This is a genomic window from Streptomyces sp. LS-MS-L19 (assembly GCF_058382285.1).
The window spans coordinates 6,023,238-6,079,611 of record NZ_JBYCLL010000001.1; the positions used below are offsets into that span (position 1 = coordinate 6,023,238).

The following is a 56,374-nucleotide window of genomic DNA, read 5'->3' on the forward strand; positions in this document are numbered from 1 at the left end:
GCAGCAGGACTGGCAGCAGCACTACCCGCCGTACACCGAGCAGCAGCAGAACTACGACGAGCAGCAGTTCCACGGGCAGCAGCAGGCGTACGGCCAGCAGCAGACCTACGGCGCCCCGCAGGCCTACGGCCATCAGCAGCCGCACGTCCCGCAGCAGCCGACCGCGGCGGAGCAGCAGTACTACGCACGGCCCTACACCGGCGGCTCCGACGCCGAGTACTACGTGCCGCAGTACACCGTCGTCGAACCCGAGCCGGAACCCGAGCCCGAGTACGTGCTGCCCGAGGTCCCGGTCTCGGCCTGGTCGGTCGACAACAGCCGCTCGGCGTGGATCAGCCGCGGCGTGCTGATCCTGATCCTGCTGGTGCAGGCCGGACTGTCCTTCCGGCTCGACGGCAGCGCCTTCCCGCAGGAGGCGAAGTTCCTGCTGTCCGACGGCGAGCTGTCGGGCCTGGTCTCCCAGCTCGGCCTCGCCGGGGCGCGGGCGCTGAGCCTGGCCTGGGCGCTCGGGGCCACGGCACTGCTGTTCGGCGCCACCCGGCTGCTGTTCAACTCACGGGCCGGTCTCGCGGCCGCCGCCATGTACTCCGTGCTGGAGTCGACGGCCTTCACCGGCCGCTACGCCTCCCTGCACTCCCTGTCGCTGTTCCTGCTGGCCGCCACGCTGTGGCTGCTGGCCCGGACCCGTCAGTCCAGCCCAGCGGCCGTGCTGGTGGCGGCGCCCTTCGCGGCGCTCGCCCCGTTCGCGGCCTATTCGGCGGCCCTGTACCTGCCGACGCTGACCGTGCTCGCCGTGCTGACCGCCTACCGCTTCCGGGGCGCGGGCGCCTTCGTGCGCGGCGCGCTGTTCGCGGTGGCCACCGGCGCCCTGTGCTTCGTGGGCGTCCAGGTGGCGGGCTCGCCGAGCGGTTGGAACGTTCAAGGCACCGACAGCGCCCTCCACCTGCTCGAGGAGAGCGCCCAGTGGGGCGGGGTCGTCCTGCTCGTCGCGGTGATCGGTGCCATCGGGTTCGTCCGACGGGCCCGGATGGGGGAGATGCCGTGGGCCGAGGGCTCCGCCCCGGGTGCGGTCCGGCGCTCCCTGCTCGGCCTGACGATGTGCGCCACCGCCCTGCTCGCCCCCCTCTACCAGGCCTGGCTCGGCAACGGCAGCTCGCTGTACGTCCACGTCGGCTTCGGCCTGCTCTTCGCGGTGCCGATGGCCGGACTCGGCGTCTCGCGCATGATGGGCGCCCACTTCCGGTACCCGCAGATCGGCATCATGATCTACGTCGCCGCGCTGGTCATCGGGATGGCACAGACCCGTGAGCTGTACCGGCCGCCGGACTCGGCCGCCATGATCGGCGCCCTGCGCGAGGTCGTGGACGCCAAGGGCTCGTACCTGACGGACGACCCGGAGATCTCCGCCTACTACCTGCGGGCACACACCGAGCCCGGCCAGTGGCACCAGGCCGAACGCGGCGCGGCCCTGGCGACCGAGGTGAAGAAGGGCTCCTACGACGTGATCGCGCTGCGGTCCTCCTCCGTTCCCGAGGCGCTGCGCGGCAACGCGGACTACCGGCTGCTGGCCGTGCTGCGGCCTTCCGACAAGGACGGCGGACAGCAGCCGTACCGGATCTGGGTGAAGCGATGACGGCGTACACACCACCGCTCGACGAGACGGCCGCCCAGGAACCCGAAGCCACGTCCACCGAGAGCGGCGGGTCCGCCGACGCGGCCGGCCGGGGCTCGGCCTGGCTCGCCTTCGTGCTGCCCGCCCTGGTCGCCGCCGCCTGTGTGCTCCCGGGACTCGGCGGGCGCCAGCTGTGGCGCGACGAGCACGCCACCTGGTGGGCGTCCACGATCTCGTGGCACGACCTCGGGCGGCTGATCGGCAGCATCGACGTCGTCATCGCGCCCTTCTACGCGGTGATGCACCTGTGGATCGACGTCGCCGGCGACTCGGCGGCGATGCTGCGGCTGCCGGAGGCGCTCGCCATGGCGGTCTCGGCCGGTCTGGTCGGGCTCCTGGGGCGCCGGATGTTCGCGGTGCGCACCGGTGTGCTGGCCGGACTGCTGTTCGCGGTCGTGCCGATGATCACCCGGTACGGACAGGAGGCCCGGCCGTACGCCTTCGCGACGATGTTCGCGCTGCTGGCCACCCTGTGGCTGATCCGGGCGCTGGACAAGCCGAGTCTGCGCAACTGGACGCTGTACGGACTCGCCGTCGCCGCCACCGGGTTCAGCCACCTGGTGGCCATGGCGGTGCTCGCCGGACACGTGTGGCTCGTCTTCCTGGCCAAGAAGCAGGGCGACCGCATCGCTCACTGGGCCTTCGCGGGCGCGGCCATGCTGGGCCTGTCCATCACCTTCCCGATGGTGGCGCAGGGCACCGGGCAGAGCGGGCAGATCGCCTGGAACGTCACCACGACCAAGGACCTGACCCAGTTCCCCGACACCCTCTTCGGGTCGTGGATCACCGGCGGAGCGATCATGGCCGTCGGCGTGGTCGGCCTGCTGGTGGCCGGACGGTACTCGGTGCTGCTCGCCGCCTGGGCCGTGCTGCCGCCGGTGCTCACCTTCGTGACCGCCAACCAGCTGCACCTCTTCCTGCCCCGGTACCTGCTGTTCACCATCCCGGCCTGGACGCTCCTGGTGGCCGCCGCGCTCACCCGGCTCGTCGGCAGGCTCGAACCCGGGGCGCGCCGGGGGACCGGCCTCCAGGTGCTGAGCGGGCTGCTGGTCGCGGCCGTGGCGGCCGGGTACGCCTTCGTGGCGTGGCCGGCGATCGGCGACGCCAAGAAGGACCTGCCGATGGAACCGGACTTCCGGGGCGCGGCGAACGTCATCGCGGCGGGCGAGAAGTCCGGCGACGGGATGATCTTCAACGGCGGCATGTCGGAGCGCCGGGCCATCGCGTACGAACTGCGGGACCGCAAGGCCCCCAAGGACGTGCTCATGGAGTACACCCCGCAGCAGAACGGGTCCTACGGCGCCACCGAGTGCCGCAAGCCGGCCAGTTGCCTCAAGGGCACCGACCGGCTGTGGCTGGTCTCCACCGTCGCCGACGGGCGGCCGCCGCTGACCGGCATGAACGAGAAGACCGCGGCGGCGATCGAGAAGTCCTTCAAGGCCGGACGCACGGTGAAGCTGAACCACGTCGTGGTCCAGGTTCTCGAGCGCAAGTAGCGGCCGACACGGAGTTGTGAAGGAGGCCGCTGGATGCGGCTCACAGTCATCGGCACCGGCTATCTCGGTGCCACCCACGCCGCCTGCATGGCGGAGCTCGGACACGAGGTGCTCGGGGTCGACGTGGACCCCGACAAGGTCGCCGCGCTGCAGGCGGGCCGGGTGCCCTTCCACGAGCCCGGGCTGCCCGAGCTGATCGCGAAGCACACGGCGAGCGGACGACTCGCGTTCACGACCGACTACGCGCAGGCCGGGGCCTTCGGCGACGTGCACTTCGTGTGTGTCGGAACCCCGCAGCGCCAGGGTTCGGAAGGCGCCGACCTGACCTACGTCGACGCGGCGTTCACGGCGATCGCCGAGCACGCGCGCGAGGGCTCGCTGCTGGTCGGCAAGTCGACCGTGCCCGTGGGGACGGCCGAGCGGCTGGCCGGCCTCCTCGAGGGCGTCGAGGTCGCCTGGAACCCGGAGTTCCTGCGCGAGGGCTTCGCCGTCGAGGACACCCTGCGCCCGGACCGGCTGGTGTTCGGCGTCCGCTCCGCGCGGGCGGAAGCGGTCCTGCGCTCGGTGTACGCACCGGTCCTCGACGCCGGCACCCCCGTCGTCGTCGCCGACCACCCCACCGCCGAGCTCGTCAAGACGGCCGCCAACGCGTTCCTCGCCACCAAGATCTCCTTCATCAACGCGATGGCCGAGATCTGCGAGGCCGCGGGCGGCGATGTCGGTGTCCTCGCCGAGGCCATCGGGTACGACGACCGGATCGGCCGGAAGTTCCTGCGCGCAGGGGTCGGCTTCGGCGGGGGCTGCCTGCCCAAGGACATCCGCGCCTTCGCGCACCGGGCCGACGAGCTCGGGGTCTCGCTGGCGTTCCTGCGCGAGGTCGACGCGATCAACATGCGGCGCCGCGACAAGGTTGTCGACCTGGCGCGGGAGCTGTGCGGCGGATCGGTGCTGGGGGCCCGCGTCGCCGTACTCGGAGCGGCCTTCAAGCCCGACTCCGACGACATCCGTGACTCACCGGCGCTCAACGTGGCCGCCCGGCTGCGCCTGGACGGCGCCGACGTCACGGTCTTCGACCCCGAGGCGCTGGACAACGCCCGCAAGGCGTTCCCGCTCCTCGGCTACGCGATGTCGGCACAGGAGGCGCTCAGGGGAGCCGACCTCGTGCTGCATCTGACCGAGTGGCCGCAGTTCCGGGAGATCGACCCGGAGCGAGCCGCTCAGCTGGTGAACCGGCCGTGGATCGTGGACGGCAGGGGGGTACTCGACGCGGACCGCTGGACCGCGGCGGGCTGGCACTTCCGGGCGCTGGGCAGACCGGCGCCCGTCGGGGAGGGAATCCCTTCGGGGCTCTCAGGGGAGGGAAAGAAATGACGTACGACCTGGGGGGTGCCCGCGTCACCGTGGTCATGCCCACCTACAACGAGGCGGCGAACCTGCCTCGGATCGCCGAGCTGGTCCTCGGGCTGCCCGTCGACGGGCTGCACCTGAAGATCGTCGACGACTCCAGCCCGGACGGCACCGGGCGGATCGCCGAGGAACTCGCCGAGAAGTACAACTGGGACGGGCGGCGCCGGATGAGCGTGCTGCACCGGACCGAGAAGGACGGGCTCGGGCGCGCCTACGTCGCCGGCATGAGCGCCGCGCTGGACGAGGGCGCCGAGTACGTGGTCCAGATGGACGCCGACGGCAGCCACCCCGTGGAAGCGGTCCCACGCATGCTCGGGACGGCCATCGCGTCCGGCGTGGGCCTGGTCGTCGGCAGCCGGTACGTGGAGGGCGGGTCGCTGGACGAGGAGTGGGGCAAGCACCGCGTGCTGCTCTCGCGCTTCGCCAACCGCTACGCCCGGACCGTGCTCGGCACCAAGATCCGGGACATCACCGCCGGCTTCAACCTGTGGTCGGCGGCCACCCTGCGCGACATCGACCTGGCGACCCTCGACAGCGCCGGGTACAGCTTCCAGGTCGAGCTGAAGTTCAAGGCCGTCCGGGCCGGGCACAGCGCCGTGGAGATCCCGATCCGCTTCGAGGAGCGCACCGAGGGTGTGTCCAAGATGAGCCTCGCGACGCAGATCGAGTCGGCGATCGTGCCGGTACGCCTCCGACTGCGCAACCGACGGGGCTGAGCGCCACGGTGAGCAGCGGACGGCATGCGCTTCCCTCCCGGTTCGGGAAGCTGTACCGCGAGATCGCGAAGTTCGGCATGGTGGGGGCCTCGGGCTTCGTCGTCAACCTCGCGGTCTTCAACCTCGTCAGGACCGTCACCGAGTGGCAGACGGTCCGGGCGAGCGTGCTGGCGACGGTCGTGGCGATCCTGAGCAACTACCTCGGCCTGCGGTACTTCGCGTACCGCAACCGGGACCAGGAGGACCGCAACAGCCGCCGGAAGGAGCTGACCCTCTTCCTCGTCTTCAGCGCGATCGGCCTGGTCATCGAGAACTCGGTGCTCTACGCGACGACCTACGGGCTCGGCTGGGACAGCACGCTGGCCACCAACGTCAGCAAGTTCCTCGGCATCGGCATCGCGACGCTCTTCCGGTTCTGGTCCTACCGCACCTGGGTCTTCAAGGCGTCCGGGAGCCGGCGGCCGGCCGAGGGGCCGGGGGATCCCGGCCAGTCGCGGGATCCCGTCGTGCCGTACCCCGAGCCCGCCCTGAGCGGCTCCTGGGAGCACACCTGAGCCGACCGGGCCGGAAGGGCCCGGCGCGCTCGTGCGCGCCGGGTCACTCGCCCGCCGCGGTGGAGGCCTGGGCCTCGCCCCGTCGGTGGATCTGGCGGAAGGTGAACTCGGCCAGGTTGTCGCCGATGCTGAAGACCGCGGTGTCCTTCTCCGTGACGTTCTTCCCGCCGGCGAAGCCGGAGATCGTGAAGTAGGCGTAGCGGCCGTAGGAGTTCGAGGTCGTGCGGCAGATCGCTGAGTTGCAGAAGGCCTTGACCGCGCCGCCGGGCAGCGACTTGACGATGTCCTTCTTGGTGTTGACCTGGCTCTTCGCCTTCTGCGCCGCGGCCTCGGTGTCGAACACGGCCACCCCGACCGTCACCGAGACGCCGTCCTTGGTGTAGCTGACGCGCATGAACTGGGTGCAGCCGTTGGCCTTGAGGATCTTGCCGAGGCTCGTCTGGACGGCGTCGGCGGCGGCGCAGTTCTTCGTGTCGGACGTCTCGCCCTTCTTGTACACGGTCGAGCCCATGGTCAGCTGGGTCCCCGGGAAGAGGAGCTTCGCGCTGAGCGGGGCCGTGTCCTTGGCCCTGCTGGCGATGAACTCCTTCGGGTCCAGCGGCGGCGGGGCGCTGGTCGGCGCGAACGACGGCACGGTCCCGGTGGCGCTCGGGATGTCGGCGGTCGCCGGCAGGGACGAGGTCGGCTTGTTCGCCTGGTCGTCGCCGTTCGCCGATACGACGGCCATCGCGACGGCGGTGCCTATCCCGACCGTGGCGAGCGCGCCGCCCACGATGAAGAAGAGCCGGCGTCGTCTGTTACGGGTCTCGGAGGCCTCGGCGAGCGCGGCCCAGTCCGGAGTCTGCTCGCCCCCGCCGCTGCTCCACGGCTGCTGCGACTGCGGTTTCCAGGGATCCCACTGGGACGGGGGTCCCCCCTGCTGCCCAAAGCTCATGGGGCGCATCTTAGACGGGGGACGGGTGGTGCTGTCGGGCCTGTGGACAGCGGCCCGGGGGACCTTTCCGGCACCGGTGCACAACTCGGCCGAGAAGGAGTCGACGGCGGCCGAGAAGCTGTCGCCGGGGCCTCGTTTTGACCCGTCCGTGGGACCCCGGGTATTCTGCCTCTTCGTTGTGTATTGGCTCGCTCGTTCTCGTGCGAGGGGCCTCTACCTAGGTTCCCTGGAGCAGTTACCAGTGGGCGGCATACGGGCAGTGGCCCGGCATATTTGTCGTCCCCAGCTGCACGATCGCTTCAGTGATGCCATGTGTCAGCACCCATCCACTGAAGAAGAAGGCTGCGAAGTGCGTACGTACAGCCCCAAGCCCGGCGATGTGACTCGCCAGTGGCACGTCATTGACGCTCAGGACGTCGTCCTGGGCCGTCTCGCCACCACTGCCGCCTCCCTGCTGCGCGGCAAGCACAAGCCGATCTACGCCCCTCACGTCGACACCGGTGACTTCGTCATCATCATCAACGCCGACAAGGTGCACCTCTCCGGCAACAAGCGGACCCAGAAGATGGCGTACCGCCACTCCGGCTACCCGGGTGGTCTGCGCTCGGTCCGCTACGACGAGCTCCTCGACAAGAACCCCGAGAAGGCCATCGAGAAGGCCATCAAGGGCATGCTCCCCAAGAACACGCTGGGCCGTCAGATGCTCTCGAAGCTGAAGGTCTACAAGGGTGACCAGCACCCGCACGGCGCGCAGCAGCCGCAGCCGTTCGAGATCACCCAGGTCGCGCAGTAAGTCCGGCCACCCCCTAAGACTGAAGAGAATCTGAGGAGAATCGTGGCCGAGACCACCGTCGAGACGCCCGTCGAGGGCGAAGAGATCGTCGACATCGACAGCTACACCACCGAGTCCGAGGTCCCCGTCGAGGGCGAGTACACCTCGGAGTCGCTCGCGTCCCGCTTCGGCGACCCGCAGCCGGCCGCCGGCCTGGGCCGTCGCAAGAACGCGATCGCCCGCGTCCGGATCGTCCCGGGCACCGGCAAGTGGAAGATCAACGGTCGCACCCTTGAGGACTACTTCCCCAACAAGGTGCACCAGCAGGAAGTCAACGAGCCCTTCAAGGTGCTCGAGCTCGAGGGCCGCTACGACGTCATCGCCCGCATCGCGGGTGGCGGTGTCTCCGGTCAGGCCGGTGCCCTGCGCCTCGGCGTGGCCCGCGCGCTGAACGAGGCCGACGTGGACAACAACCGCGGCGCCCTCAAGAAGGCCGGCTTCCTCCGCCGCGACGACCGTGCGGTCGAGCGCAAGAAGGCCGGTCTCAAGAAGGCCCGCAAGGCCCCGCAGTACAGCAAGCGTTAAGCTTCGCTGCCTGTCTGCTCGTACCGGCTCGTCCGCGAGCCAGCAGTACGTCCGTTCGCCCCGGCGGCACGCCACAGTGCCGCCGGGGCGTTCGTTTATCACAGTCTTGGGCGTATAACGGCACAAGGCGCTCAAAGGCTCATGTGATCGGATGATCTCCGTAACTGACGCTTCCCCAGGAGGACAAGTGGGACGACTCTTCGGCACGGACGGCGTGCGCGGTGTCGCCAACGCGGATCTGACGGCCGAGATGGCGCTCGGTCTGTCGGTCGCGGCGGCGCACGTGCTGGCCGAGGCGGGCACGTTCGAGGGCCACCGGCCTACGGCGGTCGTCGGACGGGACCCCCGCGCGTCCGGGGAGTTCCTGGAGGCCGCCGTGGTCGCGGGTCTCGCGAGCGCGGGGGTGGACGTGCTGAAGGTCGGCGTGCTGCCGACGCCCGCGGTCGCCTACCTCACCGGCGTCCTCGGCGCCGACCTCGGCGTCATGCTCTCCGCGAGCCACAACGCCATGCCCGACAACGGCGTCAAGTTCCTCGCGCGCGGCGGGCACAAGCTCGACGACGAGCTGGAGGACCGGATCGAGGCGGTCTACGACGCGCACCGGCACGGTGAGCCGTGGGAGCGCCCGACCGGCGCCGGTGTCGGCCGGGTGCGGTCCTACGGCGAGGGGTTCGACCAGTACGTGGCGCACCTCATCGCCGTACTCCCGAACCGGCTGGACGGTCTGAAGATCGTCCTCGACGAGGCGCACGGCGCCGCCGCCCGGGTGTCGCCGGAGGCGTTCTCGCGGGCCGGGGCCGAAGTGATCACGATCGGGGCGTCGCCGGACGGCCTCAACATCAACGACGGCTGCGGGTCCACGCACCTCGATCTGCTGAAGGCCGCGGTCGTCGAGCACGGGGCGGCGCTCGGTATCGCGCACGACGGGGACGCGGACCGGTGCCTGGCCGTCGACCACACCGGTGAGGAGGTCGACGGCGACCAGATCATGGCCGTGCTCGCGCTCGCCATGAAGGAGCGGGGCGCGCTGCGGGCCGACACCGTGGTGGCGACCGTCATGTCCAACCTCGGGTTCAAGCTGGCGCTGGAGCGGGAGGGGCTGCGGCTCGTCCAGACCGCGGTGGGGGACCGGTACGTCCTCGAGGAGATGAAGGAGCACGGGTACGCCCTCGGGGGCGAGCAGTCCGGGCACGTGATCATCCTGGACCACGCCACGACCGGGGACGGCACGCTGACCGGGCTGATGCTGGCGGCCCGGGTCGCGGAGAGCGGGCGGTCGCTGAAGGAACTGGCCTCTGTCATGGAGCGGTTGCCGCAGGTCCTGATCAACGTGCCTGATGTGGACCGGACCCGGGTGTCGACGTCTGCGGAACTGGCTTCCGCGGTGGCGGAGGCGGAGCGGGAACTCGGTGAGACGGGGCGGGTGTTGTTGCGGCCGTCCGGGACCGAGCCGTTGGTGCGGGTGATGGTCGAGGCCGCGGACATTGATCAGGCCCGGTCGGTGGCGGGGCGGTTGGCCGATGCGGTGAAGTCGGCGCTCGGCTGATTTCCGGGTTCGGGGCGGGGGTTCTGTCTCTTGCGGGCTGCGGCGCCATCGTGGCTGGTCGCGCAGTTCCCCGCGCCCCTTCAGGAGCGCTTTCGCCAGGCCCACTTCTGGAGCAGCAGGGTCACCGTGCCCGCCAGGACGATGCCCAGGAGGTTCAGCAGGAGCTGTTCCGTCGAGCCCCAGGTCTGCTCGGTGTCGCCGTAGCTGAGGGCCACCGCCGCGTTGGCGGCCGCCGGGACCGTGGTGACCGAGATGGCCACGCCCACCAGGGCACCGGACTTCGCCGAGGTCAGGGAGAGGGTGCCGGCGGCGCCCGCGAGGACGGCGACGATGAAGGAGAAGGCGTCCGGGGCGTAGACGAAGCCGGTCTGCGGGCGGTCGCCCTCCAGCTTCTGCTCGCTGAACAGATTCAGCGCGTCCATGAAGAGACTGAAGCCCACCGTCACCGCCATCGCCACGGCGAAGCCGGCCAGGAGGGCGATCAGGGAGCGCAGGGCCAGGCGGGGGGCGCGCTGCACGATCGAGGTGGAGATGCCGGCGAGCGGACCGAACTCCGGGCCCACCGCCATGGCGCCCACGATGAGGACCGCGTTGTCGAGCACGACACCGCAGGCCGCGATCATCGTGGCCAGCGTGATGAAGGCCAGGTAGGTGGCGGAGAGCGTCGACTCCTCGTGCGTGGCGTCGGTCAGGTGCTCCCACAGGACCGCGTCCGCGCCTTCGCCGGGTGCCTCCGCCTCGGCCTTGTCGGCGCGTTTCGACAGGGACAGGTCGATGTTCTCGACCGCGATGGAGCCGTTGGTGTCGAGGCCCAACTCCTGAAGATCGGTGAGGAGTTCGTCACCGGCCTCGCGGGCCACGTCGCACATCACGACGTCACCTTCGGGGTTGCGGGCGGCACCCCGCAGCACGACGAGATGGGTGGTGCCGACCGTCCCCTCGATCAGACGGACCACGTCGTCGGTCTGGTGGGCCGGCGTGATCAGGCGCAGATGCAGCATGACGCCTATTTAACAGGCGCGCTTTTCTAGAGCTTGCGGAGGCTGAGCCTGCGCACCTTGTGGTCCTGGCCCTTGCGGATGACGAGGGTGGCCCGGCCGCGGGTGGGGGCGATGTTCTCGACCAGGTTGGGCTTGTTGATGGTGCGCCAGAGGGTGCGGGCGTAGTCGACGGCCTCCTCCTCCGACACCTGCGTGTACTTCCTGAAGTACGACTCGGGGTTCTGGAAGGCGGTCTGCCGGAGCTTCCTGAACCTGCTGAGGTACCAGCGCTCGATGTCCTCGGCGCTCGCGTCGACGTACACGCTGAAGTCGAAGTAGTCGGCGAGACCGACGCGGGTGCGGCCGTCCGTGCCGGGGAGGGCGGGCTGGAGGACGTTCAGGCCCTCGACGATCAGGATGTCGGGGCGGCGGACCGTGAGCTTCTCGCCGGGGACGATGTCGTAGATCAGGTGGGAGTAGACCGGGGCCGAGACCTCGTCCTTGCCGGCCTTGATGTCGGCGACGAAACGGGTCAGCGCCCGGCGGTCGTACGACTCGGGAAATCCCTTGCGCGACATGAGCCCGCGGGCCTCCAGCTCGCGGGTGGGGAGCAGGAAGCCGTCGGTGGTGACCAGCTCCACGCGCGGGTGCTCGGGCCAGCGGGAGAGCAGGGCCTGGAGGAGGCGGGCGACGGTGGACTTGCCGACGGCGACCGACCCGGCGACCCCTATGACGAACGGGGTGCCGGACTGGGAGCCCTGTTCGCCGAGGAAGGTGTTCAGCGCCCCTCTCAGCCCGTCCGTGGCGCCGACGTAGAGGTTCAGCAGCCGGGACAGCGGGAGGTAGATGTCCCGCACCTCGTCCAGGTCGATGACGTCACCGAGACCGCGCAGCTTCTCGACCTCTTCGGCGTTCAGCGGGAGCGGAGTCTTCTCACGCAGCGCGCTCCACTCGGCGCGGGTGAGGTCGACGTAGGGAGTCGCCTCCGGCTTGTGCCGGTGGGCGCTCCGGGGCATCGGGGAGACCGGAGAGATCACAGTCCATTGTTAACGGAGTTTGAACGGGGTGGGGGGTGGGGTGTGTCACGCGGGGCCTTCGTCAGGTGGAGTCCGCGGAGGAGAGGGAGGTGGCGCAGACCCGGCAGCGGAAGAGGTACGCGGTGGGCCGGCCGTCCTTGTCGAGGGAGCCGAGGAACTCGGCGCCGTCGCCGCAGTGGGTGAGCCAGGTCGGCGACCGCCGGGCGACGAACCCCGGGGTACGCCGCAGGATCGTGGTCAGGACGTCTGCCGGTACGGCGCCCTCGACCCCCTCGGTGAAGGTGGCGTCCCAGCGCTCGGCGGCCGTGCCGAAGGCGATGCAGTGCGGGCAGATACCGGAGTCCGGGGCGTCGGTGGCGTACACGGGGCCGGTGTAGACCCAGCCGCGCTCCTGTCCGCAGCATGCGCAGGGGCCGTCGTAGGGGGTCACGGATCCGGTGGCCACGGGGTTCGGATGGTAGGGGAACGAGGGCAGGGCCGGGCGTCGGCGGGGCTCCGGCTGCGGGGAGATCAGGAGCTGGACGGCCAGGCCGGTCAGGGCCTCGGGGGCCACGACGACCGCCTCCGCGCGGAGGCTCTCCGGGAGGTGTCTGCGGTCGGCGTCGCTCGTGAGGATGGCCGGGCACCCGAGCGGCAGGACGGCGGCACCGGTGCGGCGGGCGAGTTCGGCGACGCGGTCGAGGATCTGACCGGTGGAGAAGCGGTTGAAGGTGAGTCCGAGGGCGTCGCCGTAGACCTCCGATCCGCCGCCGTCCCCGGCTTCGAGCTCCCAGGAGTCCGGGAGGCCGGTGGGCGGCATTCCGCCGACGGTGACGGGGGCGAGGACGTCGCGTATCGCGGGTTCGTCCATGGGGGCGGGTTGTCCGCCGACGAATCGGCAGAGGTACAGGCTGTAGCTCACATGGCTCCTTCGAATGCGGCACCCCGGCCCACGCCGGCTCGATACAGCTTCCCCTCGCGATATCCGGAATCGGGCACCGAGTGCCGTGTTCCGGAGGTCCGCGCCCCCTAGGCTGCCCCGCATGTGCGGAATCGTGGGATACGTGGGGTCGCAGTCGGCGCTTGATGTCGTGATGGCCGGGCTGAAGAGGCTGGAGTACCGGGGGTACGACTCGGCGGGGGTCGCCGTGCTGGCGGACGGGGGGCTGGCGGCGGCCAAGAAGGCCGGGAAGCTGGTGAATCTGGAGAAGGAGCTGGTCGATCGGCCGTTGCCGTCGGGGGCCACCGGGATCGGGCACACGCGGTGGGCCACGCACGGGGGACCCACGGACGCCAACGCACATCCGCATCTGGACAACGCCGGCCGGGTGTCCGTCGTCCACAACGGGATCATCGAGAACTTCGCCGCGCTGCGGGGGGAGTTGGAGGAGCGGGGGCACACCCTCGCCTCCGAGACCGACACCGAGGTCGTCGCGCATCTGCTCGCCGAGGAGTTCTCCGCGACCGCCGATCTCGCCGAGGCCATGCGGCTGGTGTGCCGGCGGCTGGAGGGCGCGTTCACGCTGGTCGCGGTGCACGCCGACGAGCCGGACGTGGTCGTCGGCGCGCGGCGGAACTCGCCGCTCGTGGTCGGGGTGGGGGAGGGCGAGGCCTTCCTCGCCTCCGATGTCGCCGCCTTCATCGCGCACACGCGGTCCGCGATCGAGCTGGGGCAGGACCAGGTCGTGGAGCTGCGGCGGGACGGCGTGACCGTCACCGGGTTCGACGGGCGGCCCGCCGACGTCCGCTCCTACCACGTCGACTGGGACGCCTCCGCCGCCGAGAAGGGCGGCTACGACTACTTCATGCTCAAGGAGATCGCCGAGCAGCCCAAGGCGGTCGCCGACACCCTGCTGGGCCGGATCGACGCGGCCGGCTCGCTGACCCTGGACGAGGTGCGGATCTCGGCCGCCGAGCTGCGGGAGGTCGACAAGGTCGTCATCGTCGCGTGCGGTACGGCCTTCCACGCGGGACTCATCGCCAAGTACGCCATCGAGCACTGGACCCGGATCCCCTGCGAGGTGGAGCTGGCCAGCGAGTTCCGCTACCGGGACCCGATCCTGGACTCCCGGTCCCTCGTCATCGCCATCTCCCAGTCCGGGGAGACCATGGACACCCTCATGGCGCTACGGCACGCCCGTGAGCAGGGTTCGAAGGTCCTGGCGATCTGCAACACCAACGGGTCCACCATCCCCCGGGAGTCCGACGCCGTGCTGTACACGCACGCCGGGCCCGAGGTCGCCGTGGCGTCGACGAAGGCGTTCCTGACCCAGCTCGTGGCGTGTTACCTGGTCGCGCTGTACCTCGGGCAGGTGCGGGGGACCAAGTGGGGCGACGAGATCTCCGCCGTCATCCGGGACCTGTCGCACATCTCCGGCGAGGTCGAGCGGGTGCTGGAGACCATGGAGCCGGTGCGGGCGCTGGCCCGGTCGCTGGCCGACAAGAACACCGTGCTGTTCCTCGGGCGGCACGTCGGGTATCCGGTGGCCCTCGAAGGCGCGCTCAAGCTCAAGGAACTCGCCTACATGCACGCCGAGGGCTTCGCGGCGGGCGAGCTCAAGCACGGGCCGATCGCCCTCATCGAGGAGGACCTGCCGGTCGTGGTCGTCGTGCCCTCGCCGCGCGGGCGGTCGGTGCTGCACGACAAGATCGTGTCCAACATCCAGGAGATCCGGGCGCGCGGGGCGCGGACCATCGTCATCGCGGAGGAGGGCGACGAGACCGTGGTGCCCTACGCCGACCACCTGATCCGCATCCCGGCCACGCCGACCCTCCTCCAGCCGCTCGTGGCCACGGTGCCGCTCCAGGTCTTCGCCTGCGAACTGGCCACGGCCCGGGGCAACGAGGTGGACCAGCCGCGGAACCTGGCGAAGTCGGTCACGGTGGAGTAGCGGTCGGACGCCTTCACTTCCTCCGGCCGGGCCGTAGGAGCCGGCTCATGAGCGACTCGCCCCGTGCTGCCCCCGTCTTCTTCCGGGGGGTGGCAGGGGGCCGGGGGCTCGCACCCTCGCGCGGCTGAGGGATCTCCGCCGCGGGGCGCGCGGGCAGAGGGACGATCACGGCGGGCGGAACGGCCTTGTCCAGTACGGCGATCCGCTCCTCCGTGACGTCCCCGTACAGGGTCGGCTCCACGATCACCTGGAACCCGTCGAGGCCGATCAGGCAGCGGCCTCCGTCGGGTCGGGTCGTCATCGCCGCACAGGTGTCGTACCGCACGGTGACCAGACCGGCCGGCGTCGACAGGGTCACGCCCGCGGCCCCGATGATCAGCGTGACGTCGTCGTCCTCCAGGGACGGGTGCAGGGTGCCGGAGACCCCGGACGGTGAGAAGTGGGGGGCCTGGGTGAGACCCGCCCAGTCGGCTCCCCCGCGCGGCACCTGGAGCAGCCCGCCGCCCCACGCCTCGCGGGCGACCTCGCGCAGCTCTTCGACCGTGACCGCCCGCAGTTCCTCCCGGTACTGATCGGGAGCCAGGATGCGGTGTCCGGTCAGCAGGCTCAGCGCGTACGACGGCAACAGGGCCGCACCGAGGTCGGGGACGTCGTAGCGCTTGAGCAACTTGCCGCGCGCGGAGTCCAGTTCGGACTGCTCGATGCGGCCCGCGCGCAGCCGGGCGAACGCGTCGACGAAACCGCCGACCGCCGCGTCCTGCTTCTGCGGCAGCGCGTCGGCGTACGCGGTGAGGGTGGCGAAGTCGGCGTCGCGCGGGGAGTAGTCGGCCTCCGCCGAGTACGAGTAGCCGCCCTTCTGCCGCAGGTCCTGGAAGAGGGCGCGGCCCAGCACCTCGGCGAACACGGCGGCCGCGGTGGAGCGGCGGACGACGGAGGTGAAGACGACATGGCCGTCGTCGCCGTGCAGCCAGGCCGGGGTGACGGGGAGCGTGCTGGTGGCGGGCGGGGTGGGGAAGCGGCGGCCGGCGGGCAGGGTGAGGTCCAGGCCGTCCGGGACGCGGTCCGTGGAGAGGAACAGCACGGCGTTGTCCCGGGTGAAGCGGGTCGCGGCCCAGTCGCGCACCTGGTCGGCGGTCAGGCTCCAGGTGCCGAGTTCGTCCTGGCTCCCCAGGCCGTAGCCCTGGGCGCCGTAACGCCACAGCGGCATCCGGGACAGCGGACCCTTGCCGCGGCTGCCGGCCTCGGTGCGCAGGATCTCCTTCTCCGTCTCCATCCGGCCCATCGGGAGGTCGCGCAGGGCCGCGCACACGCCGTTGAGATACGTGACGACCTCGTCCTCGTCGCCCGTGACGTGGAAGAGGGTGTACGTGCTCGCCGTGGCGCCGTTGTAGTGCAGGTCGGACAGGCCCAGGTGGTGCAGCGCGAGGTGCTCGACGAGGTGCGTGATGCCCGCGGTGGGCAGGGTCTCGTCGGCGTGGCCCACCCGGAAGGCGAGACCGGCCGTGATCCGGCGGTCGGTGCTCGGGGCGAAGAGGGTGGGGATGCCGTGGACGGTGGTGTGGCCGACGAAGCCGTCGGGGGCGTCGAGGCTCTCGGCCGTCGGGACGGGTGGGTGCTCCTGTGCGGTCATGTCGGGTGTCCCCTCCCTCAGGGCGTCGCCTGAGCGGCGGCCGCGCGGTACTCCGTGAACCGGGTCCTCCAGTCGGGCACGTGCCGCCAGACCGACTCGGACGCCGTGTCGCCCAGGGCGGCGAAGTGCGGGGCGGCGTCGCCGACATGGCCGCCGAGGGAGAAGACCAGGGCGAAGGCGCTGTGGCTGTCGGTCCAGCGCCAGTCCCGGCGGTGGTCCGGGTGCAGGACGGACGCCCGGGCGGCACGGCGCAGTTCGTCGCGGACGGCCGTGCTCCGCAGGTACTCCTCGGCCTCGGCACCGTCCAGCGCGGCCCGGTGCGCGAGGTGGGCCTCGGCGACCAGGACACCGGCGTGCGATCCGTCCGGTGCGGCGCTCGCGCACTCCTCGGCGAAGCCGTGCGCGGCCTCCCACGATCCGCCCCCCTCGGGGCACAGCTGCCGCAGCAGGCGGGACTGCGCGTGGGCGTGGTGCGGGTGGTGCTCCGCCAGCCGGTCGTAACGCCGCCGGGCCTCGGACTGCCCCAGCCCCAGCCCACGGGCGGTCGCCAGCCGGGCGGTCCACGCGGGGACGTACGCCGGCTGCTCCGCGCACACCTCGATCAGCAGCAGCTCCGCCTTGCACAGCCAGTCGTGGCACTGCCGGGCCGCGTCCCACGAGACGCTCTCGGCGGGGCCGCGGCCGCGGGCGCGCAGGCCGAGACGGACGTACCGCTCGGCGAGGAGCGTGCGAGCGAGGGGGTCGGCGGGCCGGTCCTTCACCGCCTTCTCCAGGAACCACTCGGTCCGCTCGACCCGTGCGAGGAGCGCGGCGGCGACGGAGACGTCCTCGCCCCCGGTGGCTCCGTCGCCGGGGATCCCCTCGAAGAACGCCCGCACGGCCGCCCAGTCCCCGTCCCACGCGGCATCCCGGAGCGGCGCGAGCGCGGGCACGGCGTCGAAGGGCTCGGTGACGAGTGGTCGGGGCTCGCCGACAGTACTTTCGCCCATACGACGGTCCCCCTGGCCTGGTCGATACACGGCGCGCTGTGCTGCGCAGGCTAACAGGAGGGGTTACTGGGGGTTACCGGGTTTCGGGGTGTGAAGTGGGCGCGCGGGCCGGCCGCGGCCCGGCCGGAGCGGTCAGACGTGGGAGTCGGGAGGGAAGCCCGTCCAGCGCAGGTCGGCGGGCAGGTGGCGCATGTCGTTCGTGACGAGGACGGAGGGGGCTCGGCCGGGTGCGTAACGGATGACCGTGAGCGCCGCGTTGGCGTGGTTGAGGCCGAGCCAGCGCCACTTGGGGGCGTGCAGGGCGTCCCGGACGAGCCACGCGACGAGGAAGTTGTGGGTGACGACCAGCTCGTGCCGGTCCTCCTCGCCGTCCGCCGGGCCGGTGAAGAGGTCGAGTGCCCGGCGGGCCGGCGTGGCGCCCTGGTCCCGCTCCTCTTCGGTGGTGTCGGCGAGGAAGCGGAGGTAGAAGTCGGCCGAGTCGGCGGGGAGTTCGTGTCGTGGCGGTACGTAGGGGACGTAGTCGCCCGCGAGGTCGGAGGCGTGCAGGGGGACGTCCTTCAGCTGGTCGCCGATCAGACGCGCGGTCTGCACAGCCCGAGGCAGCGGCCCGTGGTGAACGGCGGTGAGGGGCACGTCCCGGAGCCGCTGCCCGAGCAACACGGCCTGTCGCCGCCCGGCCTCCGTCAGCCCGCTCTCGTCCGGCAGGGCCTCACCGTGCCGGGCGAGGTACAGGTAGCGGGTGGCTGTGCCGGTCTTCTCGGGCTGCACGGTGATCGGTCTCCTCCGCAGGTGGGGCCCTTGCGGGCTTCGTAAAGATCGCTTAAAACTCTCATCACTCCACTTCCGTGACCGTAGGGGGTCCCGTGCGTCCGGCACGTCCGCTTGGTGTGGCCACCGCCTTCGGGCCGGCCACGGTCCTGACCGTGCTGTGCGTGGGCGGGTGCTCGGCCGACCCCGAGGAGGCGGACCCTGCGCCGACGGTCTCGGCATCCCCGACGGCCGACGCCCTCAAGGCCAAGCCCTCGGCGTCCCCCTCCCCGAGCGCATCTGTCTCCGCGTCTCCCACACCTTCGAGGTCCACGCCGACACCGCGGCCGACCCGGACTTCCTCGACCCGGGTGGGTGGGTCCGGGACATCGACCGGGTCCGGCAAGACGGCGGGCGGTTCCAGTGGCGGGACCGGCGCCGTTCCCCAGAACCCGAACCGGGGCCCGAACCCTCCACCCGCACCACCCCGGCCGACCCCCACCCCGGAGTGGACCTCGGGCGCCTGGCAGCCCGGCGACCCCGTGGAGACGACCGCTCCGGTGATGCCGCCGGGGCAGGGCTGACCTGGTACGACCCGGTGGTGGTCACGGCGCGCTCTTCAGGGACTCCGCCAGGCCCTCAGGGACTCCGTCGGGATCGTAAAGTGCCCGGATGAGCATCATCGGGGTCGGTATCGACGTTGCCGAGATCGAGCGGTTCGCGGCGTCGCTGGAGCGTACGCCGGGGTTGGCCCGGCGGTTGTTCCTGGACAGTGAGTTGCTGCTGCCCGGTGGGGAGCGGCGGGGGGTCGCCTCGCTCGCCGCGCGGTTCGCCGCCAAGGAGGCGCTGGCCAAGGCGCTGGGCGCGCCGGCCGGCCTGTACTGGACCGACGCCGAGGTGTACGTCGAGGACAGCGGGCAGCCCCGGCTGCGGGTGACCGGGACCGTGGCCGCGCGGGCCGCCGAACTCGGGGTGCGGTCCTGGCACGTGTCGCTCAGTCATGACGCGGGGGTCGCTTCGGCGGTGGTGATCGCGGAGGGTTGACCGTTGGTGTGGTTGCGGATCCCGGAGTGAGCCCCCGGGCGTTGTTCCGTTGCAGTCCTGTCTGAACCTCCCTCAGCCCTGCCCCAGCGCCGCGAACAGCTCATCCAGCGGCGCCGGTACCCGGTCGGCGTCCAGGGCCTCGACCAGGAGGTGGCCGTAGCGGATCTTGCGGCCCTTCTTCGTGCCCAGGAAGCGGCGGAACTGCTGCTCGCGGGGGCGGCCGTGCTGGGCGGGCTGGGAGAGGAAGGTCTGCCAGGGGCGCAGGTCGCCCTCCGTCTCGACGATCTCCTCGACCCTCGCCGTGCCGAGCGCGCGGATCAGTTCGTCCTCCAGGTCCGCCTCGCAGACGAAGTACGCCGCGTCGGCCGCGCCCGCCCGCCTCAGGCCACGGTCGTAGTAGGGCTGTTCGCGTACGTCGCACAGGCCCGTCAGGCGCAGGTCCAGGCCGGGCGGCCCCAGGACGGCGGCGAAGCGGGCGATGCTCATCGCCCCGCCCATCGACACCGCGGCCACTCCCTCCGCGGCCAGGTCCCGGCCCCGCCGGGCCGCCAGCGTCTCCACGGCCGCCAGATCGCTCGGGCCCTCCAGCAGCACCGCCGTCCGTACTCCCAACTGCTCGGACAACTCACGCGCCGGATCGCCTGAACCACCGTTCGCCCAGCCGCTCACCGCGTCCCGGAACGCCCCCATGTCTGCCATACAGGGAGTCTGCACCGGCGGCCGACGCCACGGCACCTGATATCCGGTGGGTGCGCCGGGTCGCCGTTGGTCACCTCCGTCCCCTGCGGGGGACACTCGGACCCATGCGAACTGCGTACAGCGTGGAGACGGTCAGGGCGGCCGAGCGGGAGCTGATGGCCCGGTTGCCGGAGGGTGCGCTCATGCAGCGGGCGGCGGCCGGGCTGGCGGCCGCCTGCGCGGACCTGCTGGGGCGGGTGTACGGCCGTCGGGTCGTGCTGCTCGTCGGGAGCGGGGACAACGGCGGGGACGCCCTGTACGCGGGCGCGCGGCTCGCGCGCCGGGGCGCCGGGGTGACCGCCGTGCTGCTCGCGCCGGAACGGGCCCACGCCGGGGGGCTGGCCGCGTTGAGGCGGGCCGGTGGGCGTGCGGTGGGGACCGACGGGCGGGCCGTGGAGGGTGATCGGGGGGCCGCCGGACCCCTTGGAGCGGCCGGTGTCGAGGACCTGATCGCGCGCGCCGACCTCCTCCTCGACGGGATCGTCGGTATCGGTGGCAAGGGCGGGCTGCGGCCCGAGGCCGCCCGGCTGGCCGAGGTCGCCGAGCGGGCGCGGGGTGCCGTCGTCGCCGTGGATCTGCCGAGTGGGGTCGAGGCGGACACCGGGGAGGTGCGGGGGGCCGCCGTACGGGCCGATCTGACCGTCACCTTCGGGACGCACAAGCCGGGGCTGCTGGTCGATCCCGCGCGGGAGTACGCCGGGTCGGTGCGGCTCGTCGACATCGGGCTGAGCGCTGTGCTGCCCGCCGAGGCCGAGCTGGAGGCCCTCCAACACGCCGACGTACGGCGGCTGTTGCCGGTGCCGAGCGGGGAGAGCGACAAGTACCGGCGCGGTGTCGTCGGGATCGCCGCCGGGTCCGCGCGCTATCCGGGGGCCGCCGTGCTCGCCGTGTCCGGGGCGCTGCGGGGCGGTGCCGGGGCCGTGCGGTACGTCGGGCCGGCCGGGGACGCCGTGCTCGCCCGCTTCCCCGAGACGCTCGTCTCCGACCAGGGGCCGAAGCAGGCCGGGCGGGTGCAGGCGTGGGTGGTCGGGCCGGGGGCCGGGGACGACGCCTCGGCGGTCGGCGAGGTGCTGGCGTCGGACGTGCCCGTGCTCGTCGACGCGGACGGGCTGCGGCTCGCCGACCGGGACGCCGTACGGGCACGTACCGCGCCGACTCTCATGACCCCGCACGCCGGAGAGGCCGCCGCGCTGCTCGGGGTGCCGCGCGAGGAGGTCGAGGCGGCCCGGCTGGCCTCGGCGCGCGAACTCGCCGCCCGCTACGACGCGACCGTGCTGCTCAAGGGCTCGACCACGCTCGTCGCCGACGCCGCCGGCGGGGCCGTACGCGTCAACCCGACCGGGACGCCCTGGCTGGCCACCGCCGGCAGCGGTGACGTCCTCTCCGGTCTCGCGGGGTCCCTGCTCGCGTCCGGACTGACGGCCCTGGACGCCGGCAGCACGGCCGCCTACCTGCACGGCCTGGCCGGCCGCTTCGCGGCCCACGGAGCACCGGTGGGCGCCCACGACGTGGCAGAGGCGCTACCGGAGGCCTGGCGGGACGTGACGGAGGGGTGAGCGGGGGCCGCCCGGAGCACGGCCACGCAGGGCGGCACGCGGCGGACGTGGGTCCGGCAGGCCCCCGCCACCGCGCCCGCCCCGCTCCCGGTTCCGCCGCGCCCGCCCCGCTCCCGTCGCCCGCCCGCGCGGTGGCAAATGGAGCACCGTGCGCGAACTACTACCTGATGGGACCAATACCGGTCGGCCGAATATGCGGAGCCGAAAGGGCGATGTTTCGCTGGCCGCATGGATGAGCCAAATATACGCGGCACCACCCGGCGTGAACTGCTGGGCGGAGCGGCAGTCGTTCTGGGGAGTCCCGTTCTCGGTTTCCGTGAGGACCGCGAGGACATCCCGGACCCGTCACAGGAACAGCCCGAAGAGCCCGGAGGCAGCTGCTCCGGCGACATGGACGAGGAGTTCGAGGAACTGCTGGCGGCGGCCGAGGACGTCGAGGTCGATGACAGCGACCGCGCCCTCGCCCCCGCCAAGTGGACCCGCCCCATCAAGAAGAGAGCCAGGGTGACGATGCGTTACCGGGTGCGCGGCAACTGGCTGGTGGGATACCACACAGGAGTGGATCTTGCCGTCCCCAAGGGCACCCCGGTTTACGCGGTCGGCACCGGCACCGTCGTCCTGGCCAGCTGGTCGGGGTCGTACGGAAAGGCCGTGACGCTCAAGATGAGCGACGGCCGCTATGTGGTCTACGGCCATCTGAACCGCATCTCGGTCGCGCGCGGAGCCAAGGTCAAGGCCGGCACCCGGATCGGCAGCAGCGGTGCCACCGGCCGGGCCACCGGCCCGCACCTGCACTTCGAGGTGCGCGCCCGGCGCCCCTACGGCTCGGACATCGACCCGGTGAAGTACCTGGCCCGGCACGGCCTGAGCCTCTGACACGCGCGCGCGTGGGTGCGTCCCGGGGACGTGCTCATCGGTGGTGTCAGTCGCCTCTGAGACACTGGGGGCGCCATGAACGAGACAGCAACTGCCCCGACCGCACCGCTCCGCGCCCGAGCCGAGATCGACCTGGCCGCGCTGCGGGCCAATGTGCGGGCCCTGCGCGCCCGCGCGTCCGGGGCCGCCCTCATGGCCGTGGTCAAGTCCGACGCGTACGGCCACGGCGCGGTGCCCTGCGCCCGCGCCGCGGTCGAGGCGGGTGCCCAGTGGCTGGGCACCGCCACCCCGGAGGAGGCTCTCGCGCTGCGCGAGGCGGGTCTGCCGGGGCGGATCATGTGCTGGCTGTGGACCCCCGGCGGGCCCTGGCGGGAGGCGATCGAGGCCGACCTCGACGTGTCCGTCAGCGGCCTGTGGGCCCTGCGCGAGGTCACCGACGCGGCCCGCGCGGCGGGCCTGCCCGCGCGCGTGCAGCTCAAGGCCGACACCGGGCTCGGGCGCGGCGGCTGCCAGCCCGGCGAGGACTGGGCCGAGCTGGTGGCCGAGGCCCTGCGCGCCGAGGCGCAGGGCTTGCTGCGCGTCACCGGGCTCTGGTCGCACTTCGCCTGCGCCGACGAGCCCGGGCACCCCTCCATCACAGCCCAGCTCACCCTCTTCCGCGAGATGCTGGCGTACGCCGAGGGACAGGGCGTGCGCCCCGAGGTCCGGCACATCGCCAACTCGCCCGCCACGCTCACCCTCCCGGAGAGCCACTTCGACCTCGTCCGCACCGGGATCGCGGTCTACGGCATCTCGCCCAGCCCCGACCTCGGCGCCCCCGCCGACTTCGGACTGCGCCCGGTGATGACGCTGTCGGCGTCGATCGCCCTGGTCAAACGCGTCCCCGGCGGCCATGGCGTCAGCTACGGCCATCGCTATGTCACCCCGGGCGAGACCACCCTCGGCCTCGTGCCCGTCGGCTACGCGGACGGCGTCCCGCGGCACGCCTCGGGGGCCGGCCCGGTCCTGGTCGACGGCAAGTGGCGTACGGTCGCCGGGCGGATCGCCATGGACCAGTTCGTCGTGGACCTCGGCGGCGACGCACCGCCGACCGGCACCCGGGCCGTGCTCTTCGGCCCCGGCGACGGGGGCGAGCCCACCGCGGAGGACTGGGCACAGGCCGCGGGCACCATCGCGTACGAGATCGTGACCCGCATCGGAACACGCGTTCCCCGCGTCTATGTGAACGAGGGACAAGCGGGGTAACCGCACAGTACGTGCGAGAACAGCCAGTCCCGCCACACCGGTATCACCCGACCCAGCATCACCCGACCCAGCGAACAGGAGCGGTACGTGAGCGAGAGCAGTGCGGAGGCCGTCGTCGACGCCGCCGCGTCGGTGGCCCTCGCCTCCGCGGCGGGGGCGGGCGCCGGCTGGCGCCGGGCGACCGGGATCGCCGGCGCCGCGATAGGCGTGATCGCCGCGGGTGCCGCGGCGGGCGTCGCCATCGAGCGGCTCACCGTCGGGCGCGGCATGCGGCAGAGGGCGCGACTCGCCCTCGACTCGACCGGGCCGTACGGCGCGCTGCGCGGCACGCCCGGCAAGGCGTACTCCGACGACGGCACGGAGCTGTACTACGAGGTCGACGACGTGGACCCGGAGTCCGCGCCCGCCCTGTCGCCGCGTCGGCGCCGGCTGTTCGGGCGCAAGGCCCCCGCTCCCGTCACCGTCGTCTTCAGCCACGGCTACTGCCTGAGCCAGGACTCCTGGCACTTCCAGCGGGCGGCCCTCAGGGGTGTCGTCCGGACCGTGCACTGGGACCAGCGCAGCCACGGACGGTCCGGGCGGGGCGTACGGCAGGTGCAGGACGGGGTGCCGGTCGACATCGAGCAGCTCGGGCGCGACCTGAAGGCCGTCATCGACGCGACCGTGCCCGAGGGGCCGATCGTGCTCGTCGGGCACTCCATGGGCGGCATGACCGTCATGGCGCTGGCCGACGCGTTCCCCGAGCTGATCCGTGACCGGGTGGTCGCGGTGGCCCTGGTCGGCACCTCGTCCGGGCGGCTCGGCGAGGTCAACTTCGGGCTGCCGGTCGCCGGTGTCAATGCCGTACGGCGGGTGCTGCCGGGCGTCCTCAAGGCGCTCGGGCAGCGGGCCGACCTGGTGGAGAAGGGGCGCCGGGCCACCGCCGACCTGTTCGCCGGAATCATCAAGCGCTACTCCTTCGCCTCCCGGGACGTCGACCCGGCCGTCGTCCGGTTCGCCGAACGGATGATCGAGGGCACCCCGATCGACGTGGTCGCCGAGTACTACCCGGCGTTCGACAACCACGACAAGACCGCCGCCCTCGCCCACTTCGCCGACAAGCCGGTGCTCGTGCTCGCCGGCGTGGGGGACATGGTCACGCCCAGCGAGCACAGCGAGGCCATCGCCTCCCTGCTCCCGGAGGCGGAGCTGGTGCTGGTCCCGGACGCCGGACACCTGGTCATGCTGGAACACCCGGAAGTGGTCACCGACCGCCTCGCCGACCTCCTCACCCGCGCGGGGGCGGTGCCCGCAGGGGCTACCGTTGGCGGTTATGGAAGCAGTACCGCGCAACCCGGTTGAGACCGAGCTGACCGTCACCTCCCCCGAGCAGATGCGCGAGCTGGGGCTGAAGCTCGCCAAGCTGCTGCGCGCCGGGGACCTCGTGATGCTCAGCGGGGAGCTCGGCGCGGGCAAGACGACCCTGACCCGCGGACTCGGTGAGGGACTCGGGGTGCGGGGGGCCGTGACCTCGCCGACCTTCGTGATCGCCCGGGTCCATCCGTCCCTCGGCGACGGGCCGCCGCTCGTGCACGTCGACGCGTACCGCCTGGGCGGCGGGCTCGACGAGATGGAGGACCTCGACCTCGACGTGTCACTGCCGGAGTCGGTGGTCGTCGTGGAGTGGGGCGAGGGCAAGGTCGAGGAGCTGACCGACGACCGGCTGCACGTCCAGATCCACCGGGCGGTCGGTGACACCACCGACGAGGTGCGGCACGTGACGCTGACGCCGGTCGGGGAGCGGTGGACCGCGGCCGACCTCAGCGTGCTGACCGCCTGAGCGGCGGGTCGGCCGCCGGACGGTCGTTTTCCGTGAACGTTCCGACAACGCGTCGGCAAGATATTGCATTCGGTGTCCCGCGCGTGGTCACATGGTACCCAGCCCGTAGTTAGGTCTGCCTAACCACGCCCGCCCCCGAACTTCAGGAGGCGTCCATGTCGGCCACCGAGAACCGGCCCCAGCCGCAGCCGTACGCGATCGCCGGCGGCGTGTCCATGCGCGACCTGCTGGCGTCCTGCGCGGCGGCGGAAGCCGTCTCGACACCACCGCGACTGCCCGACCCCGGGACCGGCGGGGCAGCCGTGGACCGGGACCGCCCCAAGGCCGCCTGACCGGGCTCCAGCCGCTCGGCCGACCCGTCGCCCGACCGGGCTCAGTGGATCACGACGACCTTCGCGCCGATCATCGCGAAGGTCCACATCGCGTCGCCGTCCGCGCGGGACTCCCGGATGCCGCCCGTCAGCACGGCGTCGGAGCCGACGAGGGGCGCGGGATCCCGTACGGCCGCGCTGAAGCCGATGGCCACGCCGTCGGCGCCGGAGGCGAAGCGGACCACGTGTTCGACGGGGATGCCGTCGGTGCCGGTGATCGCGTTGGAGCGGGAGGTGACCGCGTAGACGCCGGGAGCGGGGTCGACACTCCCCGGGGTGACCTCGAAGGTGCGGGTCACCGTGTCGGCGGGGCCCACCAGCCAGACCCGGTCGGCGTCCAGGGAGTACACGACGCGTGCGCCCTCGCCGGAACCGGCGGGGAGGGCGGTGGGGTCCCGCTTGACCTGGGGGACCTGCGAGGTGACGGCCGCGGGAGTGCCGTCCGGGCCGGCCTTGCCGGGGGCGGTGGCGGAGGCCTGGTAGGCGAGGAAGCCGACCGTTGCGAGGGCCGCCGTGGTGAGGGCGGTTACGAAGCCTGCGCTACTGGGTGCCACCGATACCTCTTGAGTATTTAGTCCTGATTTGTGGTGACGGTAGCAGCTCGTGGGGCGCCCGCTGTGCCGAAGTCGGCCTGCGGCCGCCCCGTCCTCCCGGGAGCCGTAGGCTGTTCGCGTGCTGTTGCTCGCTCTGGATACCGCCACGCCCGCCGTCACCGTCGCTCTGCACGACGGGAGGGACGTGCTCGCCTCCTTCAGTCAGGTGGACGCCCGTCGGCACGGGGAACTGCTCCTTCCGGCCGTCGACCGGGTGCTCGCCGACGCGGGGGTGACACTGGGCGACGTCACCGGGATCGTCGTGGGGACCGGGCCCGGGCCGTACACCGGGCTGCGGGTCGGGCTCATGACCGCGGACACCTTCGGGCTCGCGCTCGGCGTGCCCGTGTACGGGGTGTGCACCCTGGACGGGCTCGCGTACGCGGCCGACCCCGGCGAGGGGCCCTTCGTCGTGGCGACCGACGCGCGGCGCAAGGAGGTCTACTGGGCGCGGTACGAGGACTCCCGTACCCGAACCGGTGAACCCTCCGTCGACCGGCCCACCGACATCGCCGAGCGGGTCGAGGGACTGCCCGCCGTCGGAGCCGGGGCGCTGCTCTACCCCGAGACCTTCCCCGACGCCCGCGAGCCCGAGCACGTCAGTGCCGCCGCGCTCGCCGCTCTCGCGGCCGAGAGGATCGCGGCCGGGGAGGAGCTGCCCGCGCCACGGCCGCTGTACCTGCGGCGGCCCGACGCCCAGGTGCCCAAGAACTACAAGGTGGTCACCCCCAAGTGACCGCCCCCGTGACTCCTGTGCTGCGCGAGATGCGCTGGTGGGACATCGACCCCGTCCTGGAGCTGGAGAGGGACCTCTTCCCGGAGGACGCCTGGTCCCGGGGCATGTTCTGGTCCGAGCTGGCGCACTCCCGGGGACCCGAGGCGACCCGGCGGTACGTGGTGGCCGAGGAGGGCGAGCGGATCGTGGGGTACGCCGGGCTCGCCGCCGCCGGCGAGCTGGCCGACGTCCAGACGATCGCCGTCGCCCGTGACCACTGGGGCACCGGACTCGGGGCCACCCTGCTGACCGAACTGCTGCGGGCCGCGACCGCCTTCGAGTGCGCCGAGGTCATGCTGGAGTGCCGGATCGACAACATCCGCGCCCAGAAGCTCTACGAGCGCTTCGGCTTCGAGGCCATCGGGTTCCGGCGCGGCTACTACCAGCCGGGCAACGTGGACGCCCTGGTCATGCGACTCACCGACCCTTCAACTTCCGTACGAGGAACCGAGATCAATGGCTGACGAACCGCTTGTCCTGGGCATCGAGACCTCCTGTGACGAGACCGGCGTCGGCATCGTCCGGGGAACCACCCTGCTCGCCGACGCCATCGCGTCCAGCGTGGACGAGCACGCCCGGTTCGGCGGTGTCGTCCCGGAGGTGGCCTCCCGGGCGCACCTCGAAGCGATGGTGCCGACCATCGAGCGCGCCCTGAAGGAGGCCGGGGTCTCCGCGAAGGACCTCGACGGCATCGCCGTCACCGCCGGTCCCGGGCTCGCCGGCGCCCTCCTCGTCGGGGTGTCGGCGGCGAAGGCTTACGCCTACGCCCTCGGCAAGCCCCTCTACGGCGTCAACCACCTCGCCTCGCACATCTGCGTGGACCAGCTGGAGCACGGGGCACTGCCGGAGCCGACGATGGCGCTGCTGGTGTCCGGCGGGCACTCGTCCCTGCTGCTGTCCTCGGACATCACCTCCGACGTACGGCCCATGGGCGCCACCATCGACGACGCGGCCGGCGAGGCCTTCGACAAGATCGCCCGGGTGCTGAACCTCGGCTTCCCCGGCGGTCCCGTCATCGACCGGTACGCGCGCGAGGGCGACCCGTCCGCGATCGCCTTCCCGCGCGGGCTGACCGGGCCGCGCGACCCGGCGTACGACTTCTCCTTCTCCGGGCTGAAGACCGCGGTCGCCCGCTGGATCGAGGCCAAGCGGGCCGCGGGGGAGGAGGTGCCGGTGCGTGACGTGGCCGCGTCCTTCCAGGAGGCGGTCGTGGACGTGCTGACCCGCAAGGCCGTGCGGGCCTGCAAGGACGAGGGCGTCGACCACCTGATGATCGGCGGCGGGGTGGCCGCCAACTCCCGTCTGCGGGCCCTCGCCCAGGAGCGCTGCGAGGCCGCCGGGATCCGTCTCCGGGTCCCGCGGCCCAAGCTGTGCACCGACAACGGCGCGATGGTCGCCGCGCTCGGCGCGGAGATGGTCGCGCGGAACCGGCCCGCGTCCAGCTGGGACCTGTCGGCCGACTCCTCCCTGCCGGTGACCGACCCGCACGTGCCGGGCCACGACCACGTCCACGAGATCAGCAAGGAGAACCTCTACTCGTGACGGTCGCGCTGATGTGGGAGGCCCGGGCGGTCGAGGGCCGGGGCGATGAGCTGCTCGCCTGGGCCCGCCGACAGGAGCTTCCCGTACGGCCGTCGCGGCGCGAGACCTTCCGGGGGCCGCAGGACCGCGTCCTCGTCATCACGTGGTGGGACGCGGCCTACGACGCCGAGCTGCCCGAACTCCCGGAGCCGGACCCCGAGTTGGTGAGCCGGGCGGTGCACCGGTGGCGGTTCGAGTCCGTCGGGTGACCGCGGTCCTACGACAGCTCCGTCTCGCACCGCAGCCGACGGTCCGCGCCCAACTCCCGCACCGGGCCCGTCAGATGCAGCCGTACCGTGTGCCGGGCCTCCGCGCTCGACGCCGACAGCCGTAGCTCCAGGTCGCCCGGCTCCACGATCCTCCTGCCCCTGCGGTCGGTGAAGGCGGACAGGTCCGCGTGGAAGCGGAAGGTCACGCGGCGGGACTCGCCCGGGTCCAGCTCCAGCCGCCGGTAGCCGATCAGACGGACGTCCGGGCGGGTCACCGAGGCCACCGGGTCGTGCAGATACAGCTGGACGACCTCGGCGCCCGCCCGGTCCCCCGTGTTGCGGACGGTCAGCGACACGTCGTACGAGCCGTCCGTGGTGAGCTCGGGAGCCGTTCCCCCGAAGTCCTCCCACACGAACTCCGTGTAGGAGCGGCCGTGTCCGAACGGGTACAGCGGGGTCGGGTCCAGGTTGCTGACCCCGCCCGCGAGACCGAGCGGGGGCTGGAGGTAGGTCCAGGGCTGGCCGCCCGGCACCTGCGGCACGCTCACCGGGAGGCGGCCCGAGGGGTTCACCCGGCCCGAGAGGACCCCGGCGACCGCCGGGCCGCCCTCCTCGCCGGGGAAGAAGGCCTGGACGACCGCGCCGAGCCGGCCCTGCCAGCGGCCGAGCGCGTAGGGCCGGCCGGTGAGCAGGACGAGGACCACCGGGACGCCGGTGGCGACCAGGGAGTCCAGCAACTCGCCCTGGACACCGGGCAGTCGCAGGTCCGTCACATCGCAGCCCTCGCCCGAGGTGCCCCGGCCGAACAGGCCCGCCCGGTCGCCGAGCACCGCCACGCACACGTCCGCCTCGGCCGTCCTGGCCACCGCCTCCTCGAAGCCCCCGGTGTCCGGGTCGTCGACCCCGCAGCCCTCGGTGAACGTCACCTTGGCGTCCGGGAGTTCGGCGCGCAGGGCCTCGAGGACCGTCGGGATCTCGATGCCCGTCGGGACGTCCGGGTGGTGGGTGAGGACGTGGGACGGGAAGGAGTAGCAGCCGAGCATCGCCAGCGCGTCGGCGGCGCGGGGTCCGACGACCGCGATCCGGGTGTCCGGGGCCAGCGGGAGCAGGCCGTCCGGGTTGTCGAGGAGGACCACCGACTCCTCGGCGAGGCGGCGGGCCAGGGCCCGGTTCGCCGTCGAGTCCAGGTCGATCCGGCCGGTGGGCTCCGGGTTCCAGTCCTCGTCCAGCAGGCCCAGCTCGCACTTCTGGAGCAGGACCCGGCGGGCCGCCCGGTCGATCAGAAACTCAGGGACCTCCCCGGCCCGGACCGCCTCGACGAGCGGGTTGCCGTAGCACTTCACCGTCGGCAGCTCGACGTCCAGGCCCGCCTCCAGGGCGGCGTGGGCCGCGCCCGCCTCGGTGCCGGCGATCCGGTGCTGGGTCTGCAGGAAGCCCACGCCGAAGTAGTCGGCGACCACCGTGCCGGTGAACCCCCACTCCTCACGCAGCAGTTCGGTCAGCAGGCCGGGGTCGGCGGAGGCCGGGACGCCGTCGGTGTCGGTGTACGCGGCCATCACCGAGCGCGCCCCGCCCTCGCGCAGCGCGAACTCGAAGGGCGGCAGGGTGATGTCGGCGAACTCCCGCACCCCGGCCCGCACGGGCGCGAGGTTGCGGGCGCCCGCCGAGGAGGCGTACCCGGCGAAGTGCTTGAGCGTGGCGACGATCCCGGCCTGCTCCAGACCCCGGACGTACGCCGCGCCGATCGTGCCCACCAGGTACGGGTCCTCGCCGATCGTCTCCTCGACCCGCCCCCAGCGCGGGTCGCGGACGACGTCCAGAACGGGGGCCAGTCCCTGGTGGACGCCGACCGCACGCAGGTCGCGGCCGATGGCGCCGGCCATCTCCGCGACCAGTTCGGCGTCCCAGCTCGCACCCCACGCGAGCGGAACGGGATAGGCGGTGGCCCGCCAGGTGGTGAAGCCGGCCAGGCACTCCTCGTGGGCCAGCGCCGGGATGCCGAAGCGACCGGCCTCCGCGATACGGCGCTGGGCGCGGGCCAGTGCCTGCGCGCCCAGCGCCGGGTCCACGGGGGCGGTGCCGAAGGGGCGGGTGAGCTGGCCGAGGCCCCTGGTGATCAGCTCGTCCCAGTCGTAGTCGGCGGTCATCTCGCGTTGCAGGGGAGCGACGCCGTCCCCGTCCGTACTGGCGCCCACCCACACGCCGTACAACTGGGCGGTCTTCTCCTCCAGGGTCATCCGGGAGAGGAGGTCGTCGACACGGGCGGCGGCGGTCAGGGCGGGGTCACGCCAGGGCGCGGTGGTCATGTAACTCCTGTCGGGCTCGACTGTCGGTCGACGACGCCTTCGCGAATGTTTCGATGCTCAATCCGAATGTTTTGGGAACCTAGGGCCGCCAGGAGGGTTCGTCAAGAGGTCGCGCAGGGATACGATCGCCGCCATGACACCCCCGGAGCCCGCTGAAACCCGGACGACTTCCCCTGCGGTGGGGCGGTCGCAGCAGACCGCGACCCTCGCCGAGATCGCCCGGGAGGCCGGCGTCTCGGCGCCGACAGTTTCGAAGGTCCTCAACGGCAGGGCCGACGTCGCGCCCGCGACCCGCGCCCGCGTCGAGGACCTGCTGCGCGCGCACGGCTACCGGCGCCGACGCGCCGAGGCGAGCCGCTCGCCCCTGATCGACCTGGTCTTCCACGAGCTGGAGAGCGCGTGGGCGATGGAGGTCATCCGGGGCGTGGAGAACGTGGCCCGCGACGCCGGGCTCAGCGTCGTGCTGAGCGAGAGCGCCGGGCGGCTCACCCCCGGCCGCACCTGGGCCGACCAGGTCGCCGCCCGCCGCCCCTACGGCGTGGTCCTGGTGCTGTCCGGGCTCGACGAGTCCCAGCGCGCGCTGCTCGGCAGCAGGTCGATCCCGTTCGTGGTGATGGACCCGGCCGGCGACCCGGGCGCCGACGTGCCCTCGATCGGCGCCACCAACTGGCAGGGCGGGCTCGCGGCCACCCGGCACCTCGTCGAGCTCGGGCACCGGCGGATCGGCGCGATCACCGGACCCTCCCGGATGATGTGCAGCCGCGCCCGCATCGACGGCTACCGGGCCGCGCTGGAGACGGCCGGGCTGCCCGTCGACCCCGGGCTGATCATGGCCGGCGACTTCCACCACGAGACCGGCTACCGCCAGGGCCTGGAACTGCTGCGCCGCCCGGACCGGCCCACCGCGGTCTTCGCCGGCAACGACCTCCAGGCGCTCGGCGTGTACGAGGCCGCGCGCGAGCTGGGGCTGCGGATCCCGGAGGACCTGAGCGTGGTCGGGTTCGACGACCTGCCGGTGGCGCCGTGGGTGGGGCCGCCGCTGACGACCGTACGGCAGCCGCTGACGGAGATGGCCGAGGCGGCGGCGAAGCTGGTGCTGGATCTGGGGCGGGACGGGGATGCTGCCGCGGCGACTCGGGTGGAGCTGGCTACGAGCTTGGTGGTTCGCAGTAGTACGGCACGTTGCGCCTAGGGGGGTGCCGGGTTGGGTTGTGGGCGGGTGCGGGTTTGTTGTGGCTGGTCGCGCCCACGCGGCGGAGCCGCATGTCGACACAGCCCCGCGCCCCTGGGGTGGGTGACCTTGACGATCTGAGTGCCTGACCCCACACTCCTCCGAAGCCAATCGGTTGTACGACCGAAAGTTTCGGAGGTACCCGCAATGAGATCTCTGAGAGCCGGCTTACCCCTTCTGCTCCTCGGCGCGCTCATGGCCACCGCACCCACCGCCCATGCCGCTGACCCGCCCCTCCGCGACCTCGCCGCCGCCAAGGGCAAGGTCATCGGTACCGCCGTCACCGGGTCCAAGCTCACCGGGACCTACGGCGAGCTCGCCGGGGCGCAGTTCAACTCGCTGACTCCCGGCAACGCCATGAAGTGGGGCTCCGTCGAGCCGACCCGGGGCAGCTACAACTGGGCCGAGGCCGACCAGATCGTGAACTTCGCCGAGGCCCACGGGCAGCAGGTGCGCGGTCACACCCTGGTCTGGCACAGCCAGAACCCGAGCTGGCTGACCAACGGCACCTGGACCCAGGCCCAGCTGAGCACGCTGCTCAACGACCACATCGCCCTCGAGGTCGGGCGCTACAAGGGGCGCCTCGCGGCCTGGGACGTCGTCAACGAACCCTTCAACGAGGACGGCACCTACCGCCAGACCCTCTGGTACAACGGCCTCGGCACCGGCTACATCGCCCAGGCCCTCACCGCCGCCCGCGCCGCCGACCCGGCCGCCAAGCTCTACATCAACGACTACAACGTCGAGGGCGTCAACGCGAAGTCGACCGCCCTGTACAACCTCGTCAAGTCGCTGAAGGAGCAGGGCGTCCCGATCGACGGGGTCGGACTCCAGGCCCATCTGATCGTCGGTCAGGTCCCCGGCACACTCCAGCAGAACATCCAGCGCTTCGCCGACCTCGGCGTCGACGTGGCGATCACCGAGCTGGACATCCGGATGACGCTGCCCTCCGACAGCGCGAAGCTGACCCAGCAGGCCGCCGACTACAAGGCCGTCATGAACGCCTGCGTGGCCGTCGCGCGCTGTGTCGGCGCCACCGTCTGGGGCTTCACCGACTCCGACTCCTGGATCCCGAGCACCTTCCCGGGACAGGGCGCGGCGACGCCGTACGACGAGAACTACGCGCCGAAACCGGCGTACTACGCCATCGCGGAGGCGCTCGGCGGGACGACCACCCCGCCGCCGACCGGCGCGTGCAGCGCCTCCTACAGCGTGACCAGTCAGTGGAACACCGGCTTCACGGGGCAGGTGACGATCTCCTGCAAGGGTGCCGCGCTGTCGTCCTGGAAGGTCGGCTGGACGTACGGGGCGGGTCAGCGGATCACCCAGGCCTGGAACGCCGACTGCACCCAGTCCGGCGCGGTGGTCAGCTGCTCCAACGCCTCCTACAACGGCACGGTCCCGGACGGCGGTTCCGTGACCTTCGGGTTCAACGCCTCCTGGAGCGGGAGCAACCCGGTGCCGACCGTGACGCTGGGCTGAGAAGCGTGAGATTTTCCGAAGAAAGCCGCCCCGGAGGCGCTCCTCGTAATAATTCGGACGTACGTTCCTTCCTGTGACGGGAGACGACGAGGGCAGACGGACGGGCCGGCGGCGGCGGTTGCTGAAGGCCGCCGGCCTCACCCTCGCGGGCGCCCTGGTACTGGGCATCGGGACGGTCGGCTGGGCGTACTGGCATCTCAACAGCAACATCAAGAGCGTCGACATCAACAGCGCGCTCGGCGACGACCGTCCCGCCAAGGTCACCCCGACCCCTTCGGCCTCGCAGACCTCGCAGGAGGCCCCGCTCCCCACCGAGGCCCTCAACATCCTGGTCCTCGGCTCCGACTCGCGCAGCGGCAAGGAGAACAAGGCGCTCGGCGGCGGCAGCAGCACCGGGGCCCGCTCCGACACCGCGATGGTCGTGCACGTCGACGCGGGGCGCACGGGGGCCACGGTCGTCAGCATCCCGCGCGACACCCTCGTCACCCGCCCCTCCTGCCCGCTGAAGAGCGGCGGCTCCACGGCGGTGGCGTACGGCGCGATGTTCAACAGCGCCTATTCGGTGGGCGGTCCGGTGTGCGCGGTCAAGACCGTCGAGTCGATCACGGACGTCCGCATGGACCACTACGTCGAGATCGACTTCTCCGGCTTCGCGAAGCTGGTGAACTCCCTCGGCGGGGTCACGGTCACCACGGACCAGGACATCGACGACGACGACAGCCACCTGCACCTGAAGGCGGGCACCCACCACCTGGACGGGAAGACGGCCCTCGCGCTCGCCCGCACCCGGCACGGCATAGGCGACGGCAGCGACCTGGGCCGCATCGGCCTCCAGCAGACCCTGGTGAAGGCGCTGCTGGAGCAGATCTCCGCGACGAACCTCCTGACCAGCCCCACCAAGCTGTACTCCGTCACCGACGCGATCACCGGCAGCCTCACCACCGACACCGGCCTCGACTCCCTGGCCGAGCTGATGAGCCTCGGCGAGAGCCTGAAGGGCCTGTCGAGCGACCGGGTGAAGACCGTGACCATGCCGGTGGTGACCGCGCCCTCCGACCCCAACCGGGTGGTCGCGAAGGAGCCCGCGGCGAGCGAGCTGTGGGAGTCGCTCCGCTGAGCTCTCGCCGAGCTCTCGCCGAGCTCTCGCCGAGCTCGCGCCGAGCTCGCGCCGAGCTCCGCCGAGTTCTCGCTGACGTGTTCACCGAAAAAACTGGATGACTGCTGCAACCAGCGCGCGTCCAGTGATGTCTGTTGCGGTGACCACACTGCAGTAACCAGGGGGAAACACAGATGTCCAACTCGCGTGCGTACAAAGCCTGGTCCGTACCGCTGATCGCCGGAGTGCTCGCGCTCGGCGGGATCCCCGCCCTCGCCGGCAGCGCCTCGGCGGCCGAATCGAAGGCCGTCCAGGACGACTTCAACGGGGACGGCTACAAGGACCTCGCCGTCGGCGCCCCGATCGCCACGGTCGGCGGCAAGAAGGGGGCGGGCTACGTCACCGTCATGTACGGCGGCCCGCACGGCCTGACCAAGGACAGCCGCACCATCATCAGCCGCTCCACCAGCGGCATCCCCGGCGATCCCGCCGCGGGCGAGAACTTCGGCTACCAGCTGTCCACGGGGGACCTGGACGGCGACGGGCGAACCGACCTGATCATCGGACAGGCCGACTCGAACCGGGACGCGGTCGTCGTCTGGGGCTCCAAGGAGGGCCTGTCCGGCGCGGTGTCCGTGCCCGCGGCGACCACCCAGGCGGGCGACTTCGACGGGGACAGCTGGCCGGACCTGGTCCTGTTCCGCGGCGGCCGGGCCCCGGGCGACGACCCGCTCGGCACCGAGGCCACCGTCTGGCGGGGCCCGATCTCCCGGGACGGGAAGCCGACCGCCACGCAGGACTTCGGCTCGCCCAAGGTGGAGCCCTACGACGTGATGTACGCGGCCGCCGGGGACGTCAACGGCGACGGCCGCGACGACCTCGCGCTGACCGTCTACATCGGCGAGGGCGGCGTCGGCTCCCAGCTGTACCTGGCCAACGCCTCCGGAGGCTTCAGCTACGTCGACTCCCCTGACGGCAGTGGCCAGGTGGCCTTCGGCGACGTCAACGGCGACGGCTTCGACGACGTCGTCCGGGGCGTCCCGAACGACTCCTCGGTCACCGTGGCCCTCGGCTCGGCGTCCGGTCTGAAGCCGGCGTCGACCTGGAAGTCGTACAGCCAGGACACCGAAGGAGTCCCGGGCGCCAAGGAGGAGGACGACCGCTTCGGCGACGCGGTGACCGCCGGTGACGTCAACAACGACGGCTACGCCGACGTGGCCGTCGGTTCGCCCGGCGAGAAGCTCGGCGACAAGCAAGGGGCCGGCATGGTCAACGTCCTCTACGGCGGCCGCGGCGGCCTGACCGGCACGGGCTCCCAGGGCTTCACCCAGGACACCGACGGCGTCCCCGGCGCCGCCGAGTCGGGCGACCAGTTCGGTGGCGCGGTCAGCATCCACGACATCAACGGCAACGGCTACGCGGACCTCGCGGCGGCGGCGCCCGGCGAGAACGGTGTCGAGGGCGCGAACGCCGGCGAAGGCGCCGTCTGGTCGCTGCGGGGACGTCCGACGGGCATCGTGACGGACGCGGCGTTCACCTTCGGACCGCGCACGGTCGGGGCGCCGGTCGACCGGGCGACCTTCGGCGGCTCGCTGTCGTAGCAGGTCAGGCGCATGCTTGAGGGCCCGGGAAAAATTCTCCGAAGAAATCCGCGGAGTCTGTCGATCCCGGGCCCTTCCGATCGACGCACTGGTGAGAGGCCGGGAAGGACCGGCCCCGCACCGATCGAGGAGTCACCATGCCGCGTTACCTGTCGATGGTCCGGATCGACGAGCAGAACGCCCCCGCCGAGGGCCCCAGCGACGCCCTGATGCAGCGCATGGGCGAGCTGATCGAGGAGATGACGAAGGCCGGGGTGCTGCTGGACACCGCCGGGCTGACGCCGACCGCGCAGGGGACCCGGGTCCACTGGGAGAAGGGCGAGCTGTCGGTGACCGACGGGCCCTTCACCGAGGCCAAGGAGGTCGTCGGCGGGTACGCCATCGTCCAGGCCAAGGACATGGCCGAGGCGATCGAGTGGACCAAGCGCTTCCTGAAGGTCCACGAGGAGCACTGGACGGTCACCTGCGAGGTGCGGGAGATCGTCGAGGGCTGAGGCCCGGGGATCGCATCGCCTTCCTTGGCCGTACGGCCGTGACGGTGTCGAATGGGGGGCTGTGACCACCTCACAGCCCTCCCGCACCGATGCCCGGTCCTCCGTCGAGACCGTCTTCCGCCTGGAGTCCCCCCGGATCATCGCCGGCGTCACCCGGGTCGTCCGGGACGTCGGCATCGCCGAGGAACTCGCGCAGGACGCGCTGGTCGCCGCGCTGGAGCAGTGGCCCCGCGACGGCGTCCCCGACAACCCCGGCGCCTGGCTCATGGCCATCGCGCGCCGCAAGGCCGTCGACCTGGTCCGCCGCCGGGAGAACTACGCCCGCAAGCTGGCCGAGATCGGCCGGGACCTGTCGGAGACGGCCCCGCCGGAGGAGCCCGCCGACCCCGAGGACATCGACGACGACCTGCTCAGGCTCGTCTTCACCACGTGCCACCCGGTGCTGTCCGCGGAGGCCCGCACCGCGCTCACCCTGCGGTTGCTCGGCGGCCTCACCACCCCCGAGATCGCCCGCGCCTTCCTCGTGCCGGAGGCCACGGTCGCCCAGCGGATCGTGCGCGCCAAGCGGACCCTCGCCACGAAGAACATCGCCTTCGAGGTGCCCTACGGCCCCGACCGCGAGGCCCGCCTCGGCTCGGTCCTGGACGTCATCTACCTGATCTTCAACGAGGGGTACGCGGCCACCGCGGGCGACGACTGGCTGCGCCCGTCCCTGTGCGAGGACGCCCTGCGGCTGGCCCGGCTGCTGTCCGCGCTCATGCCCAAGGAACCCGAAGTGCACGGCCTGGCGGCCCTGTTGGAGTTCCAGGCCTCCCGCACCGCGGCCCGTACCGGACCGCGCGGCGAACCCGTCCTGCTCAAGGACCAGAACCGCAGCCGCTGGAACCGCATGCTCATCGCCCGCGGCATCAAGGCCCTGGCCCGCGCGGACGCCACGGCCACCGGCGCCCCGGGCCCCTACGTCCTCCAGGCCGGCATCGCCGCCTGCCACGCGCACGCGTACTCCTACGAGGAGACCGACTGGCGGGCCATCGCCACCCTCTACGCCCTGCTCGCCGCCCGCGCCCCCTCCCCGGTCGTGGAACTCAACCGCGCGGTCGCCGTCTCCATGGCCGAGGGACCGGCCCCGGCCCTGGAGATCGTCGACGCCCTCACCGCTGAACCCGCCCTGCACGACTACCACTTGCTGCCGAGCGTCCGCGGCGACCTCCTCGCCCGCCTCGGCCGTACGGCGGAGGCCCGGGCCGAGTTCGAGCGGGCGGCCGCGCTGACCCGCAACGAGCGGGAGCGGGACCTGCTCCTCGACCGGGCGCGGGAATGCGGATCTTGACCTGAATTCGCACAGGTGTTTACCAGTAACTCGGTTCCCTCGTGTTTCCTTGCGAATTAAAGTGACTCAGCCCCCTGCGCGGGGGCTGTGACATCCCATGGGGGGACGACAACTTGAGACAGTCCATGCGCCGCCGTGCCGCGGCGCTCGCGACCGCGGCGGCCCTCGCCGCGGTGGGCACCCTGGCCGCCGCGCCCGGCGCCTCCGCCGACGACGCCGGCCCCTGGCCGGGCACCGAGGGACGGCTGCTGACCGACGGCCCGGTCCTCGTCGATCCGGTCACCGGGGCGAAGAGCCAGATCCCGAACACCGGCTCGGGCGACGACGGTGCCTGGGCGCCCGACGGCAGCCGGTTCGCCACCGCCTACGGCCAGACCATCACCAGCATCCGCCCCAGCGGTGGTGCCAGGCTCACCCTGCCCACGGCCGAGGGCGTGCGCTCCAGCGCCGTCTACGAGGACCTGACGTTCTGGTGGGGCGGCCAGTACGTGGTCTTCTCCACCGGCGGCCAGCTCGCCTACGGCCCCTCCGACGGCGCCTACGCACCGCGCCCGCTGCTGACGGCGGCCCAGGAACCCGCGAACGTCTGCGACACCGACCCGACGGCGAGCCCGTCCGGCAAGCTCGCCTTCGAACGCCGGATCAACTTCGGCTGCGCCGACAACGCCGGGATCTACGTCTACGACCCGTCGGCGAAGACAGTCAAGCGGGTGCTGGCCAACGCCGAGCAGCCCGCCTACTCGCCCGACGGCACCAAGCTGGCCTTCGTCCGCAAGGACACCGACGGCAAGCTCCAGGTCTTCACGGCGAACGCCGACGGCACCGGCGTCAAGCAGGTCACCACCGGCCCCGGTTACGCCGTCAACCCGTCCTGGTCGCCGACCGGCAAGCGCATCGTCTTCGACGCGCACACCACCGGCGACAGCACCGACGTGCACACCACCGCGTACGTCGACCTGGCCACCGGCGGGGTCACGACGGTTCCGGGCACCCCGCAGGGCAGCAACCCCAGCTGGCAACCGCTGCGCAAGAACGACACCGCCCGCATCTGGGGCTCCGACAGCTACACCACCACGATCGCCGGCTCCCGCTGGACCTGGAACAAGGTCGGGCAGCACGTGCCGGGCCTGATGGACGCCAAGGCCGCGGTGCTCACCAACCGGGACAGCACGGCGTACGCGCTCACCGCGCCCGCGCTGGCCGGCAAGAAGCAGGGGCCGGTCCTGCCGACTCCGAAGACGGGGCTGTCCGCGGCGGTGAAGGCCGAGCTGAAGCGGGTGCTGAAGCCGGGCGCGAACGTCTACCTCCTGGGCAACACGTCCATCCTCACCAGCAGCGTCACCTCGCAGGTCAAGGCGCTCGGCTTCACGCCCAAGCGGCTGACCGGCGCGGACCGCTTCGCGACCTCGGTGGCCGTGGCCAAGACGATCACCACCGCCCCGAAGTACGTCTTCCTGGCCTCCGGCACCGACGCCTACGCGTCCCTCCCCGCGGCCGCCGCGGCCGGCGCCGACGGCACGGGCAGCTCGGGCGGCCTGGTCCTGAGCAACGGCAAGAAGCTGTCCTCGTCGGTGAAGTCGTACCTGAACGGCATCAACCCGAACAAGACCATGGTCATCACGGTCGGCGCGGACGCCAAGTACGCCCTCACCCACACGTCGTTCTCCCGGTGGCCCTCCTCGGCGTCGTACTACCCGATCACGGGGAGCACGAAGGAATCCCTCTCGGTGAACGTCGCCAAGTTCTGGTGGAACGCGCCGGCCAATGTCGCGCTCGCCTACTCCGGCTCCTGGCGCGACGGTCTGTCCGCGGCCTCGGCGATGAACGTCTTCGGACCCGTGCTGTGGACCACGCGTCCGGCCCTGTCGAAGGAGGTCACGAGCTACCTGCTGCGTGAGTCCGCGAGCATCAACACCGCGGTCGCCTTCGGCGGTACGGGCTCGGTCACGGCGGGCGCGCTGAACACCGCGGGCGCCTCGATGGCCGCGAACGGCGGCCAGGTCACGTACACGGCGTACTACAACGGCAACGAGCCCGCGAGCAGCCGGACGGCGAGCCGGGCCCTGGGCGCGGACACCGGCGCCTCCGCCACCGCGGCACGGCCGGCCCCGGCCGGCCCCGTCCCGCACCTGGAGCCGCTCAGGACACCCCTGCACCCGTAACGGCGGGTCAGACCCGGGCGGGGGCGCCGATCAGCATGGTCGGCGCCCCCGCCACCCGGGTCAGGAACACGGTCGCCGAGTGCGGCCCCTGCGGCTTCGGCAGCGCCTTGCGCCGCAGCTCCTCCGGCTCGACGGCCGACCCGCGCTTCTTCACGGTCAGGACACCGACCTCCCGCTCCCGCAGCAGCGCCTTCAACTTCTTGACGTTGAAGGGGAGTTGATCGGTGATCTCGTACGCGGTGGCGTACGGCGTCCCGCGCAGCGCGTCCGCGGTGACGTAGGCGATGGTCGGGTCGATCAGCCCGCCGTCGAGTTCCTCGGCCACCTCGGCCACCAGATGGGCCCGGATGACGGCCCCGTCGGGCTCGTACAAGTACCGCCCCACGGACCGGACTCCGGGATCGGGCAGCCTCCGGCCGAGCAGGGTCCGCGGTCCCGGCAGCAGCGTCGCCCGTACCTCACCCGGCCCGGTGCCGAACCACAGCACCGCCTCCTTCACGTCCCCGCCGTCCGAGATCCATTCGGCCTCCGCCTGTGCGGGGACCGCCTCGTGCGGGATGCCGGGCGCCACCTTCAGCGCCGCGTGCGGGGCCCCGAGGGCCGCCTGGACGGCCCAGGAGAGCGGCGGCGAGTAGGCCTCCGGGTCGAAGATGCGCCCGCGTTTCGTGGAGCGCCTGGCCGGGTCCACGAACACGGCGTCGTACCCGCCCGTGTCGACCTCCGTGACGTCCGCCTCCCGTACGTCGATCAGGTCGGCGAGTCCCAGCGCGTCCGCGTTCGCCCGCGCGGCCGCCGCCGTGAGCGGGTCCCGGTCCACCGCGAGGACCCGGATCCCGGCCCGGGCCAGCGCGATCGCGTCACCGCCGATCCCGCAGCACAGGTCGGCGACGGACCGCACCCCCAGCGCCCGGAAGCGCTCCGCCCGGTAGGCGGCGACACTCGCCCGCGTCGACTGCTCCACCCCGTTCGGCGTGAAGAACATCCGCCCCGCGTCCTCGGCCCCGAACTTCGCCACCGCCCGCTGCCGCAGCCGGGCCTGGCCGAGCGCGGCGGAGACCAGTTCGGCGGGATGCTCGCGGCGCAGCCGGGTGGCGACGGCGAGTTCGTCCGCGGGGGCGGTGCCGCGCACGGTGTCGAGGAGGGCGCGGCCCTCGGGGGTGAGGAGCGGGGCGAGGTCGTTCACCGGGTCATTGTGGGCCAGTCGGTGGACGGCGCGCTTCCGGTGGCGGTGTCGACCCGGGATCAGGGGTGTGACCTGCGAGGATCCCGCCCCATGGGAACAGTAGGACAAAAGTATAAAAACAGTGCTTTTGTGGTGTCGCTCCGCAGTGGGCTCGTCCTCCTGGCCGTGGCCGCCCTTGTCTCCGGCTGTGCCGGTCAGGACGGAACCGACCCGCGGTCCCCGCGGGCCGCCGGGACCCGGGGAGGGCAGCCCCTGAAGGCGCCCCCGGCCCCCGCCGTCGACTTCGCGGCCGACCTCCAGGCCGACAAGACCCGCATCCGGGCCGCCGCACTCCGCGCCGAGCGGGCCCGGATCGCCGCCGCCCGGCGCTGGGGTCTGAAGCGGACCCCGCTCGTTGCGCCGCCCGCCCCCGCGCAGAAGCCCCGCATCACCACCCGCCGCGGCTTCGAGGTCGACGGCCACGAGGAGAACGGACTCCCGCCGGTCTTCACCACGATCCCCACCGACCGGAAGATCGTCTTCCTGACCGTCGACGACGGCGCCGAGAAGGACCCCGCTTTCCTGCGGATGATGAGCGAACTGAAGGTCCCGTACACCGCCTTCCTCAGCGACTACCTGATCAAGAGCGACTACGGCTACTTCGCGAGCATGCGGGACCGGGGGGTCGCACTGAACAACCACACCCTCCACCACCCCTACCTGCCCGCGCTGTCGTACGCCCGCCAGAAGCACGAGATCTGCGGGATGCAGGACGTCATCGAGAAGCGCTACGGCACCCGGCCCCTGCTCTTCCGCCCGCCCTACGGCAACTACAACGAGGACACCCTGCGAGCCGCGAAGTCCTGCGGGGTGCGGTACGCGCCGATCTGGAACGAGGAGGTCTTCGTCGACCACTGGGAGTACCGCGAGACCGACCAGCGGATCCACCCCGGTGACATCGTGCTCAGCCACTTCCGGGGCCGGGGGGACTGGAAGGGCACCATGCCCGACATGGTCCGCCGCTTCCTGGACGAGGTCACGGCCGAGGGGTACGCCGTCGCACGCCTGGAGGACTACCTGTGAGACCTCGGGCACTGGTCGCCGCGGGACTGGCGGCCGCACTGCTCACCGGCTGCGCCCAGTCCGTCGACCCCATCGAACGGCTGGGCCGCAAGGCCGCCCAGCGGGTGGGGTCGAACGGCCCGGCCGGCGCGGACGGACGGCCGTACCGCCACTGGGGCCTCACCGCCCCCCTGCCCGCGCCCCCGCGCCGGCCGGCGCGCCCGGTCGCGGTGGACCCGGACGGCCCGCTGGCGGTGGTGAAGCGGGTGCCGACGTCCGACAAGGTCGTCTTCCTCACCTACGACGACGGCGCCGAGAGGGACCCGCGGTTCGTCGACCTGGTCCGCGAACTGCGGCTCCCGGTCAGCCTGTTCCTCACGAACACCGTCGCCGGACCCGGGTACGGCCACTTCGCGCGCCTCCAGTCGGTCGGCGCGAGCATCCAGAACCACACCCTCGACCACCCCGCCCTGCGCGGCCTGCCCTACGCCGGCCAGCGCGCCGAGATCTGCGGCCAGCAGGAGAAACTCCACGCCCGCTTCGGCATCCGCCCGCGCCTGTTCCGGCCCCCCTACGGGACGTACGACACCACGACCCGCCGCGCGGCGACCGACTGCGGCCTGGCGGCACTCGTGCTGTGGAGCGCCGCGGTGGAAGGCCGTGCCCTGGAGCGTCCGCCGCGGGCGGGGGACATCGTGTCGGTGGCGTCGGGCGAGGCGACGGGCCCGAGCCTGACGGAACGGACGACGGCGGTGCTGAGGGAGATCGAACGGCGGGGCCTGACGGTGGGAAAGCTGGAGGACTACCTGTAGAAATTTCAGCCCGTCCGGCGTTTGAGGACGAGGCCGCAGGCCGATGGGGGTCCGGGGGCGCAGCCCCCGGGACGCTCACCCCCACCCACCCGCACCAGAACCCGGCACGCCAGCGCAGCGAATTGGCACTCCGCTTGACCGAGTGCTAACCGTGGTCATAGTCTCGGCTCTGGCACTCCGCAGGTGAGAGTGCCAACACAGCGACGGGCAGGTCCGGCACCCGCGACGACGGATCGACCTGGTCGCCACCTCAGACAGTTAACCCCGTGAGATCTCCGAAGGGGGAGGTCGGATCGTGACGACCGCCAGCTCCAAGGTTGCCATCAAGCCGCTCGAGGACCGCATCGTGGTCCAGCCGCTCGACGCCGAGCAGACCACGGCCTCTGGCCTGGTCATCCCGGACACCGCGAAGGAGAAGCCCCAGGAGGGCGTCATCCTCGCCGTGGGCCCGGGCCGCTTCGAGAACGGCGAGCGCCTGCCGCTCGACGTGAAGGTCGGCGACATCGTGCTGTACAGCAAGTACGGCGGCACCGAGGTGAAGTACAACGGCGAGGAGTACCTCGTCCTCTCGTCCCGCGACGTGCTCGCGGTCATCGAGAAGTAATTCACCGCTTTTTGCTTGTGAGCTGCGCCCCGGTCTCCCGCCACCTTATGAAGCCGGGCGTCTGGGGCGCAGTTCGTTTCACCCCAATTTTCCGAGAGGGCTGAACCGCTCCCATGGCGAAGATCCTGAAGTTCGACGAGGACGCCCGTCGCGCCCTCGAGCGCGGCGTCAACAAGCTTGCCGACACGGTGAAGGTGACGATCGGCCCCAAGGGCCGCAACGTCGTCATCGACAAGAAGTTCGGCGCCCCCACCATCACCAACGACGGCGTCACCATCGCCCGTGAGGTCGAGGTCGAGGACCCGTACGAGAACCTCGGCGCGCAGCTGGTGAAGGAGGTGGCGACCAAGACCAACGACATCGCGGGTGACGGTACGACCACCGCCACCGTGCTCGCCCAGGCGCTGGTGCGCGAGGGCCTGAAGAACGTCGCCGCGGGTGCCTCCCCGGCGCTGCTGAAGAAGGGCATCGACGCGGCCGTCGCCGCGGTCTCCGAGGACCTCCTCGCGACCGCCCGCCCGATCGACGAGAAGTCCGACATCGCCGCCGTGGCCGCGCTGTCCGCCCAGGACCAGCAGGTCGGCGAGCTCATCGCCGAGGCGATGGACAAGGTCGGCAAGGACGGTGTCATCACCGTCGAGGAGTCCAACACCTTCGGCCTGGAGCTCGACTTCACCGAGGGCATGGCCTTCGACAAGGGTTACCTGTCCCCGTACATGGTCTCCGACCAGGAGCGTATGGAGGCCGTCCTCGACGACCCGTACATCCTGATCAACCAGGGCAAGATCTCCTCGATCCAGGACCTGCTGCCGCTCCTCGAGAAGGTCATCCAGGCGGGCGCCTCCAAGCCGCTGCTGATCATCGCCGAGGACGTCGAGGGCGAGGCCCTGTCGACCCTGGTCGTCAACAAGATCCGCGGCACCTTCAACGCGGTCGCCGTCAAGGCCCCCGGCTTCGGCGACCGTCGCAAGGCGATGCTCCAGGACATGGCGACGCTGACCGGCGCCGAGGTCATCTCCGAGGAGGTCGGCCTCAAGCTCGACCAGGTCGGCCTGGACGTGCTGGGCTCCGCCCGCCGTGTCACGGTCACCAAGGACGACACCACGATCGTCGACGGCGCCGGTGACTCCGCCGCCGTCCAGGGCCGGGTCGCCCAGATCAAGGCCGAGATCGAGAACACCGACTCCGACTGGGACCGCGAGAAGCTCCAGGAGCGCCTCGCGAAGCTGGCCGGCGGCGTGTGCGTGATCAAGGTCGGCGCCGCCACCGAGGTGGAGCTGAAGGAGAAGAAGCACCGTCTGGAGGACGCCATCTCCGCGACCCGCGCCGCGGTCGAGGAGGGCATCGTCTCCGGTGGTGGCTCCGCTCTGGTCCACGCCGCCAAGGTGCTCGAGGGCGGCCTCGGCAAGACCGGCGACGAGGCCACCGGTGTCGCCGTCGTCCGCAAGGCCGTCGTCGAGCCGCTGCGCTGGATCGCCGAGAACGCTGGCCTCGAGGGCTACGTCATCACCTCCAAGGTCGCCGAGCTCGACAAGGGCCAGGGCTTCAACGCCGCCACCGGCGAGTACGGCGACCTGGTCAAGGCCGGCGTCATCGACCCGGTCAAGGTCACCCGCTCCGCCCTGGAGAACGCCGCCTCCATCGCCTCCCTCCTCCTGACGACCGAGACCCTGGTCGTCGAGAAGAAGGAAGAGGAGGAGCCGGCCGCCGCCGGGCACGGCCACGGCCACGCCCACTGAGCCCACCGCTCACAAAGGAGCCCCCGCTCCCTCTCCACGCGGAGAGAGGGCGGGGGCTTTCCCCTTCGCGGGCCTCGCGGGGCCACCCCGGTCACTGACCGAGGACCCCCAGCTGTTCCATCAGCCCCGCCCGGTCGTACTGCCACCAGCCCTCACAGATCATCCCGTCCCGGAACCGGTGCCAGGTGGTCCCGGTCATGGTGACGTTCTGCCCGCTCGCCGGGATGCCCACGAACTCGCCGGTGTGCTTGCCGGCCCAGGTCCAGCGGGTGCACACCCGGTCGTCCTGGGCGATCTGGTCGTCCACGCGGAAGCTGAAGGTGAAGGCCCGCCGCCACCCCTCGTACTCCTCGCGCGCCGCCTCCAGCCCGAGATCCCCGGGATTGGCGGGATCATGGTCGAGGTAGTCGTCGGTGAACCGCTCGAACAGCTCCGCCGTCCCGGCCCGCCCGGCCCGCTCGAAGAACTCCCGTGACGCCGCCGGGTTGAGCTGCTCGTCCCGCACCACCTCCAGGTCGGTGAAGGTCGGCATCTCGTCGCACAGCGCGACCATCCCCTGGAAGATCCGCTCCGTCTCCGGCAGCCCCGAGTTCCGCATCGCCTCCTCGTACGACGGGAACTCCACGATCTCGACGAAGTGCGACGCGTCGGACCGGTCCTTGCCGACCACCGCGTGCGTCGCGGTCCGCTTCCCCTTGGTCTGCTCGACCCAGGTGTCCATCAGCCGGTCCATCTCGTCGAAACGGCTGGTCCTGCAGTCGATGAGCTGTACGAACGTCATGCGCGATCACCTCCGGCCCCCCTGGGTCCGGTTCGAACAGCACCATTGTCCGCCTTTTCGGGCCCTACTGCGGCCCGTACTTCCGCCCCGTCCTGGACGAGATCCCGCCCAGCAGCCCCCGCGGCGCCACCTTCACCAACCCCATGAGCGCCTTGTACCGCGGGTCCGGGATCGACAGGGTCTTGCCCCGGGCCAGATCGCCCAGGGCCGCCGCCACCAGTTTGTCCGCGTCGAGCCACATCCAGTTCGGGATGTTGTCCGTGCCCATGCCGGCCCGCTGGTGGAACTCCGTGCGGACGAAGCCGGGGCACAGCGCCATCAGGCGTACGCCGCTGCCCGCCAGGTCCTTCGCCACGCCCTGGGTGAACTGCACGACCCACGCCTTCGAGGCGCCGTAGGTCCCGCGCGGGACGAACGCGGCCACCGACGCGACGTTCACCACGCCCCCGCGCCCCCGCTCCCGCATCGCCTCCGTCGCCGCCGACGTCAGTCGCAGCACCGCCTCGCAGTGCACCTTGAGCATCTTCAGCTCGTCGGCCATGGAGACGTCGAGATAGCGGCCCTTGTTGCCGAAGCCGGCGTTGTTGACCAGGAGGTCGACGGGGGACTTGCGGTCGGAGAGGCGGGCGGCGACCGTCTCGATGCCCTCGTCGGTGGCGAGGTCGGCGGTGCGGACCTCCACCTCGACGCCGTGCCGGTCGTGGAGTTCGGTCGCCTGCTCCTGGAGCCGCTTGGTGTCGCGGGCCACCAGCACCAGGCTGTGCCCGTCGGCCGCGAGCCGCCGTGCGAACGCGGCACCGATGCCCGCGGTCGATCCCGTAATCAATGCCGTTGTCATGGCGCAAGGTTAATGACCAGGACCGACAGCGTCCGCCTGCCCGGGTCCCGTCAGGCGCCGTGCTTCTCCACGTAGTCGAGCGCCCACTTCCGCACCTCCGGGTGGAGCGCCTCGCCCGCCGCCAACAGCCGTGGCTGGAGCGGCCGTTCGGTGGTCATCGCCCGGAAGGCCAGGGCCACCGTCACGTCGTGGTCCGGCCGGTGCACGATCTCGACGAGGTCCCCGGTGCGGATCTCGCCGGGCTGGATCACCCGCAGATACGCGCCCGGCGCGCCCTTCTGCGTGAACCGCTTCACCCAACGCGGCTCGCCCATGTGGCCCTGGAAGGTCCCGCACGGGATCCGGGCGGAGGTGACCTCCAGCACCACCTCGGGCCCGATGCGCCAGCGTTCGCCGATCCGCGCGCGGGAGACGTCCACACCGAGGGTCGTGAGGTTCTCGCCGAAGGAGCCGTTGGCCAGCGGGCGGCCCAGCGAAGCCTCCCACTCGTCCAGATCCTCGCGCGCCATCGCGTACACCGCCTGGTCGTCGCCGCCGTGATGCTGCTTCTTGCACACCGCGTCCCCGGCGAGCGCGCTCCCGCCGATGCCCTTGGGCCCCGGTGCGGTCACCCGCACGGGCCCCTCCACCGGACGCTTGTCGATACCGGTCACGCCCTCGGGGTTGTCCGTGTACGACACGGCCTTCGCACGGCCCAGATTCACCGACAGAAGCTTCATGGCGGCACGGTAGGCGACCGATTCCCAAAGACGCCACGCATTATTCGGCGTCGTACCAAAGCCCCACTTATCCTCGAGCCGTGATCGAGGCCCGTCATCTCCGTGTCCTGCGTGCCGTCGCCGCCACCGGCTCCTTCTCCGCCGCGGGGCGCGAACTGGGCTGCACCCAGCCCGCCGTCAGCCAGCAGATGAAGGCCCTGGAGGCGTCCGTGGGCACTCCTCTGGTCGTCCGCAGCGGGCGGGAGATGCGCCTGACGCAGGCGGGCGAGGCCCTGGTCCGGCACGCGGCCGGGATCCTGGCCGGCCTCACGGCCGCCGAGGAGGAGCTCGCCGCCATCGCCGGCCTGCGGGCCGGCCGGGTCCGGCTCGTCTCCTTCCCCAGCGGCAGCTCCACCCTGGTCCCCACCGCCCTCGCCGCCCTGCGCGCCGCCCACCCCGGCACCCGGGTCTCCCTGGAGGAGGCCGAACCCCCGCAGTCCGTCGCCCTGTTGCGCGAAGGCGACTGCGACGTCGCGCTCGCCTTCCGCTACGAGGGCGCGGCCCAGGAGGGGGAGTGGGACGACCTCGTCGTACGGCCCCTGCTCACCGACCGGCTCGTCGCCCTCGTACCGGAGCGGCACCGCCTGGCGCGCGCGGGGTCCGTGGCCATCGGGGAGCTCGCCGGGGAGTCGTGGATCGCCGGATGTCCGCGCTGCCGGGGCCAGTTGGTCGAGGTCTGCGAGAGCTCCGGCTTCACGCCCCGCATCGACTTCGCGACCGACGATTACCCGGCGGTCGTCGGCCTGGTGGGCGCCGGGCTGGGGGTCGCCGTACTGCCGCAGCTCGCCGTGGAGTCCGTACGGCCGCGGGGCGCACGCACGGTGACGCTGGAACCGGCGGTCCGGCGGGAGATCGTCGCACTCACCCTGCCCGACCTGGCCCGGGTGCCGGCGGTCGCGGCGACGCTGGAGCGGCTCGCGGCCGCGGCGGGACAGAAGTCGGGACAGACGTGAGGAAGGGCACGCGCGCGCGTGCCCTTCCAATGGAGAAACGTTCCTTCAATTGTTCGATGCGCCGCTCCCGACGGACGACGCCGACACCAGCCGGTGCCGCGCCCGCCCCATGAGCTCCTCGCGCTCGTCCTCGGTCAGCCCGCCCCACACGCCGTACGGCTCTCTCACCGCGAGCGCGTGCGCCGCGCACTGCGCGCGCACCGGGCACCTCATGCAGACCTCCTTGGCCGAGTTCTCGCGAGCGCTCCGAGCCGCACCGCGCTCGCCCTCCGGATGGAAGAAGAGCGAGCTGTCCACCCCGCGGCAGGCAGCCAGGAGCTGCCAGTCCCACAGGTCCGCGTTCGGTCCTGGAAGGCGGGAGAAATCTGCCATTGCGTGACCCCTTGTAGCCGTTCTGGGCGGATACGGTGTCCACGACCGTACATCTACGATCTAAGGATATGAAAATATGACTCATTGCGAATCTAGCCTCAGACACCAGGAAATGGGAAGAAAAGGGTCTGAATGGGGCATGGGTTGTGATGAAACGTTGTGGGTCCGCCGTGCATGTCTGCACCGTGTCCGCGCCCTCACGTAGAGTGCCGAAGACAGTGTGCAGCCCCGTAACTCTTTCGGGTGACCGTCGTTGAGAGTGCGGAGGCGGTTGAAACAACAAGTGCTCGGGCAGGCGTCCGAGACGGTCGACCGCACAGGTGACGATTTCGTACCAGCCTGGAGGCTCAAGGTGACGTGCATCAGCTGCGGAGGGCGGCCATGACATCCGTCCTCGTCTGCGACGACTCCCCGCTTGCCCGAGAGGCGCTGCGCCGCGCGGTCGCGACCGTGCCCGGCGTCGAGCGCGTGACGACCGCGGCCAACGGCGAGGAAGTCCTCCGCCGCTGGGGCGCGGACCGTTCGGACCTGATTCTGATGGACGTACGCATGCCCGGTCTGGGCGGCGTCGAGACCGTGCGGCGGCTGCTGTCCGCGGACCCCGGTGCGCGGATCATCATGCTCACCGTCGCGGAGGACCTGGACGGGGTCGCGCTCGCGGTGGCCGCGGGGGCGCGCGGCTACCTCCACAAGGACGCGTCCCGCGCGGAGTTGAGGGCGACTGTCACGCAGGCGCTCGCCGACCCGACGTGGCGGCTCGCCCCCCGTCGGCTGCGGTCCGCCGAGATGGGCGCGGCGCCCACGCTCACCGCGCGTGAGATCCAGGTGCTCGAGGGCATGAGCCACGGTCGGTCCAACGCCGAGATCGGGCGCGAGCTGTTCCTCTCCGAGGACACCGTCAAGACGCACGCCCGGCGGCTGTTCAAGAAGCTGGGTGCGTCGGACCGGGCGCACGCCGTGGCGCTCGGGTTCCGGTGGGGTCTGGTTCGCTAGGAGCTCGATCGGATCGGTCGTCGTATTGGTGCGGGCCCGTCGTGGCTGGTCGCGCAGTTCCCCGCGCCCCTGAAGGGGCGCGGTCGAGCGGCCTCTTCGATGCCCCGCTGCTTGTTTCGCGGCGGATGCCGCATCCTTGAGATGTGGAGTCTCTCGGGGACGAGTCGGTCGAGCGGAAGGGGAGGGCGCAGGGTATGGGTTCCGGCGCACCTGCTCATAACGCTTCGGTGCACAACAACCAGCGCGATGCCACGGATCCAACGACGCCAAGGCACCATGGACCGATGCGCGACGACGAGGCGGCTCATCCCCATGGGGCGATCGGTGCGCTCGTCCACAGCGCCGTGGAAGGGGACGAGCAGGCCACGCACGACCTGCTCGCCCATGTCCACCCGCTGGCCCTGCGCTACTGCCGCACCCGTCTGTCCCGCCTCCCGGGCGACGCCCGGCACTTCGTGGAGGACCTCGCGCAGGAGGTCTGCGTAGCCGTCCTCCTCGCCCTGCCGCGCTACCGGGACACCGGGCGCCCCTTCGAGGCGTTCGTCTTCGCCATCGCAGCCCACAAGGTCGCCGACCTCCAGCGCGCCGCGATGCGCCACCCCGGTTCCACGGCCGTCCCCTCGGACGAGATGCCCGAGCGGCCCGACGACTCCCTCGGTCCCGAGGAGCGGGCGCTGCTCAGCAGTGACGCGGAATGGGCCAAGAAGCTCCTGGCCAACCTCCCCGAGAACCAGCGCGAGCTGCTGCTGCTGCGCATCGCCGTGGGGTTGACGGCGGAGGAGACGGGTCAGATGTTGGGAATGTCACCCGGCGCGGTCCGTGTGGCGCAGCACCGGGCGCTGAGCAGGCTGCGGGCCCTGGCCGAGCAGTGAGGGCCGCTGCCTGAACAGGCCCCGCGCCGATTCCGTACGAATATACGAAGCCCGGAGTGCGTCCGAACCGTGGAATGTGACGGCCTCGCTTCCCGTTAGCATGGACATCCGCACCGATCAAGGCCATTTGGGGAAGGTGTCATGACTGCAAACGTCGACGGAGTGCCCGACAAATTCGCGACGCTCGGGCTGACCTACGACGACGTGCTGCTGCTGCCGGGAGCCTCCGAGGTACTCCCCAACGCGGTCGACACCTCGTCCCGCATCTCCCGCAATGTCCGGGTGAACATCCCCCTGCTGTCCGCCGCCATGGACAAGGTGACCGAGTCCCGCATGGCGATCGCGATGGCCCGCCTCGGCGGCGTCGGCGTGCTGCACCGCAACCTCTCGGTCGAGGACCAGGTCAACCAGGTCGACCTGGTGAAGCGGTCCGAGTCCGGCATGGTCACCGACCCCATCACCGTGCACCCCGAGGCGACCCTCGCCGAGGCCGACGCGCTGTGCGCCAAGTTCCGCATCAGCGGGGTCCCGGTCACCGACCCGGCCGGCAAGCTCCTCGGCATCGTCACCAACCGCGACATGGCCTTCGAGTCGGACCGCAGCCGCCAGGTGCGCGAGGTCATGACGCCGATGCCGCTGGTCACCGGCCAGGTCGGCATCTCCGGCACCGACGCCATGGACCTGCTGCGCCGGCACAAGATCGAGAAGCTGCCGCTGGTCGACGACGCCGGTGTCCTCAAGGGCCTGATCACCGTCAAGGACTTCGTCAAGGCGGAGAAGTACCCCAACGCCGCCAAGGACGCCGAGGGCCGCCTGCTCGTCGGTGCCGCCGTCGGCGCCAGCCCCGAGGCCCTGGAGCGCGCCCAGGCGCTCGCCGAGGCCGGGGTGGACTTCCTCGTCGTCGACACCTCGCACGGCCACAACAGCAACGCGCTGAGCTGGATGTCGAAGATCAAGTCCAGTGTCGGCGTCGACGTCATCGGTGGCAATGTCGCCACCCGCGACGGCGCCCAGGCGCTCATCGACGCCGGTGTCGACGGCATCAAGGTCGGCGTGGGCCCCGGCTCCATCTGTACGACCCGTGTCGTCGCCGGCATCGGCGTCCCGCAGGTCACCGCGATCTACGAGGCCTCCCTCGCCGCCCGCCCGGCCGGCATCCCGCTCATCGGCGACGGCGGCCTCCAGTACTCCGGCGACATCGGCAAGGCGCTCGCCGCCGGCGCCGACACCGTGATGCTCGGCTCGCTGCTCGCGGGCTGCGAGGAGTCGCCCGGCGAGCTCCAGTTCATCAACGGCAAGCAGTTCAAGTCGTACCGCGGCATGGGCTCGCTCGGTGCCATGCAGTCCCGGGGCCAGGCGAAGTCGTACTCGAAGGACCGCTACTTCCAGGCCGAGGTCGGCTCCGACGACAAGCTCGTCCCCGAGGGCATCGAGGGCCAGGTGCCCTACCGCGGCCCGCTCTCCAGCGTCCTGCACCAGCTCGTCGGCGGTCTGCGCCAGACCATGGGCTACGTGGGCGCGGCCACCATCGACGAGATGGAGTCCAAGGGCCGCTTCGTGCGGATCACCTCCGCGGGCCTGAAGGAGTCGCACCCGCACGACATCCAGATGACGGTCGAGGCGCCGAACTACAGCCGTAAGTGAGTCCTTCCTGAAGGCCACGCGCGCGTGAGGGCGGCTCCGGGAGCATCCGGGGCCGCCCTTGTCGTACCCGTCGGGGATACTGGAAGGCGCTGCAACGCATCAGGGAAAGGCCACACACGTGACTGAGATCGAGATCGGGCGCGGCAAGCGCGGCCGCCGGGCGTACGCCTTCGACGACATCGCCGTCGTCCCCAGCCGTCGTACGCGCGACCCGAAGGAGGTCTCGATCGCCTGGCAGATCGACGCCTACCGCTTCGAGCTGCCCTTCCTGGCCGCCCCCATGGACTCGGTCGTCTCCCCGGCCACCGCGATCCGCATCGGCGAGCTCGGCGGCCTCGGCGTGCTGAACCTCGAAGGCCTGTGGACGCGGCACGAGGACCCGCAGCCGCTGCTCGACGAGATCGTCGGCCTGAACTCCGAGACGGCCACCCGGCGCCTCCAGGAGATCTACTCCGCCCCCATCAAGGAGGAGCTGATCGGCGCGCGCATCAAGGAGGTGCGCGACTCCGGCGTGGTCACGGCGGCCGCGCTCTCCCCGCAGCGCACGGCGCAGTTCTCCAAGGCCGTGGTGGACGCGGGCGTGGACATCTTCGTCATCCGCGGTACGACCGTCTCGGCGGAGCACGTCTCGGGTTCGCACGAGCCGCTGAACCTGAAGCAGTTCATCTACGAGCTCGACGTCCCGGTGATCGTCGGCGGCTGCGCCACCTACACGGCCGCCCTGCACCTGATGCGCACCGGCGCGGCGGGCGTCCTGGTCGGCTTCGGCGGCGGCGCGGCGCACACGACCCGCAACGTACTGGGCATCCAGGTGCCCATGGCGACCGCCGTGGCCGATGTCGCCGCGGCCCGGCGCGACTACATGGACGAGTCCGGCGGCCGGTACGTGCACGTGATCGCCGACGGCGGTGTCGGCTGGTCCGGCGACCTCCCCAAGGCGATCGCCTGCGGCGCGGACGCCGTGATGATGGGCTCCCCGCTGGCCCGCGCCACCGACGGGCCGGGTCGCGGGCACCACTGGGGCATGGAGGCCGTCAACGAGGAGCTGCCGCGCGGCAAGAAGGTCGACCTCGGCACGGTCGGCACCATCGAGGAGGTCCTCACCGGTCCGTCGCACATCCCGGACGGCTCGATGAACTTCTTCGGCGCGCTGAAGCGGGCGATGGCGACCACCGGGTACAGCGAGCTGAAGGAGTTCCAGCGCGTCGAGGTGACGGTGGCGGACTCGCAGCACAAGCGGTAGCGGCAGGGCTTACGACGGCTTGAGGGCCGGTCATCCCGGGTGGGGTGGCCGGCCTTTTGCGTGCCCTGGCGCTTTGTGAGGTGGGCGGCGCGTGGGGTGGTGCGGGGGCGCGCGGTTGCGTTCGGGGTGGAAACGGGCTGGTCAGGCGGGGCGAGGGCGATAGCGTCCGTGTCGGCGCCCCAGTCTTCTGGAGCGCCCCCTTCCAAGGATTTGGTTCCAGGCCCCGCTCCTCGGGGCCTGGCCCGATGTCCAACGAACCGTCTACCAGGCCACTGGGCGGTGTCGTGGAAGGGGGCGCCGATGGGTCGCCACCGCAAGCCCACCCGCTGGGACCGGATCCGTCTTCGGATGGTGAAGTGCCGGAGGAGGTGGATCTTGCGGATTTTCGGATGGTGAGCGGCCGCCCCCACAAAGACTAGGGGCGGACACTCCGTGAACCATCCAGGAGCCTGCCGCAGTGGCCGCTGCGGTGGGCTCCACCTGGTGGGCGTGATGGTGAGCGGCCGCCCCCAAGCAGCGTAGGGGCGGATACTCCGTGATCCATCCACGAGCCTGCCGCATTGCCACCTGCGGCGGACCCCACCTGTCTCCGTAAGGTACCCGCGCCGCGCCTCGCATGCCACCAGCCCCGGAGCCCGCCGCACCCACGCGCCCCCCTTCACCCCCGATGCGCCGCCCCTTTGCCGGGTGCCGGCAGCGTCAGTGCGCCGCCTTCTTGGCGCCGGTGAAGGCGACGTACGCGGCGATCGCGAAGAACAGGAACGTCAGCGGGTCGGCGTCCGCCTTCCATGCCTCCTGGAGGACGTCGAAGTGCTGGAAGAAGAGTTCGCTGAAGCTCAGCGGGGTCTCCTTGGCGCCGATGATCCCCTCGCCCACCAGCTGGCCGATGTAGACGGAGCCCAGCGACAGGACCGCGCTGGCCACCGGCAGTACGGGGTTGCGGCCACCGAGGCGCCCTGCGGCGAGGCCGACCAGGAAGCCGACGCCGACCGCCGCCCAGCCGATCTCGTGCTTGGTCAGGCCGATGATCGCGCCGTAGACACCGCCGGCCACCAGGGCGGCGACGAAGGCGGCCACCAGGCCGAGGCCGAGGTTGTTGCGCACCGGAGCGGGGGCGGGGACGGCCCCGTACGGGACTCCCGGTGCCGGAGGCGGGGGCACGGCGCCGGGTTGCGGGGCGTACGGAGCGCCGTCGGCCGGCTGCGGCGCCGACGGGACGCCGTCGACCGGCTGGGGCTCGGGCTGGGCGGGCGGCTGGGCAGGCGGTGGCGCTGACTGGCTCATGACAGAAATCCCCCCACGGGATGGAACAAGCGGAATGGTGAAGCAGAGAAGCGTGCGCACGACTGTGCGACGAGTGAGGGGAGATTAACAGGTGGGTCCGACAGCGCCACCGGCGTTTTGACGTCAGAGGCGGTGCGCCGCCCCCGTGGGCGTGGCCCCCCGCGTGTCCAGCAGCAGCTGGGCCTTCACCGACAGGCCCTGGAGGTCGTACGTCCGGTGCTGCTGGAGCAGGATCGTCAGGTCCGCGTCGGCCGCCGCCTCGTAGAGGGAGTCCGCGCGGGGGACCGGGCGGTCCAGGACGCTCCAGGACGGGACGTGGGGGTCGTGGTAGCTGACGGAGGCGCCGAGTTCCATCAGGCGTACGGCGACCTCCTGGGCGGGGGTGGCCTGCTGGTCGGCGAGGTCGGGCTTGTAGGTGACGCCGAGCAGGAGGATCCGGGCGGCGCGCGCGGACTTGCCGTGCTCGTTGAGGAGGGCGGCGGCGCGCTGGACGACGTAACGCGGCATCTGGTCGTTGACCTGCCGGGCGAGTTCGACCATGCGCAGGGAGCGGCCGCCGCCGGGGCTGCCGGCGGTCAGGTCGCGGGGGACCGCGTGGCCGCCGACGCCCGGGCCGGGGCGGAAGGCGTGGAAGCCGAACGGCTTGGTCTCCGCGCAGCGGATGACGTCCCAGAGGTCGACGCCGAGGTCGTGGCAGAGGACGGCCATCTCGTTGACGAGAGCGATGTTGACGTGGCGGAAGTTGGTCTCCAGGAGCTGGACCGTCTCCGCCTCGCGCGGGCCACGCGCGCGTACCACCTTGTCGGTGAGACG

53 protein-coding genes (2 of these 53 only partly in view) are annotated in these 56,374 nt (G+C 71.7%); 36 read left to right on the top strand and 17 right to left on the bottom strand.

The window, feature by feature from the left end:
* The 5 genes in view from AC2XR2_RS27015 to AC2XR2_RS27035 are tightly spaced (at most 33 nt apart) and all read left to right on the top strand, a layout consistent with a single transcriptional unit that may run on beyond the window.
* Window positions 1-1,633 carry the 3' portion of a hypothetical protein gene (locus AC2XR2_RS27015; protein ID WP_491516513.1) on the top strand. 44 nt of this gene lie to the left of the window's left edge, so 1,633 of the gene's 1,677 nt are visible here — the last part of the coding sequence; the start codon falls outside the window, past its left edge; the stop codon is at window positions 1,631-1,633.
* A complete protein-coding gene (locus tag AC2XR2_RS27020; protein WP_491516514.1) occupies window positions 1,630-3,168 on the top strand; it encodes a glycosyltransferase family 39 protein in 1,539 nt (512 codons plus the stop codon). The genes AC2XR2_RS27015 and AC2XR2_RS27020 overlap by 4 nt, the downstream gene beginning before the upstream one ends.
* 33 nt (window positions 3,169-3,201) lie before the next feature.
* The gene (locus tag AC2XR2_RS27025) at window positions 3,202-4,539 is read left to right on the top strand and encodes a UDP-glucose dehydrogenase family protein (RefSeq protein WP_491516515.1); all 1,338 of its coding nucleotides are present in this window, start codon (window positions 3,202-3,204) and stop codon (window positions 4,537-4,539) included.
* Entirely contained in the window at window positions 4,536-5,291 is a 756-nt protein-coding gene (locus AC2XR2_RS27030; protein WP_449352371.1) for a polyprenol monophosphomannose synthase, read from the top strand. The genes AC2XR2_RS27025 and AC2XR2_RS27030 overlap by 4 nt, the downstream gene beginning before the upstream one ends.
* An 8-nt stretch (window positions 5,292-5,299) precedes the next feature.
* Complete coding sequence (locus tag AC2XR2_RS27035; RefSeq protein ID WP_381303515.1) at window positions 5,300-5,845, top strand: GtrA family protein; 546 nt, start codon at window positions 5,300-5,302, stop codon at window positions 5,843-5,845.
* Window positions 5,846-5,888: 43 nt separating this feature from the next.
* On the opposite strand, the gene AC2XR2_RS27040 is transcribed toward AC2XR2_RS27035, so the two are convergent.
* Window positions 5,889-6,779 carry a hypothetical protein gene (locus tag AC2XR2_RS27040; RefSeq protein ID WP_449352370.1) on the bottom strand — a complete coding sequence of 297 codons (891 nt, stop codon included), beginning with the start codon at window positions 6,777-6,779 and terminating at the stop codon, window positions 5,889-5,891.
* 349 nt (window positions 6,780-7,128) lie between these two features.
* On the opposite strand from AC2XR2_RS27040, the gene rplM reads away from it, so the two are divergent.
* The 3 genes from rplM (at window position 7,129) to glmM (ending at window position 9,682) form a co-directional block, all read left to right on the top strand.
* Complete coding sequence (rplM, locus tag AC2XR2_RS27045) at window positions 7,129-7,572, top strand: 50S ribosomal protein L13 (RefSeq protein ID WP_123762523.1); 444 nt, start codon at window positions 7,129-7,131, stop codon at window positions 7,570-7,572.
* 42 nt (window positions 7,573-7,614) lie between these two features.
* Window positions 7,615-8,136, top strand: coding sequence for a 30S ribosomal protein S9 (gene rpsI, locus AC2XR2_RS27050; RefSeq protein ID WP_123762524.1), 522 nt, complete (start codon window positions 7,615-7,617; stop codon window positions 8,134-8,136).
* Window positions 8,137-8,323: 187 nt separating this feature from the next.
* Window positions 8,324-9,682, top strand: a complete 1,359-nt coding sequence (gene glmM, locus AC2XR2_RS27055; RefSeq protein ID WP_449352369.1) for a phosphoglucosamine mutase — start codon at window positions 8,324-8,326, stop codon at window positions 9,680-9,682.
* 80 nt (window positions 9,683-9,762) lie between these two features.
* On the opposite strand, the gene AC2XR2_RS27060 is transcribed toward glmM, so the two are convergent.
* The 3 genes from AC2XR2_RS27060 to AC2XR2_RS27070 all read right to left on the bottom strand — a co-directional run bounded on the left by AC2XR2_RS27060 (window position 9,763) and on the right by AC2XR2_RS27070 (window position 12,600).
* Window positions 9,763-10,683, bottom strand: coding sequence for a DUF389 domain-containing protein (locus AC2XR2_RS27060; RefSeq protein WP_381303522.1), 921 nt, complete (start codon window positions 10,681-10,683; stop codon window positions 9,763-9,765).
* A 26-nt stretch (window positions 10,684-10,709) separates the two neighbouring features.
* Window positions 10,710-11,678 (bottom strand): type I pantothenate kinase, encoded by a 969-nt coding sequence (gene coaA / locus AC2XR2_RS27065; protein ID WP_381303524.1) that lies wholly within the window; start codon window positions 11,676-11,678, stop codon window positions 10,710-10,712.
* 82 nt (window positions 11,679-11,760) lie between these two features.
* Window positions 11,761-12,600 carry a CbrC family protein gene (locus tag AC2XR2_RS27070; protein WP_491516516.1) on the bottom strand — a complete coding sequence of 280 codons (840 nt, stop codon included), beginning with the start codon at window positions 12,598-12,600 and terminating at the stop codon, window positions 11,761-11,763.
* A 121-nt stretch (window positions 12,601-12,721) separates the two neighbouring features.
* Here AC2XR2_RS27070 and glmS point away from each other — a divergent pair, with 121 nt between their 5' ends.
* A complete protein-coding gene (gene glmS / locus AC2XR2_RS27075; RefSeq protein WP_449352367.1) occupies window positions 12,722-14,569 on the top strand; it encodes a glutamine--fructose-6-phosphate transaminase (isomerizing) in 1,848 nt (615 codons plus the stop codon).
* A 13-nt stretch (window positions 14,570-14,582) separates the two neighbouring features.
* On the opposite strand, the gene AC2XR2_RS27080 is transcribed toward glmS, so the two are convergent.
* From AC2XR2_RS27080 to AC2XR2_RS27090, 3 genes are all read right to left on the bottom strand, one after another.
* Window positions 14,583-16,199, bottom strand: a complete 1,617-nt coding sequence (locus AC2XR2_RS27080) for a M16 family metallopeptidase (RefSeq protein WP_491516517.1) — start codon at window positions 16,197-16,199, stop codon at window positions 14,583-14,585.
* Window positions 16,200-16,216: 17 nt separating this feature from the next.
* Entirely contained in the window at window positions 16,217-17,188 is a 972-nt protein-coding gene (locus AC2XR2_RS27085; protein WP_491516518.1) for a hypothetical protein, read from the bottom strand.
* A gap of 132 nt (window positions 17,189-17,320) precedes the next feature.
* Window positions 17,321-17,956: a histidine phosphatase family protein gene (locus AC2XR2_RS27090; RefSeq protein ID WP_491516519.1), complete on the bottom strand. Its 636-nt coding sequence runs from the start codon at window positions 17,954-17,956 to the stop codon at window positions 17,321-17,323.
* 651 nt (window positions 17,957-18,607) lie between these two features.
* Here AC2XR2_RS27090 and AC2XR2_RS27095 point away from each other — a divergent pair.
* The gene (locus AC2XR2_RS27095; protein ID WP_330264986.1) at window positions 18,608-18,979 is read left to right on the top strand and encodes a holo-ACP synthase; all 372 of its coding nucleotides are present in this window, start codon (window positions 18,608-18,610) and stop codon (window positions 18,977-18,979) included.
* Between the two features lie 72 nt (window positions 18,980-19,051).
* On the opposite strand, the gene AC2XR2_RS27100 is transcribed toward AC2XR2_RS27095, so the two are convergent.
* Entirely contained in the window at window positions 19,052-19,678 is a 627-nt protein-coding gene (locus AC2XR2_RS27100; protein ID WP_491516520.1) for a TOPRIM nucleotidyl transferase/hydrolase domain-containing protein, read from the bottom strand.
* Between the two features lie 104 nt (window positions 19,679-19,782).
* Here AC2XR2_RS27100 and AC2XR2_RS27105 point away from each other — a divergent pair, with 104 nt between their 5' ends.
* The 6 genes from AC2XR2_RS27105 to AC2XR2_RS27130 all read left to right on the top strand — a co-directional run bounded on the left by AC2XR2_RS27105 (window position 19,783) and on the right by AC2XR2_RS27130 (window position 25,545).
* Window positions 19,783-21,273 carry an NAD(P)H-hydrate dehydratase gene (locus AC2XR2_RS27105; protein WP_381307945.1) on the top strand — a complete coding sequence of 497 codons (1,491 nt, stop codon included), beginning with the start codon at window positions 19,783-19,785 and terminating at the stop codon, window positions 21,271-21,273.
* Between the two features lie 228 nt (window positions 21,274-21,501).
* The gene (locus AC2XR2_RS27110; RefSeq protein ID WP_330264983.1) at window positions 21,502-22,149 is read left to right on the top strand and encodes a M23 family metallopeptidase; all 648 of its coding nucleotides are present in this window, start codon (window positions 21,502-21,504) and stop codon (window positions 22,147-22,149) included.
* A 75-nt stretch (window positions 22,150-22,224) separates the two neighbouring features.
* Window positions 22,225-23,394: an alanine racemase gene (gene alr, locus AC2XR2_RS27115; protein WP_491516521.1), complete on the top strand. Its 1,170-nt coding sequence runs from the start codon at window positions 22,225-22,227 to the stop codon at window positions 23,392-23,394.
* Between the two features lie 87 nt (window positions 23,395-23,481).
* Window positions 23,482-24,735 (top strand): alpha/beta fold hydrolase, encoded by a 1,254-nt coding sequence (locus AC2XR2_RS27120; RefSeq protein WP_381307939.1) that lies wholly within the window; start codon window positions 23,482-23,484, stop codon window positions 24,733-24,735.
* A complete protein-coding gene (gene tsaE / locus AC2XR2_RS27125) occupies window positions 24,707-25,213 on the top strand; it encodes a tRNA (adenosine(37)-N6)-threonylcarbamoyltransferase complex ATPase subunit type 1 TsaE (protein ID WP_381307936.1) in 507 nt (168 codons plus the stop codon). Before AC2XR2_RS27120 ends, tsaE begins: the two co-directional genes overlap by 29 nt.
* A 155-nt stretch (window positions 25,214-25,368) precedes the next feature.
* The gene (locus AC2XR2_RS27130; protein ID WP_381307933.1) at window positions 25,369-25,545 is read left to right on the top strand and encodes a hypothetical protein; all 177 of its coding nucleotides are present in this window, start codon (window positions 25,369-25,371) and stop codon (window positions 25,543-25,545) included.
* Window positions 25,546-25,586: 41 nt separating this feature from the next.
* Here AC2XR2_RS27130 and AC2XR2_RS27135 read toward each other — a convergent pair whose 3' ends face one another.
* Window positions 25,587-26,138, bottom strand: a complete 552-nt coding sequence (locus tag AC2XR2_RS27135) for a hypothetical protein (protein ID WP_491516522.1) — start codon at window positions 26,136-26,138, stop codon at window positions 25,587-25,589.
* 118 nt (window positions 26,139-26,256) lie between these two features.
* Here AC2XR2_RS27135 and tsaB point away from each other — a divergent pair, with 118 nt between their 5' ends.
* The 4 genes from tsaB to AC2XR2_RS27155 are packed head-to-tail and all read left to right on the top strand — an operon-like array spanning window position 26,257 to window position 28,742.
* Entirely contained in the window at window positions 26,257-26,913 is a 657-nt protein-coding gene (gene tsaB, locus AC2XR2_RS27140; protein ID WP_491516523.1) for a tRNA (adenosine(37)-N6)-threonylcarbamoyltransferase complex dimerization subunit type 1 TsaB, read from the top strand.
* Complete coding sequence (gene rimI, locus AC2XR2_RS27145; protein ID WP_491516524.1) at window positions 26,910-27,416, top strand: ribosomal protein S18-alanine N-acetyltransferase; 507 nt, start codon at window positions 26,910-26,912, stop codon at window positions 27,414-27,416. The genes tsaB and rimI overlap by 4 nt, the downstream gene beginning before the upstream one ends.
* Window positions 27,409-28,494, top strand: a complete 1,086-nt coding sequence (gene tsaD, locus AC2XR2_RS27150; RefSeq protein ID WP_330264975.1) for a tRNA (adenosine(37)-N6)-threonylcarbamoyltransferase complex transferase subunit TsaD — start codon at window positions 27,409-27,411, stop codon at window positions 28,492-28,494. Before rimI ends, tsaD begins: the two co-directional genes overlap by 8 nt.
* Window positions 28,491-28,742, top strand: coding sequence for a hypothetical protein (locus AC2XR2_RS27155; protein ID WP_491516525.1), 252 nt, complete (start codon window positions 28,491-28,493; stop codon window positions 28,740-28,742). The genes tsaD and AC2XR2_RS27155 overlap by 4 nt, the downstream gene beginning before the upstream one ends.
* A gap of 8 nt (window positions 28,743-28,750) precedes the next feature.
* Here AC2XR2_RS27155 and AC2XR2_RS27160 read toward each other — a convergent pair whose 3' ends face one another.
* Entirely contained in the window at window positions 28,751-31,048 is a 2,298-nt protein-coding gene (locus AC2XR2_RS27160) for a beta-xylosidase/alpha-l-arabinosidase (protein WP_491516526.1), read from the bottom strand.
* A gap of 133 nt (window positions 31,049-31,181) precedes the next feature.
* Between AC2XR2_RS27160 and AC2XR2_RS27165 the strand changes: the two genes are divergently transcribed.
* From AC2XR2_RS27165 to AC2XR2_RS27195, 7 genes are all read left to right on the top strand, one after another.
* A complete protein-coding gene (locus tag AC2XR2_RS27165; protein WP_330264972.1) occupies window positions 31,182-32,240 on the top strand; it encodes a LacI family DNA-binding transcriptional regulator in 1,059 nt (352 codons plus the stop codon).
* A gap of 186 nt (window positions 32,241-32,426) precedes the next feature.
* On the top strand, window positions 32,427-33,761 hold the full coding sequence (locus AC2XR2_RS27170) for a glycoside hydrolase family 10 protein (protein ID WP_491516527.1): 1,335 nt from the start codon (window positions 32,427-32,429) through the stop codon (window positions 33,759-33,761).
* Window positions 33,762-33,834: 73 nt separating this feature from the next.
* Window positions 33,835-34,878 (top strand): LCP family protein, encoded by a 1,044-nt coding sequence (locus tag AC2XR2_RS27175; protein WP_491516528.1) that lies wholly within the window; start codon window positions 33,835-33,837, stop codon window positions 34,876-34,878.
* A gap of 173 nt (window positions 34,879-35,051) precedes the next feature.
* On the top strand, window positions 35,052-36,458 hold the full coding sequence (locus AC2XR2_RS27180; RefSeq protein WP_381307911.1) for an FG-GAP-like repeat-containing protein: 1,407 nt from the start codon (window positions 35,052-35,054) through the stop codon (window positions 36,456-36,458).
* A 137-nt stretch (window positions 36,459-36,595) separates the two neighbouring features.
* On the top strand, window positions 36,596-36,952 hold the full coding sequence (locus AC2XR2_RS27185; protein WP_330264968.1) for a YciI family protein: 357 nt from the start codon (window positions 36,596-36,598) through the stop codon (window positions 36,950-36,952).
* Between the two features lie 61 nt (window positions 36,953-37,013).
* Complete coding sequence (locus tag AC2XR2_RS27190) at window positions 37,014-38,282, top strand: RNA polymerase sigma factor (protein ID WP_381307909.1); 1,269 nt, start codon at window positions 37,014-37,016, stop codon at window positions 38,280-38,282.
* Between the two features lie 113 nt (window positions 38,283-38,395).
* Entirely contained in the window at window positions 38,396-40,444 is a 2,049-nt protein-coding gene (locus tag AC2XR2_RS27195; protein ID WP_491516529.1) for a cell wall-binding repeat-containing protein, read from the top strand.
* Window positions 40,445-40,451: 7 nt separating this feature from the next.
* On the opposite strand, the gene AC2XR2_RS27200 is transcribed toward AC2XR2_RS27195, so the two are convergent.
* Window positions 40,452-41,627 carry a THUMP-like domain-containing protein gene (locus AC2XR2_RS27200; RefSeq protein WP_491516530.1) on the bottom strand — a complete coding sequence of 392 codons (1,176 nt, stop codon included), beginning with the start codon at window positions 41,625-41,627 and terminating at the stop codon, window positions 40,452-40,454.
* 90 nt (window positions 41,628-41,717) lie between these two features.
* Between AC2XR2_RS27200 and AC2XR2_RS27205 the strand changes: the two genes are divergently transcribed.
* From AC2XR2_RS27205 to groL, 4 genes are all read left to right on the top strand, one after another.
* Window positions 41,718-42,689 (top strand): polysaccharide deacetylase family protein, encoded by a 972-nt coding sequence (locus tag AC2XR2_RS27205; protein WP_491516531.1) that lies wholly within the window; start codon window positions 41,718-41,720, stop codon window positions 42,687-42,689.
* Complete coding sequence (locus AC2XR2_RS27210) at window positions 42,686-43,480, top strand: polysaccharide deacetylase family protein (protein WP_491516532.1); 795 nt, start codon at window positions 42,686-42,688, stop codon at window positions 43,478-43,480. Before AC2XR2_RS27205 ends, AC2XR2_RS27210 begins: the two co-directional genes overlap by 4 nt.
* 295 nt (window positions 43,481-43,775) lie before the next feature.
* Window positions 43,776-44,084, top strand: a complete 309-nt coding sequence (gene groES / locus AC2XR2_RS27215) for a co-chaperone GroES (RefSeq protein WP_031477499.1) — start codon at window positions 43,776-43,778, stop codon at window positions 44,082-44,084.
* A gap of 113 nt (window positions 44,085-44,197) precedes the next feature.
* Complete coding sequence (gene groL / locus AC2XR2_RS27220) at window positions 44,198-45,823, top strand: chaperonin GroEL (RefSeq protein WP_381301508.1); 1,626 nt, start codon at window positions 44,198-44,200, stop codon at window positions 45,821-45,823.
* 91 nt (window positions 45,824-45,914) lie between these two features.
* Here the strand turns inward: groL and AC2XR2_RS27225 are convergent, their stop codons facing one another.
* The 3 genes from AC2XR2_RS27225 to AC2XR2_RS27235 all read right to left on the bottom strand — a co-directional run bounded on the left by AC2XR2_RS27225 (window position 45,915) and on the right by AC2XR2_RS27235 (window position 48,161).
* A complete protein-coding gene (locus AC2XR2_RS27225) occupies window positions 45,915-46,604 on the bottom strand; it encodes an ester cyclase (protein WP_381301509.1) in 690 nt (229 codons plus the stop codon).
* 64 nt (window positions 46,605-46,668) lie between these two features.
* The gene (locus AC2XR2_RS27230; RefSeq protein WP_391191645.1) at window positions 46,669-47,442 is read right to left on the bottom strand and encodes an SDR family NAD(P)-dependent oxidoreductase; all 774 of its coding nucleotides are present in this window, start codon (window positions 47,440-47,442) and stop codon (window positions 46,669-46,671) included.
* Window positions 47,443-47,492: 50 nt separating this feature from the next.
* Complete coding sequence (locus tag AC2XR2_RS27235; protein WP_491516533.1) at window positions 47,493-48,161, bottom strand: MOSC domain-containing protein; 669 nt, start codon at window positions 48,159-48,161, stop codon at window positions 47,493-47,495.
* Between the two features lie 80 nt (window positions 48,162-48,241).
* Between AC2XR2_RS27235 and AC2XR2_RS27240 the strand changes: the two genes are divergently transcribed.
* Window positions 48,242-49,153, top strand: coding sequence for a LysR family transcriptional regulator (locus AC2XR2_RS27240; protein ID WP_491516534.1), 912 nt, complete (start codon window positions 48,242-48,244; stop codon window positions 49,151-49,153).
* A gap of 45 nt (window positions 49,154-49,198) precedes the next feature.
* Here the strand turns inward: AC2XR2_RS27240 and AC2XR2_RS27245 are convergent, their stop codons facing one another.
* On the bottom strand, window positions 49,199-49,525 hold the full coding sequence (locus tag AC2XR2_RS27245; protein WP_007384136.1) for a WhiB family transcriptional regulator: 327 nt from the start codon (window positions 49,523-49,525) through the stop codon (window positions 49,199-49,201).
* 381 nt (window positions 49,526-49,906) lie between these two features.
* On the opposite strand from AC2XR2_RS27245, the gene AC2XR2_RS27250 reads away from it, so the two are divergent.
* From AC2XR2_RS27250 to AC2XR2_RS27265, 4 genes are all read left to right on the top strand, one after another.
* Window positions 49,907-50,518, top strand: coding sequence for a response regulator transcription factor (locus tag AC2XR2_RS27250; RefSeq protein WP_003948568.1), 612 nt, complete (start codon window positions 49,907-49,909; stop codon window positions 50,516-50,518).
* Window positions 50,519-50,802: 284 nt separating this feature from the next.
* Entirely contained in the window at window positions 50,803-51,390 is a 588-nt protein-coding gene (locus AC2XR2_RS27255; RefSeq protein WP_007384137.1) for a sigma-70 family RNA polymerase sigma factor, read from the top strand.
* Window positions 51,391-51,531: 141 nt separating this feature from the next.
* Window positions 51,532-53,034, top strand: coding sequence for an IMP dehydrogenase (guaB, locus tag AC2XR2_RS27260; RefSeq protein WP_330264957.1), 1,503 nt, complete (start codon window positions 51,532-51,534; stop codon window positions 53,032-53,034).
* Between the two features lie 118 nt (window positions 53,035-53,152).
* The gene (locus AC2XR2_RS27265; RefSeq protein WP_491516535.1) at window positions 53,153-54,277 is read left to right on the top strand and encodes a GuaB3 family IMP dehydrogenase-related protein; all 1,125 of its coding nucleotides are present in this window, start codon (window positions 53,153-53,155) and stop codon (window positions 54,275-54,277) included.
* Window positions 54,278-54,976: 699 nt separating this feature from the next.
* Here AC2XR2_RS27265 and AC2XR2_RS27270 read toward each other — a convergent pair.
* A complete protein-coding gene (locus AC2XR2_RS27270) occupies window positions 54,977-55,561 on the bottom strand; it encodes a hypothetical protein (RefSeq protein WP_491516536.1) in 585 nt (194 codons plus the stop codon).
* 123 nt (window positions 55,562-55,684) lie between these two features.
* Window positions 55,685-56,374: the 3' portion of a nucleotide sugar dehydrogenase gene (locus AC2XR2_RS27275; RefSeq protein WP_381301514.1), read on the bottom strand. The gene runs 528 nt beyond the window's last position; the window shows 690 of its 1,218 coding nt (coding positions 529-1,218); its start codon lies off the right edge, out of view — the gene reads right to left on this strand; its stop codon occupies window positions 55,685-55,687.

Coding starts and splice junctions, on each gene's coding strand:
- glmS (WP_449352367.1), top strand. CDS start 12,722: ATGTGCGGAATCGTGGGATACGTGGGGTCGCAGTCGGCGCTTGATGTC.
- AC2XR2_RS27180 (WP_381307911.1), top strand. CDS start 35,052: ATGTCCAACTCGCGTGCGTACAAAGCCTGGTCCGTACCGCTGATCGCC.
- tsaE (WP_381307936.1), top strand. CDS start 24,707: ATGGAAGCAGTACCGCGCAACCCGGTTGAGACCGAGCTGACCGTCACC.
- AC2XR2_RS27025 (WP_491516515.1), top strand. CDS start 3,202: ATGCGGCTCACAGTCATCGGCACCGGCTATCTCGGTGCCACCCACGCC.
- AC2XR2_RS27165 (WP_330264972.1), top strand. CDS start 31,182: ATGACACCCCCGGAGCCCGCTGAAACCCGGACGACTTCCCCTGCGGTG.
- AC2XR2_RS27080 (WP_491516517.1), bottom strand. CDS start 16,199: ATGACCGCACAGGAGCACCCACCCGTCCCGACGGCCGAGAGCCTCGAC.
- AC2XR2_RS27160 (WP_491516526.1), bottom strand. CDS start 31,048: ATGACCACCGCGCCCTGGCGTGACCCCGCCCTGACCGCCGCCGCCCGT.
- AC2XR2_RS27235 (WP_491516533.1), bottom strand. CDS start 48,161: ATGAAGCTTCTGTCGGTGAATCTGGGCCGTGCGAAGGCCGTGTCGTAC.
- AC2XR2_RS27040 (WP_449352370.1), bottom strand. CDS start 6,779: ATGAGCTTTGGGCAGCAGGGGGGACCCCCGTCCCAGTGGGATCCCTGG.
- AC2XR2_RS27225 (WP_381301509.1), bottom strand. CDS start 46,604: ATGACGTTCGTACAGCTCATCGACTGCAGGACCAGCCGTTTCGACGAG.
- AC2XR2_RS27270 (WP_491516536.1), bottom strand. CDS start 55,561: ATGAGCCAGTCAGCGCCACCGCCTGCCCAGCCGCCCGCCCAGCCCGAG.
- AC2XR2_RS27085 (WP_491516518.1), bottom strand. CDS start 17,188: ATGGGCGAAAGTACTGTCGGCGAGCCCCGACCACTCGTCACCGAGCCC.
- guaB (WP_330264957.1), top strand. CDS start 51,532: ATGACTGCAAACGTCGACGGAGTGCCCGACAAATTCGCGACGCTCGGG.
- tsaD (WP_330264975.1), top strand. CDS start 27,409: ATGGCTGACGAACCGCTTGTCCTGGGCATCGAGACCTCCTGTGACGAG.
- AC2XR2_RS27100 (WP_491516520.1), bottom strand. CDS start 19,678: ATGGCAGACATGGGGGCGTTCCGGGACGCGGTGAGCGGCTGGGCGAAC.
- AC2XR2_RS27170 (WP_491516527.1), top strand. CDS start 32,427: ATGAGATCTCTGAGAGCCGGCTTACCCCTTCTGCTCCTCGGCGCGCTC.
- AC2XR2_RS27020 (WP_491516514.1), top strand. CDS start 1,630: ATGACGGCGTACACACCACCGCTCGACGAGACGGCCGCCCAGGAACCC.
- alr (WP_491516521.1), top strand. CDS start 22,225: ATGAACGAGACAGCAACTGCCCCGACCGCACCGCTCCGCGCCCGAGCC.
- AC2XR2_RS27030 (WP_449352371.1), top strand. CDS start 4,536: ATGACGTACGACCTGGGGGGTGCCCGCGTCACCGTGGTCATGCCCACC.
- AC2XR2_RS27230 (WP_391191645.1), bottom strand. CDS start 47,442: ATGACAACGGCATTGATTACGGGATCGACCGCGGGCATCGGTGCCGCG.
- AC2XR2_RS27095 (WP_330264986.1), top strand. CDS start 18,608: ATGAGCATCATCGGGGTCGGTATCGACGTTGCCGAGATCGAGCGGTTC.
- AC2XR2_RS27250 (WP_003948568.1), top strand. CDS start 49,907: ATGACATCCGTCCTCGTCTGCGACGACTCCCCGCTTGCCCGAGAGGCG.
- AC2XR2_RS27205 (WP_491516531.1), top strand. CDS start 41,718: ATGGGAACAGTAGGACAAAAGTATAAAAACAGTGCTTTTGTGGTGTCG.
- AC2XR2_RS27105 (WP_381307945.1), top strand. CDS start 19,783: ATGCGAACTGCGTACAGCGTGGAGACGGTCAGGGCGGCCGAGCGGGAG.
- groL (WP_381301508.1), top strand. CDS start 44,198: ATGGCGAAGATCCTGAAGTTCGACGAGGACGCCCGTCGCGCCCTCGAG.
- AC2XR2_RS27060 (WP_381303522.1), bottom strand. CDS start 10,683: ATGCTGCATCTGCGCCTGATCACGCCGGCCCACCAGACCGACGACGTG.
- AC2XR2_RS27110 (WP_330264983.1), top strand. CDS start 21,502: ATGGATGAGCCAAATATACGCGGCACCACCCGGCGTGAACTGCTGGGC.
- coaA (WP_381303524.1), bottom strand. CDS start 11,678: ATGCCCCGGAGCGCCCACCGGCACAAGCCGGAGGCGACTCCCTACGTC.
- AC2XR2_RS27245 (WP_007384136.1), bottom strand. CDS start 49,525: ATGGCAGATTTCTCCCGCCTTCCAGGACCGAACGCGGACCTGTGGGAC.
- AC2XR2_RS27185 (WP_330264968.1), top strand. CDS start 36,596: ATGCCGCGTTACCTGTCGATGGTCCGGATCGACGAGCAGAACGCCCCC.
- AC2XR2_RS27255 (WP_007384137.1), top strand. CDS start 50,803: ATGCGCGACGACGAGGCGGCTCATCCCCATGGGGCGATCGGTGCGCTC.
- AC2XR2_RS27130 (WP_381307933.1), top strand. CDS start 25,369: ATGTCGGCCACCGAGAACCGGCCCCAGCCGCAGCCGTACGCGATCGCC.